The 52,858-nt window shown below is 26.5% G+C and carries 45 protein-coding genes, 3 tRNA genes and 1 pseudogene (1 of these 49 running past the window's edge); 30 read left to right on the top strand and 19 right to left on the bottom strand.

Features of this window, described 5'->3' with window-relative positions; genetic code table 11:
* The 7 genes from FD726_RS01470 to FD726_RS01440 all read right to left on the bottom strand — a co-directional run.
* The coding region (locus tag FD726_RS01470; protein WP_159989804.1) for a hypothetical protein at nucleotides 1-657 on the bottom strand (657 nt) is incomplete at its 3' end.
* A 32-nt stretch (nucleotides 658-689) separates the two neighbouring features.
* On the bottom strand, nucleotides 690-3,281 hold the full coding sequence (gene leuS, locus FD726_RS01465) for a leucine--tRNA ligase (RefSeq protein WP_159989803.1): 2,592 nt from the start codon (nucleotides 3,279-3,281) through the stop codon (nucleotides 690-692).
* Nucleotides 3,282-3,844: 563 nt separating this feature from the next.
* Nucleotides 3,845-4,330, bottom strand: coding sequence for an rRNA maturation RNase YbeY (ybeY, locus tag FD726_RS01460; RefSeq protein WP_159989802.1), 486 nt, complete (start codon nucleotides 4,328-4,330; stop codon nucleotides 3,845-3,847).
* A gap of 116 nt (nucleotides 4,331-4,446) precedes the next feature.
* Nucleotides 4,447-5,790, bottom strand: coding sequence for a tRNA (N6-isopentenyl adenosine(37)-C2)-methylthiotransferase MiaB (miaB, locus tag FD726_RS01455; RefSeq protein WP_159989801.1), 1,344 nt, complete (start codon nucleotides 5,788-5,790; stop codon nucleotides 4,447-4,449).
* Nucleotides 5,791-6,086: 296 nt separating this feature from the next.
* Nucleotides 6,087-6,158: transfer RNA gene (locus FD726_RS01450), tRNA-Gln, on the bottom strand.
* Between the two features lie 31 nt (nucleotides 6,159-6,189).
* Nucleotides 6,190-6,271: transfer RNA gene (locus tag FD726_RS01445), tRNA-Leu, on the bottom strand.
* Between the two features lie 6 nt (nucleotides 6,272-6,277).
* Nucleotides 6,278-6,354: transfer RNA gene (locus FD726_RS01440), tRNA-Met, on the bottom strand.
* 1,336 nt (nucleotides 6,355-7,690) lie between these two features.
* On the opposite strand from FD726_RS01440, the gene glnS reads away from it, so the two are divergent.
* Entirely contained in the window at nucleotides 7,691-9,364 is a 1,674-nt protein-coding gene (gene glnS, locus FD726_RS01435) for a glutamine--tRNA ligase (protein ID WP_159989799.1), read from the top strand.
* A 64-nt stretch (nucleotides 9,365-9,428) separates the two neighbouring features.
* Here glnS and fldA read toward each other — a convergent pair whose 3' ends face one another.
* Entirely contained in the window at nucleotides 9,429-9,950 is a 522-nt protein-coding gene (gene fldA, locus FD726_RS01430; RefSeq protein WP_159989798.1) for a flavodoxin FldA, read from the bottom strand.
* A 383-nt stretch (nucleotides 9,951-10,333) separates the two neighbouring features.
* On the bottom strand, nucleotides 10,334-11,617 hold the full coding sequence (locus FD726_RS01425) for a citrate synthase (RefSeq protein ID WP_159989796.1): 1,284 nt from the start codon (nucleotides 11,615-11,617) through the stop codon (nucleotides 10,334-10,336).
* 490 nt (nucleotides 11,618-12,107) lie between these two features.
* Here FD726_RS01425 and sdhC point away from each other — a divergent pair, with 490 nt between their 5' ends.
* The 9 genes from sdhC (at nucleotide 12,108) to nadA (ending at nucleotide 22,845) form a co-directional block, all read left to right on the top strand.
* Complete coding sequence (gene sdhC / locus FD726_RS01420; RefSeq protein ID WP_159989795.1) at nucleotides 12,108-12,488, top strand: succinate dehydrogenase, cytochrome b556 subunit; 381 nt, start codon at nucleotides 12,108-12,110, stop codon at nucleotides 12,486-12,488.
* Entirely contained in the window at nucleotides 12,482-12,832 is a 351-nt protein-coding gene (sdhD, locus tag FD726_RS01415) for a succinate dehydrogenase, hydrophobic membrane anchor protein (RefSeq protein ID WP_159989794.1), read from the top strand. The genes sdhC and sdhD overlap by 7 nt, the downstream gene beginning before the upstream one ends.
* Nucleotides 12,833-14,599 carry a succinate dehydrogenase flavoprotein subunit gene (gene sdhA / locus FD726_RS01410; protein ID WP_159989793.1) on the top strand — a complete coding sequence of 589 codons (1,767 nt, stop codon included), beginning with the start codon at nucleotides 12,833-12,835 and terminating at the stop codon, nucleotides 14,597-14,599.
* Nucleotides 14,600-14,616: 17 nt separating this feature from the next.
* On the top strand, nucleotides 14,617-15,330 hold the full coding sequence (locus tag FD726_RS01405; RefSeq protein ID WP_159989792.1) for a succinate dehydrogenase iron-sulfur subunit: 714 nt from the start codon (nucleotides 14,617-14,619) through the stop codon (nucleotides 15,328-15,330).
* 158 nt (nucleotides 15,331-15,488) lie between these two features.
* A complete protein-coding gene (locus FD726_RS01400; RefSeq protein WP_159989791.1) occupies nucleotides 15,489-18,293 on the top strand; it encodes a 2-oxoglutarate dehydrogenase E1 component in 2,805 nt (934 codons plus the stop codon).
* 16 nt (nucleotides 18,294-18,309) lie between these two features.
* Nucleotides 18,310-19,512: a 2-oxoglutarate dehydrogenase complex dihydrolipoyllysine-residue succinyltransferase gene (gene odhB / locus FD726_RS01395; RefSeq protein WP_159989790.1), complete on the top strand. Its 1,203-nt coding sequence runs from the start codon at nucleotides 18,310-18,312 to the stop codon at nucleotides 19,510-19,512.
* Between the two features lie 56 nt (nucleotides 19,513-19,568).
* Complete coding sequence (gene sucC, locus FD726_RS01390; RefSeq protein ID WP_159989789.1) at nucleotides 19,569-20,753, top strand: ADP-forming succinate--CoA ligase subunit beta; 1,185 nt, start codon at nucleotides 19,569-19,571, stop codon at nucleotides 20,751-20,753.
* Entirely contained in the window at nucleotides 20,737-21,606 is an 870-nt protein-coding gene (gene sucD, locus FD726_RS01385; RefSeq protein WP_159989788.1) for a succinate--CoA ligase subunit alpha, read from the top strand. Before sucC ends, sucD begins: the two co-directional genes overlap by 17 nt.
* A 174-nt stretch (nucleotides 21,607-21,780) precedes the next feature.
* Complete coding sequence (gene nadA, locus FD726_RS01380) at nucleotides 21,781-22,845, top strand: quinolinate synthase NadA (protein ID WP_159989787.1); 1,065 nt, start codon at nucleotides 21,781-21,783, stop codon at nucleotides 22,843-22,845.
* Between the two features lie 47 nt (nucleotides 22,846-22,892).
* Here nadA and gpmA read toward each other — a convergent pair whose 3' ends face one another.
* The gene (gpmA, locus tag FD726_RS01375) at nucleotides 22,893-23,588 is read right to left on the bottom strand and encodes a 2,3-diphosphoglycerate-dependent phosphoglycerate mutase (protein WP_159989786.1); all 696 of its coding nucleotides are present in this window, start codon (nucleotides 23,586-23,588) and stop codon (nucleotides 22,893-22,895) included.
* Nucleotides 23,589-23,730: 142 nt separating this feature from the next.
* On the bottom strand, nucleotides 23,731-25,020 hold the full coding sequence (gene bioA / locus FD726_RS01370; RefSeq protein WP_159989785.1) for an adenosylmethionine--8-amino-7-oxononanoate transaminase: 1,290 nt from the start codon (nucleotides 25,018-25,020) through the stop codon (nucleotides 23,731-23,733).
* A gap of 87 nt (nucleotides 25,021-25,107) precedes the next feature.
* Here bioA and bioB point away from each other — a divergent pair.
* The 7 genes and pseudogenes from bioB to FD726_RS01335 form a co-directional block, all read left to right on the top strand.
* Nucleotides 25,108-26,043: pseudogene (gene bioB, locus FD726_RS01365) on the top strand (biotin synthase BioB); the annotation flags it as partial.
* A gap of 76 nt (nucleotides 26,044-26,119) precedes the next feature.
* Nucleotides 26,120-27,271, top strand: a complete 1,152-nt coding sequence (locus FD726_RS01360; RefSeq protein WP_159989783.1) for an 8-amino-7-oxononanoate synthase — start codon at nucleotides 26,120-26,122, stop codon at nucleotides 27,269-27,271.
* Nucleotides 27,255-28,010 (top strand): malonyl-ACP O-methyltransferase BioC, encoded by a 756-nt coding sequence (gene bioC, locus FD726_RS01355; protein WP_159989782.1) that lies wholly within the window; start codon nucleotides 27,255-27,257, stop codon nucleotides 28,008-28,010. The genes FD726_RS01360 and bioC overlap by 17 nt, the downstream gene beginning before the upstream one ends.
* The gene (bioD, locus tag FD726_RS01350; RefSeq protein WP_159989781.1) at nucleotides 28,007-28,684 is read left to right on the top strand and encodes a dethiobiotin synthase; all 678 of its coding nucleotides are present in this window, start codon (nucleotides 28,007-28,009) and stop codon (nucleotides 28,682-28,684) included. Before bioC ends, bioD begins: the two co-directional genes overlap by 4 nt.
* A 471-nt stretch (nucleotides 28,685-29,155) precedes the next feature.
* A complete protein-coding gene (moaD, locus tag FD726_RS01345) occupies nucleotides 29,156-29,401 on the top strand; it encodes a molybdopterin synthase sulfur carrier subunit (RefSeq protein ID WP_159989780.1) in 246 nt (81 codons plus the stop codon).
* Between the two features lies 1 nt (nucleotide 29,402).
* Nucleotides 29,403-29,855: a molybdopterin synthase catalytic subunit MoaE gene (moaE, locus tag FD726_RS01340; protein ID WP_159989779.1), complete on the top strand. Its 453-nt coding sequence runs from the start codon at nucleotides 29,403-29,405 to the stop codon at nucleotides 29,853-29,855.
* A 378-nt stretch (nucleotides 29,856-30,233) separates the two neighbouring features.
* Nucleotides 30,234-30,947, top strand: a complete 714-nt coding sequence (locus FD726_RS01335) for a Bax inhibitor-1/YccA family protein (protein ID WP_159989778.1) — start codon at nucleotides 30,234-30,236, stop codon at nucleotides 30,945-30,947.
* Nucleotides 30,948-31,095: 148 nt separating this feature from the next.
* On the opposite strand, the gene FD726_RS01330 is transcribed toward FD726_RS01335, so the two are convergent.
* Complete coding sequence (locus FD726_RS01330) at nucleotides 31,096-31,674, bottom strand: DedA family protein (RefSeq protein ID WP_159989777.1); 579 nt, start codon at nucleotides 31,672-31,674, stop codon at nucleotides 31,096-31,098.
* Between the two features lie 848 nt (nucleotides 31,675-32,522).
* On the opposite strand from FD726_RS01330, the gene trxB reads away from it, so the two are divergent.
* Both trxB and infA read left to right on the top strand, forming a co-directional pair.
* Entirely contained in the window at nucleotides 32,523-33,482 is a 960-nt protein-coding gene (trxB, locus tag FD726_RS01325; RefSeq protein WP_159989776.1) for a thioredoxin-disulfide reductase, read from the top strand.
* An 84-nt stretch (nucleotides 33,483-33,566) separates the two neighbouring features.
* Nucleotides 33,567-33,785: a translation initiation factor IF-1 gene (gene infA, locus FD726_RS01320; protein ID WP_159989775.1), complete on the top strand. Its 219-nt coding sequence runs from the start codon at nucleotides 33,567-33,569 to the stop codon at nucleotides 33,783-33,785.
* Between the two features lie 35 nt (nucleotides 33,786-33,820).
* Here the strand turns inward: infA and rimK are convergent, their stop codons facing one another.
* The 3 genes from rimK to FD726_RS01305 form a co-directional block, all read right to left on the bottom strand.
* Complete coding sequence (rimK, locus tag FD726_RS01315; protein WP_159989774.1) at nucleotides 33,821-34,708, bottom strand: 30S ribosomal protein S6--L-glutamate ligase; 888 nt, start codon at nucleotides 34,706-34,708, stop codon at nucleotides 33,821-33,823.
* 24 nt (nucleotides 34,709-34,732) lie between these two features.
* Nucleotides 34,733-35,461 (bottom strand): oxygen-insensitive NADPH nitroreductase, encoded by a 729-nt coding sequence (gene nfsA, locus FD726_RS01310; RefSeq protein ID WP_159989773.1) that lies wholly within the window; start codon nucleotides 35,459-35,461, stop codon nucleotides 34,733-34,735.
* Nucleotides 35,462-35,638: 177 nt separating this feature from the next.
* Nucleotides 35,639-36,844, bottom strand: coding sequence for a serine hydrolase (locus FD726_RS01305; protein ID WP_159989772.1), 1,206 nt, complete (start codon nucleotides 36,842-36,844; stop codon nucleotides 35,639-35,641).
* Between the two features lie 612 nt (nucleotides 36,845-37,456).
* Between FD726_RS01305 and moeA the strand changes: the two genes are divergently transcribed.
* Entirely contained in the window at nucleotides 37,457-38,698 is a 1,242-nt protein-coding gene (gene moeA, locus FD726_RS01300; protein ID WP_159989771.1) for a molybdopterin molybdotransferase MoeA, read from the top strand.
* A complete protein-coding gene (gene moeB / locus FD726_RS01295; protein WP_236260977.1) occupies nucleotides 38,688-39,449 on the top strand; it encodes a molybdopterin-synthase adenylyltransferase MoeB in 762 nt (253 codons plus the stop codon). Before moeA ends, moeB begins: the two co-directional genes overlap by 11 nt.
* 158 nt (nucleotides 39,450-39,607) lie before the next feature.
* On the opposite strand, the gene FD726_RS01290 is transcribed toward moeB, so the two are convergent.
* Both FD726_RS01290 and FD726_RS01285 read right to left on the bottom strand, forming a co-directional pair.
* A complete protein-coding gene (locus FD726_RS01290) occupies nucleotides 39,608-40,012 on the bottom strand; it encodes an H-NS family histone-like protein (RefSeq protein ID WP_159989770.1) in 405 nt (134 codons plus the stop codon).
* 943 nt (nucleotides 40,013-40,955) lie between these two features.
* Nucleotides 40,956-41,471 carry an Ail/Lom family outer membrane beta-barrel protein gene (locus FD726_RS01285; RefSeq protein WP_159989769.1) on the bottom strand — a complete coding sequence of 172 codons (516 nt, stop codon included), beginning with the start codon at nucleotides 41,469-41,471 and terminating at the stop codon, nucleotides 40,956-40,958.
* Between the two features lie 482 nt (nucleotides 41,472-41,953).
* Between FD726_RS01285 and dps the strand changes: the two genes are divergently transcribed.
* From dps to FD726_RS01240, 9 genes are all read left to right on the top strand, one after another.
* Nucleotides 41,954-42,472 carry a DNA starvation/stationary phase protection protein Dps gene (gene dps, locus FD726_RS01280; RefSeq protein ID WP_159989768.1) on the top strand — a complete coding sequence of 173 codons (519 nt, stop codon included), beginning with the start codon at nucleotides 41,954-41,956 and terminating at the stop codon, nucleotides 42,470-42,472.
* A gap of 239 nt (nucleotides 42,473-42,711) precedes the next feature.
* Nucleotides 42,712-44,016, top strand: coding sequence for a serine--tRNA ligase (serS, locus tag FD726_RS01275; protein ID WP_159989767.1), 1,305 nt, complete (start codon nucleotides 42,712-42,714; stop codon nucleotides 44,014-44,016).
* A gap of 215 nt (nucleotides 44,017-44,231) precedes the next feature.
* The gene (gene serC, locus FD726_RS01270) at nucleotides 44,232-45,320 is read left to right on the top strand and encodes a 3-phosphoserine/phosphohydroxythreonine transaminase (RefSeq protein ID WP_159989766.1); all 1,089 of its coding nucleotides are present in this window, start codon (nucleotides 44,232-44,234) and stop codon (nucleotides 45,318-45,320) included.
* Nucleotides 45,321-45,401: 81 nt separating this feature from the next.
* Nucleotides 45,402-46,700, top strand: coding sequence for a 3-phosphoshikimate 1-carboxyvinyltransferase (aroA, locus tag FD726_RS01265; protein ID WP_159989765.1), 1,299 nt, complete (start codon nucleotides 45,402-45,404; stop codon nucleotides 46,698-46,700).
* Between the two features lie 104 nt (nucleotides 46,701-46,804).
* Entirely contained in the window at nucleotides 46,805-47,488 is a 684-nt protein-coding gene (gene cmk, locus FD726_RS01260; RefSeq protein WP_204162668.1) for a (d)CMP kinase, read from the top strand.
* Nucleotides 47,489-47,595: 107 nt separating this feature from the next.
* On the top strand, nucleotides 47,596-49,275 hold the full coding sequence (gene rpsA / locus FD726_RS01255; protein WP_159989764.1) for a 30S ribosomal protein S1: 1,680 nt from the start codon (nucleotides 47,596-47,598) through the stop codon (nucleotides 49,273-49,275).
* Nucleotides 49,276-49,345: 70 nt separating this feature from the next.
* Nucleotides 49,346-49,630 (top strand): integration host factor subunit beta, encoded by a 285-nt coding sequence (gene ihfB / locus FD726_RS01250; protein ID WP_159989763.1) that lies wholly within the window; start codon nucleotides 49,346-49,348, stop codon nucleotides 49,628-49,630.
* A gap of 93 nt (nucleotides 49,631-49,723) precedes the next feature.
* Entirely contained in the window at nucleotides 49,724-49,903 is a 180-nt protein-coding gene (locus FD726_RS01245) for a Trm112 family protein (RefSeq protein ID WP_159989762.1), read from the top strand.
* A gap of 105 nt (nucleotides 49,904-50,008) precedes the next feature.
* Nucleotides 50,009-50,638 carry an MBL fold metallo-hydrolase gene (locus FD726_RS01240; RefSeq protein ID WP_159989761.1) on the top strand — a complete coding sequence of 210 codons (630 nt, stop codon included), beginning with the start codon at nucleotides 50,009-50,011 and terminating at the stop codon, nucleotides 50,636-50,638.
* 16 nt (nucleotides 50,639-50,654) lie between these two features.
* Here the strand turns inward: FD726_RS01240 and FD726_RS01235 are convergent, their stop codons facing one another.
* Complete coding sequence (locus tag FD726_RS01235; RefSeq protein ID WP_159989760.1) at nucleotides 50,655-51,848, bottom strand: amino acid aminotransferase; 1,194 nt, start codon at nucleotides 51,846-51,848, stop codon at nucleotides 50,655-50,657.
* A 97-nt stretch (nucleotides 51,849-51,945) separates the two neighbouring features.
* Nucleotides 51,946-52,858, bottom strand: the 3' portion of a protein-coding gene (locus tag FD726_RS01230) for a porin (RefSeq protein WP_159989759.1). It continues 419 nt past the right edge of the window; 913 of the gene's 1,332 nt are visible here — the last part of the coding sequence; its start codon lies beyond the right edge, outside the window; the stop codon is at nucleotides 51,946-51,948.

Genomic DNA, 52,858 nt, shown 5'->3' with positions numbered 1-52,858 from the left:
TTTATGAACTATAGGATTCGTAGCTTTATGAACTATAGGATTCGTAGCTTTATGAACTATAGGAGTTTTCGATAACTTGCTGCTGAAACCATGCCTTATAAAATGTAAAAACTTGCTGATTGTCGAATTTAATACTACTCTCTTAACTTTAACTTTTGATTTATATGTATAAAATAATTTATTCATAAGCACATGAGCAGTATGTTTATTTATCTCTTTAATGATCAAAGGATAATTTTTTTTAAAACTACCAAAATAATGACAGAGAGAATTATTACTATTAACAAATATTGGATGAAAAATACCATCTCCAGGTAATTTAAAACTGGCCTTTACCTTAAATACAAATTGACAATTTAATGGAAATCCGTCATCTCCAAGATGAATAGCAGTACCGTAGTGTTCTAATAAAGGATAATTAAATATCAAAACAGGAAATTTTTTACGATTTTGCAACGTATCTTCCATTATTTTAACACGATTATATAATAATCCTTCATATAGATCACTTAAAATTGGATTATGTTTTTGCTGATTTTCGATAATTATTTCCCTAAATCCTAGTGGTGCATGATAAATACGAAACGATTCCATACTACAACTAGTTACCATCAATATCATTAGTGATATGAATATTTTATTAATTATTTTCCTCATTTTATTTCCCTATTTTAATGAGTAATAAAATTTTAATTAGTAACAAAGTTAATTAGTTTATCTGGTATATATATAACTTTGCGAATAACCAATCCATCAATATATTTTATAATCTTACTGCTTTTAATAGCCATGTTTTGTATTGCTTCTTGTGTAATATTTTTATCTGTAATTAAAATCTTATCTCTTAGTTTTCCATTTATTTGCACCAATATTAAAAAAGAATTATTAATGGTTACAAGTTTATAAGGAATTGGCCAAGATGATTCATCTATATTTCCATGTCCTCCTAAATGTTTCCACAATACATAACAAATATGAGGAGTAAATGGGTAAAGAAGACGTGTCACTACCAATAATATTTCTTGCATTAAAGCTCTATCTTCCTTACTATCTTCATATTTAAAATTATGTATTAATGTATTGACTAATTGCATAATCGCAGAAATAGCTGTATTGAAAGATCTACGACGGTCGATATCATCAGTTACTTTGATGATAGTATTATTTAATTTTTTTAATAATACATTTTGATTATTATTAAGATCAGATAATATTAAAGAATAATTGTTCCCCTTTTGTATATGTTTAAATACTAAAGTCCAAAAACGTTTTAGAAAACGATTTGCTCCAATTATACCAGATTCTTTCCATTGTAATGTCATTTCTACTGGTGCTGCAAACATAATAAACAAACGTAAAGTGTCGGCTCCATATCTATTAATTATATTTTGTGGATCAATTCCATTGTTTTTAGATTTAGACATTTTATTCATGCCGTCATAAACTAGTATATTACCTTTATTATCAATTGCTTCTATAATTTGACCTAATTTATTCCTTTTAATATTAACATTTTGTGGAGATATCCATTCACGTTCACCATTTTTTTTAATATAATAAAAAGAATCAGATAATACCATACCTTGACAAAGAAGTCTTTTTACAGGCTCATCACAGTTTAAAAAACCAGCATCTCGTAATAATTTATGATAGAAACGAAAATACATCAAATGCATTATTGCATGTTCTATGCCGCCTATATATTGATCTACTGGTAGCCAATAATTTGCTGCTGAATAATCTACCATTCCTTTCTTGTAATTAGGACATGTATAACGAACATAATACCATGATGATTCTATAAAAGTATCAAAAGTATCAGTTTCTCTAAAAGCAATTTGATTATCTAATTTTATTCTATTCCATTTTAAATCAGTCTTAAGCGGATTTTTTATTCCATCCATAATAACATTTTCAGGCAATACAACAGGTAGGCATTCATGTGGTACAGGTTTTAGAGTTCCATCTTCTAATGTTACCATAGGAATGGGTGTGCCCCAATAACGTTGACGCGAAATATTCCAATCACGAATACGGTAATGAACTTTTCTTTTACCGATCTTCTTTCCTATTAATGTTTCAGAAATAATCCTAACTGCATTTGTATGATTCAATCCATCAAATTTACCTGAATTAAATAATACACCTTTTTTTATCATGGCTGATTTACTTACATTTGGTTTACTACCATCAATATTTAAAATAACTGGTTTTATAGGTAAATTATATTTAGTAGCAAATTCCCAATCTATTTGATTATGGGCTGGAACTGACATTATAGCGCCTGTACCATAATCTTCTAAAACAAAATTAGATACCCAAACTGGAATTATTTGACCAGTTAAAGGATGAATTGCTAACAAATCTGTCATTATTCCCTTTTTCTGGATTTTTGAAATATCAGCTTCTGCTAGTTTGGTATTACGACATTTTTCGATAAAATTGAAAAGATTAATATTATTTTTTGAATTTTTTAAAACTAAACAATGATTTATTGATAAATTAATATAAGTTACTCCAATAATAGTATCCGGACGTGTAGTATATATTGTTACTTTTTCTTTACTATCAAATATTTCAAAAGTAATTTCAATACCTTCAGATCTACCAATCCAATTACGTTGCATAACTTTAACTTTTTCAGGCCATCCTTTTAAATTTTCTAAATCATTTAGCAACTCTTCTGCATAATCAGTTATTTTCATAAACCACTGCGATATTTCTTTAATTTGTACTTTATTATCACAACGCCAGCAACAACCATCGATTACTTGTTCATTAGCTAATACAGTTTGGTCTTTGTCACACCAATTAACCTTTGCTATTTTTTTATACACAAGACCTTTTTTATAAAGTTTTATAAAAAACAATTGTTCCCAATAATAGTAATCTGGTTTACAAGTAGTTAATTCTCTATTCCAATCATAACCAAATCCCAAAGATTTTAATTGTTTTCTCATATAGAAAATATTTTTATAAGTCCAAACTGAAGGAATTGTGTTATTTTTAATTGCAGCATTTTCTGCTGGTAATCCAAATGCATCCCAACCAATTGGCTGTAATACATTTTTACCAAGCAAACGCTGATATCTAGAAATTACGTCTCCGATAGTATAATTTCTTACATGACCCATATGTATGTTACCAGAAGGATAGGGCAACATAGATAGACAATAATATTTTTCTTTTTTCTTTTGTTCAGTTACATTAAAAGTTTTATTTTTATCCCAAAGATTTTGAACTTTAATTTCGATATCTTTAGGAACATATTCTTTTTGCATGTATAAATGTAATCCTTAATTTAATTATTGAATATCATAATATAATTAAAATTATTATCAAAACAATTTTTTAATAACATTTATTATTGTATCTTAATCTATAAATATTATAAAATATAGGTAAAAAGTAATAATAGTTTCAAATATAATAATAGATTTACGATCGTGCAATCTATTATATTTCAAATTCATTCAGAGCTACTGTTTAATAAATCCTATATTTAGGAATGAGGATATCATATATAAATTGAAATGATATTTTGAATTTTATTATTGGATATTCAATATTTATAAAACTTTCTTAATATTAAGAAACAAATAAAAAATTAAATGTGTATATATAGTGATTAAATATTAATATTACAATAAATTAATTTAAGTAATATCAATTATAACATGTTTTAATTACGGTTAATAAATATATAATATTATAAAAATTTTAACACATTGTTTTGTTTGCTAATAAAATAATATATTCAGTTAATCATTTTTCATTAAATATATTACTATGGAAAATAGAAAAAACCAAACAAGATAATATATGATTACATGAATACTGTTATTTAATAATCTAAATAATAAGGATTAGGATATCCTAGAAGAGACATTATTTTAATTTCAATAGATTCCATTTTTTTAGCTTGATATACTTTATAATGATCATAACCAAGCAAATGTAATGTGCCATGCACTACCATATGTGCTAAATGACATTCAATACTTTTTCCTTGTTCTGCGGCTTCTTTTTGTATAATTGGAAAACAAATCACTAGGTCGCCTAATAAAGATAAATTGATCCAAAGAGGTTTTTCAAAAGAAAATGACAGAATATTAGTTGGTCTTCTTTTTCCTCTATATTTTAAATTAAGATTATAACTTTCTTTTTTATCCACTAAACGTATAGTTATCTGTGCTTGTATTTGAAAATAAAATAATATTGTTTTTACCCATTTTTGAAATTTTAATTTATTAGGTATATCGTTACTTTTATAAATAATCTGTAAATCAATAATACTGTTATTATAAATTAATTTTTTATTTGCTAACATATAATTTTATTATGTAAAGTAATATTTTACTTTATTTTAATTTAAAAATAAAATAAATATAATAATCATTAATATTTTAATTATTGGTATACATTTAATGTAAAGCTGGTATTGTATTATAAATTAATATCATTTTCCACATTTATTAATTTTCCTTTTAAAAAATGAATGTTACTATCTGTAATTTTTACATCAACAAATTTTCCTATATTATTTGATGAACCATTGAATACAACTACACGATTATTTTCAGTTTTGCCTGATATTGATTCATTATCATGTAAAATTTTATCAACTAGGACACGTTGTATCGTTCCGAGCATTTTTTCACTCCATTGTTTTGCTTGTTTATTTATAATATTTTGCAATATATATAATCTATATTTTTTTTCTTCCTCTTTCACTTTATCTGGTAAATAAGTTGCTGGCGTTCCTGGCCTAGGAGAATATAAAAAACTAAAACTCATATCAAAATTTATTTCTGATATAAAATTAATAGTCTGATCGAAATCATATTTAGTTTCTCCAGGAAATCCTACAATAAAATCAGAGCTGATTTGAATATTAGGTCTAGCTTTCGTTAATTTTTCAATTATAGATTTATAATATGATATAGTATGAGATCTTTTCATTAAATTTAATATACGATCAGAACCACTTTGTACAGGTAAGTGTAGAAAACTTGCTAGTTTTGGTGTATCTTTGTATACCTCAATTAAATCATCTTTAAATTCAATTGGATGACTTGTAATAAAACGGATCCTATCAATACCTGTAATTGATGCTACTAAGCGTAATAAATTAGCAAAAGTATAAATTTTCCCACTTTTTTCATCAAACCAACGATAAGCGTTTACATTTTGTCCTAATAAAGTTATTTCCCTTACTCCTTGCGCTGCTAATTCAGAAATTTCTAGTAATATATCAATGCTTGGACGACTTACTTCTTCTCCTCTAGTATATGGAACTATACAAAATGCACAATACTTGTTACAACCTTCCATAATAGAAATATAAGCACTAGGAGAGTGCGATATAGTTTTAGGAAACGATTTAAACTTTTCTAGTTTTGGAAAACTAACATCAACAATTGCATTTTTAGTTTTATAAAATTTGTTAAGCATTTCTGGTAAACGATGAAAAGTTTGTGGTCCAAAAACAATATCCACGTAAGGTGCACGCTCTATAATATATTCACCTTCTTGTGAAGCAACACAACCACCAACTCCAATAATTAAATTGTTGTTATTTTTTTTTAAATGTTTCCATCTACCTAGTTGATGAAAAACTTTTTCTTGAGCTTTTTCTCTAATAGAACATGTATTTAATAGTAAGATATCAGCATTACTAGATTCTTTTGTTATAATACAATTTTGATTTTTCTGAAGTAAATCTACTATTTTAGATGAATCGTACTCATTCATCTGACAACCCCAAGTTTTAATATATACTTTTTTCATTCTATATTTAATTCTTTAAAAATTATATTATTATTTTAATATGATAAACACAATAAGATATTTTTATAATATATGATGTTTCGCTCAATATAATTCTTTCTTAAGGAAGAGATTATGTCATATATAACAAGGCAATGATTTAAAATATACATTATAATTTTTTACATGAAAAATTCATTTTATTAATGTTTTTTAAATGTTATTTAATAATATTAAATAACATAATATTTCAATGTAATAATTATCTATTTTAAATAGCTAGATATTATTAATAAATTTAAAAATATTAAAGAAAGCTGGGGTACCTGGATTTGAACCAGGGAATGCCGGTATCAAAAACCGGTGCCTTACCACTTGGCTATACCCCAATTACATTAATCAATCACATACATAACGTAATGCGGAAGGCGAGACTTGAACTCGCATACCCAAAAGTGCCAGAACCTAAATCTGGTGCGTCTACCTATTTCGCCACTTCCGCAATGAATGGTAGCTACGACGGGAATCGAACCCGTGACCCCAGCGTTATGAGTGCTGTGCTCTGACCGACTAAGCTACGTAGCTACGGTATTGGATCTACGAGACAATTGTATTATGATAATTTAATTATATTCCGTCAACTAGTTTTTTTCTTAAAATATTTTTCTATATGTTTCTTAATTAAGAATTATTTACATTTAATATGTATTTTTCTATTCTAAGATCATAGTCATATATTTTATTTGCTAGATTAACGTTAGTTTCTAATATCAAGGAATATTACATCTAAAAAAACATTTACTCCCTTTTCTAGTATAACATAGCTTTATTAACACACAAACAATTGAATATATTCAAAGGTAATAAATTACGAATATTTGCTTCATAAAATTATTTAGTAATAGGAGTTTTATTGAAGAGAAGATAAACACAAAATATTTCATCATCAACCTGATGAATATCATTTTGATTACTATAAATCTAATTTTATGCGATATCAAATACATCGGTATTTTAAGTCATTACTGTATTAACATTTAACACCATATGTTTACGAGATGATAAAAATCAAATTTCTAAATATAGATAACTTTTAATTTTAAACAACAAGAAAGTTTAATATTTTTCAATATATATTTTTGTTTAATTCTATTTATAATAATAGTTATTATAAATAGAATTAAATTATATTATAATATTCTATGGTACATCATCACATTAATTTATTAAAAATTAGTTATATTATTTTTAACATTTTCTTATTTGACACGAATAGGTGTAAAATAAAGACATATCTTATTTTTAATATTAAATAAATCAATTAAGTAGTAAATTTATTTTTTAATCTTGATAAAGAACAAAAATAGCTAACCAACAATCAGAATTGTCGTGAAATTAGTAATTATTTTCAATATTATTACTTAATTTATGATGATTATAAATTTCACCATTTACAGATAATATATTAATTTTATTATAATTTATATAGGTTCATTGCCATATTTTCAATTATTGATAAACGGTTTTGTACTAAAATTATTTTGGATCAAAATATTTCATTGTTTTATTGCGCATTTCATTTAAATTTTTTTATAATCCAATATTCTAGATATTGAAAATATAAATTATTTCTGATTTTTTACATTAAAATATGTTATTGTTAATAAGTAATATATTTTATACACATTATTTTTTAGATATTACACAATAATATATAAAAATTATATTTTTTTAATTTATATAATACTTTACCTATATATTAAAAAATTAAAAATTATTTATATTATTCTAACTAATTTAGTTAATAAATTTCATTATACAATAATTTATCTTACATATGAAATTAATTATTATAACAAATTTTTATCAAGCTAAATTTATAATTAAGATTTCATTTTTTTAAGGACAAGAAGTAATTAAAATGAAAAAACAGAAACACAAATACACTAATTTCATTCGTCAAATTATAGATAAGGATTTATCACTAGGTAAATATGACAATATATGTACTCGTTTTCCACCAGAACCAAATGGTTATCTTCATATTGGTCATGCAAAAGCTATATGTTTAAATTTTGGGATAGCAAAAGATTATAATGGTACTTGCAATTTACGTTTTGATGATACTAATCCAGTAAATGAAAGTAATTATTTTATTGAATCCATAAAGAAAGATATACTATGGTTGGGTTTTAATTGGAATAAAAATGTTTGCTATACATCAGATTATTTTAATGTAATATATGAATATGCAATTGAACTTATCAAAAAAGGATTAGCATATGTAGATGAATTAACAACACAAGAAATAAAAGATTATCGGGGAATATGGAACAAACCAGGAAAAAATAGTCCTTATCGTTATAGAACAGTAGAAGAAAATTTATTGTTATTCGATAATATGCGTAAAGGTTATTTTAAAGAAGGTAAGGCGTGTTTGCGTGCTAAAATTGATATGTCTTCTAATTTTATAGTAATGCGAGATCCAGTATTATATAGAATTAAATTTTTTGAACATCATCAGACTAAAAATAATTGGTGTATTTATCCTATGTATGACTTTGCTCATTGTATATCTGATGCTTTAGAAGGTATTACACATTCTTTATGTACGTTAGAATTTTTAGATAATCGTAGGCTTTATGATTGGATATTAAGCAATATTTCCATTGCAACACGTCCTAACCAATATGAATATTCTAGGTTAAATTTGGAATATTCAGTGCTATCAAAGCGAAAATTAAGTCAATTAGTAATTAAAAAATATGTTGAAGGTTGGGACGATCCTCGCATGCCAACTATTTCTGGATTACGTCGTCGCGGTTACACTCCATCTGCAATTCGTGAATTTTGTTGTCGAGTAGGAGTAACAAAACAACAAAATCTTATTGAAATAAATTTATTAGAATCATGTATTCGTGATGATCTTAATAAAAATGCACCTCGTGCTATGGCAGTATTGAACCCAATAAAATTAATTATCCAGAATTTACCATCATCTTTTGAAAAAGATATTGTGATGAAAAATCATCCTAGTAATATAGACATGAATACTCGTATAGTAAAATTTAGTAATCAAATTTGGATAGATAGAGCTGATTTCCGTGAAAAACCTGACAAAAATTATAAACGTTTAGTTCTTGGGAAAGAAGTACGTTTACGTAATGCATGTGTTATTAAATCAAATTTTGTAACTAAAAACAAAAAAGGAGAAATTACTTGCATATATTGTACTTGTGACTTAAATAGTCTAAATGAATTAAACATAACTAATTGTAAAACCAAAGGAATTGGTATAATTCATTGGATATCAATATTACATTCCATACCTGCAGAATTCCATTTATATAACAATTTATTTAATATAAAAAATCCAGAGATAGAAGAGAATTTTCTTGATAAAATAAATCATGAATCATTACAGATCAAATATGGATACGTAGAAAAAAGCCTTCAAAATGCACCATCTACCAAACCATATCAATTTGAAAGAGAAGGATATTTTTGTGTGGACCACACTCACTCTAATAAAGAGCATTTAGTATTTAATCGCATTGTTAGTTTACGTGATAATTATACAGAATTAAAAGATTAAAATTTGTCATTTAACATATCTTTAAGTTATTAATATCTAAATGTTATAAATTTTTAATAAAAATTTATATTTTTTTAATTTTACATTCATTTAAAATTTGTGTGACCCATTTATGTACTCGTTCTTTAGTAAGATCTGGTTGGCGATCTTCGTCAATTGTTAATCCTAAAAAGATTTTTTCATTTAAGAGAGCTTTTGAAGCTTCAAATTGATAACCTTCATTGGACCAATGTCCTATAATTTTTGCATTATTAGATGATACAATATTATGTATAATTCCTATAGCATCACAAAAATATTCTGTATAATCTTCCTGATCTCCACAACCAAATAATCCTACCATTTTATTTTTAAAATTTATCTCTTTTAATGTCGGAATAAAATCATCCCAATCACATTGAACTTCTCCATAATACCAAGTAGGACTTCCTATTAAAATAATATCAAACATTTCTATGTCTTCTTTACTACTTTTAGCTATATCAAAAATTTTTGATATATTATTACCTATTTTTTTTTGTATCATTTTGGCAATATTTTCAGTATTACCGGTATCACTACCAAAAAAAATTCCTATATCAGCCATAAATAGAAAATCCTTTGTTAAAAATACTAAATTATTAATGTATATAAATATAGAAACACTTTCATATTAAAATTATCTTATCATTAAGAAAATTAATTATTTTAAGCATATTAATTTTTAAATATCATTTAAACAATGTAAGTTATTGGTTATGTTATCATAATTGCAAAATTTGTATTACAAATAATAACAATTTACTAGTGATTATTAAAATAATTTTAGTATTAATTTGTAAATAAATTGAAAAAATTCAAAAATATTGAAATTATTTCAAAAAATAACCAAAGTTTATGTTTTTAAAAAATAAAATGTTTAATTAACGATAATTAAGTGATTATACTATACAATAATTGAGCTATTATTGCTACATTAAAAAATAATGTTTAATCAGATAATCTAGAAATGAATTTACGCTCAACATATCCAGTATACAATTGACGAGGTCTAGCAATTTTCATGTTATTATCATGCATTTCTTTCCAATGTGCAATCCAGCCTACAGTACGAGACACAGCAAATATTACTGTAAACATTGATGAAGGAATACCCATTGCTTTTAATATAATACCAGAATAAAAATCTACATTCGGATATAGCTTTCGTTCTATAAAATATGAATCGTTTAATGCAATTTTCTCTAGTTCCATAGCAACTTCTAAAAGATCATTTTTCATACCTAGTTCATTTAGAACTTCATGACAGGTTTCACGCATAACTTTTGCACGAGGATCATAGTTTTTATATACACGATGACCAAAACCCATAAGACGAAAAGAATCTTTTTTATCTTTTGCACGTTTTATAAATTTTGTTATAGAATCAACTTTATTAATTTCCTCTAGCATATTTAAACAAGCTTCATTAGCTCCACCATGTGCAGGACCCCAAAGAGAAGCTATACCTGCGGCTATACAAGCAAAAGGATTAGCTCCAGAAGATCCTGCAGTACGAACAGTAGAGGTAGATGCATTTTGTTCATGATCAGCATGTAATATTAGTATGCGATCCATAGCTCTTTCTAAAATAGGATTTATCTCATAAACTTCACATGGAGTAGCAAACATCATATGTAAAAAATTACCAGCATAAGAAATATCATTACGTGGATAAATAAATGGTTGACCAATAGAATATTTATAACACATAGCTGCTACTGTTGGCATTTTAGATAATAAACGAAAAGCTGCAATTTCTCGATGTCGTTCTATGTTTACATTAAGTGAATCGTGATAAAATGCTGCTAATGCCCCTGTAACACCACACATGACAGCCATTGGATGAGAATCTCTACGGAAGCCATTTAATAATCTAGTAATTTGTTCATGAATCATTGTATGACGTATCACGATTTTACGAAATTTTTCGAACTGTTGTTTTGTAGGAGCTTCACCATTTAGGAGAATATAACAAACCTCTAAGTAGTTAGATTGTGTAGCTAATTGATTGATAGGAAAACCCCTATGTAGTAAAATACCCCTATTTCCATCAATAAAAGTAATTTTAGATTCACAAGATGCAGTAGAAGTAAATCCAGGATCAAATGTTAGTAATCCTTTAGAGTTTATATTTCTTATATCAATTACTTTTTGACCTGAAGTATCTTTTAATATACTTAATTTAATTGTTGTATTATTTTGTAAAGTGAGTGTTATTGTTTCATCGGTCATGTACTATAAAATCCATATTAATTTTATCGTAATATTTAATTTAGATTAAATAACAATTAATTGCCAGTATTGTTTTATTTTATAATAATTAAATTCTTATGAATAAGAATTATACGATTAAGTTGTCAAAAATTATAAAAAACTGTAGAATTAAATTCTAAAATTTACATATATTAGAAACAATAATTAAATTATTTAATGTTCTAACAGAAATTAATTTAACAAATAATTTAATTTTGAAATTAACATACACCGTAAGTTTTATTAGATAATTATTAACAAGTTATAAAATAAAATATTTCACTTATCATTACCAATATATTAAAATATAAAAATAAAAATTGATAATTATCAATTTTTATTTAAAAATAGTAAAATATTCTTACTTTAAGAATTGTAATCAATATTATGATCCATTTATACTTAGAGTAATTATTTTAATCAATATGACAAACAATTAAATTAATTTATATTAAAATTAACGCCAATAATGAACAAGTCAAGACCTATCAACTTAAAATTATCGACGATTTACTTTCCTATTACAGCCATATCGTCTATATTGCATCGCATTTCTGGTGTAATAATGCTATTTCTTTTTGGCATTTTTTTATGGTTATTAGATTTATCTCTTTCTTCTCAAGAAAATTTTCATTATGTTGAAATACTTTTTGATAATTTTTATTTCAGACTTACTATATGGAGTATTTTAACTGTTTTTATATATCATATAGTTAATGGAATTCGTCATATTTTAATGGATTTCCGATGGTTATCTGAAACATTAAAAACTGGTATTTTTTCATCTTATATAGTATTTGTCATTAGTATTTTATTTTCCATATTATTGGCCGGAGTTTTCATATGGTAAATGACACATCGGCTCTAGGCCGTAATAACGGTATTCGAGATTGGTTAATATTACGTATAGCAGCAATTATCATATTCTTGTATATAATTTATCTTCTTATTTTTTTTACTTATGTAAATCAATTTAATTACTATAATTGGCATAAATTTTTTGAATATATTTCAACTAAAATTTTTACCATGTTATTGTTATTTTCAGTTATATTGCATGCATGGATTGGAATATGGCAAGTATTAACAGATTATGTTAAGTATGTGGTTATGCGTATTATATTACAAACAATTATTATAGTAATATTAGCATCATATGCTATTTATGGATTTGCTATTGTTTGTGGAGGATAAATGAATTTACCAGTTAAAAAATTTGATGCTATTGTGATAGGTGCAGGAGGTGCGGGAATGAGAGCTGCACTTCAAATTACTAAATCAGGGAAAAATTGTGCTTTATTATCGAAAGTTTTTCCTACAAGATCTCATACGGTATCTGCACAAGGTGGTATTACTGTAAGTTTAGGTAACATACATAAAGATAATTGGGAATGGCATATGTATGATACAGTAAAAGGTTCTGACTATATAGGAGATCAGCATGCAATTGAATATATGTGTAAAAATGGTCCACAAGCAATTTTAGAATTAGAGCATATGGGTTTGCCGTTTTCTCGCCTGGAAAGTGGTCGCATTTACCAACGTCCTTTCGGTGGACAATCAAAAAATTTTGGAGAAGAACAAGCATCTCGTACAGCTTCTGCTGCCGATCGTACTGGTCATGCTTTATTACATACTTTATATCAACAAAATTTGAAAAATAAAACAAATATTTTTTCGGAATGGTACGTAATAGATTTAGTAAAAAATATAGATAATGCTATTGTTGGGTGTATTGCCATTAAAATTGAAACCGGTGAGACTGTTTATTTTCAAGCTAAAGCAACTATATTAGCCACTGGTGGTGCTGGAAGAATATTTCAATCTACAACAAATGCGCATATTAACACCGGAGACGGTATTGGTATGGTATTACGTCTAGGATTTCCTGTACAAGATATGGAAATGTGGCAATTTCATCCGACTGGAATAGCAGGATCTGGAGTTTTAGTAACAGAAGGGTGTCGTGGAGAAGGTGGATATCTACTAAACAAGCATAATGAACGCTTTATGGAACGTTATGCTCCAAATGCTAAAGATTTAGCTAGTCGTGACGTAGTTTCAAGGTCAATTATGATAGAAATTCGTGAAGGTCGTGGTTTCAATGGACCTCTTGGTCCTCATGTTCAATTGAAGCTTGATCATTTAGGGGAAAAAATTCTTGGTTCTCAGTTACCAGGTATTCTTGAATTATCTCGTACTTTTGCTAATATTGATCCTACAAAAACTCCAATTCCTGTAATACCCACATGTCATTATATGATGGGCGGCATTCCTACTAAAATAACTGGTCAAGTTATAAGAATTGACGAAAATGGTGAGGATATAGTTGTTCCGGGTTTATTTGCAGTTGGTGAAGTTGCCTGTGTATCTGTACACGGAGCTAATCGTCTTGGAGGTAATTCATTACTAGATTTAGTAGTATTCGGACGAGCAGTTGGTTTATGCTTAACTAAAAGTATAGAGGAACAAGGAGAACTGCGAAATCCTTCTAGGGAAGATATTAACTTTGCAATGATGCGTTTGAATTATTGGGAAAAAAATACAGAAGGAGAAAATCCAACTAATATTCGTAAAGAATTACAACATTGTATGCAAAATAACTTTTCTGTTTTCAGAGAGGGAAAATCGATGAAAAAAGGCATCCATGAGTTAAAAATTATTAGAGAAAAATTAAAGTCTGTTAAATTAGATGATCGTTCTAAGGAATTCAATACACAACGTATAGAGTGTTTTGAACTAGATAACTTAATGGAGACAGCATATGCAACAGCATTAGCAGCATATTACCGGACTGAAAGTAGAGGAGCACATAATCGTTTTGATTTTCCCAAAAGAGATGATAAAAATTGGTTATGTCACAGTATTTACTTACCAAATACCGAAAGTATGACTACTCGTAAAGTTAATATGTCACCTAAATTTCGTGATTTTTTCCCTCCAAAGGCACGTACTTATTAAATTGAGTAAAGATACCCATGAAACTTTGGTTTTCAATTTATCGATATAATAGAGAAATTAATGATAAACCATATATGCAAGATTATTTTCTTGATATCGAAGAGAATCAAGACATAATGGTATTGGATGCTTTAATTTCTTTAAAAGAAGAAAAGGATCCAACATTATCATTTCGTCGTTCATGTAGAGAAGGAGTTTGTGGTTCTGATGGTATGAACATGAACGGTAAAAATGGACTAGCTTGCATAACTCCAATATCAAAATTAAAAAATAAAAAACAAAAAATAATTATACGTCCCTTGCCAGGATTACCAGTTATACGTGATTTAGTTGTAGATATGGATCAGTTTTATTTTCAGTATGAAAAAATTAAGCCTTTCTTATTACATAATAAAGAAGATAATCCTGTAAACGAATATATTCAGTCACCAGCTCAACGTGAATTATTAGATGGATTGTATGAATGCATTCTTTGTGGTTGTTGTTCTACTGCATGTCCTTCTTTCTGGTGGAATCCAGATAAATTTATTGGTCCAGCCGGATTATTAACACTTTATCGTTTTTTAGCTGATAACAGAGATACTGAAACAAATAGTCGTCTTAAAAATTTATGTAATTCTTTTAGTGTTTTTCGTTGCCATAATATAATGAATTGTGTCAGCGTTTGCCCAAAAGGACTAAATCCAACAAGAGCTATTAATAAAATTAAATTAATGTTATTAAAAAAATAAAAATTAGTAATATTTATTGTAAATAATTTTATTATTTTTTGTATAATTTAATTTCTTCTTTAAAATTATTATAAATGACCTCCAAAATAATGATATTAAAAAAGCTACAATACTCAAATGCTTTTATTAACATCATAATTAAAATTTAAGAGATTATAATGCAAAATAGAGCGGTAAAATCTTGGCTAGAATCTTCATGGTTATTAGGTATGGATCATTACTACCTTGAAAAACTTTATGAAGATTTTTTAAAAAATCCTAGTTCTATTGATATAGAATGGAAATCAATATTTCAAAAATTAGTAAATTTAGAGAATGAATCAGAACAATTCCATTCTAATGTACGTGAATATTTTCGTTATGTATCAACCGATAAAAGTCGTTTTATTTCTGTCGTTCCTAAAAGGAATAATTATCAATACTTAAAAGTAATGGGATTAATTAATGCTTTTCGCATGTATGGTCATAAACATGCGAATTTAGATCCATTAGAATTATGGGAGAAAGATGTAATAAATGATCTTAATCCTTATTTTCATGAATTAACTGAAGATAATTTTAAGGATAGTTTTAATGTACATTATGGCGGATCATTAGAACACATAAAATTATCTAATTTAATTGCAAAATTAAGAAACACATATTGTCGTTCTATCGGTGTAGAATACATGCAAGTTAGTAGTTTAGAAGAAAAACTTTGGATTCAGAAATATATTGAAAAAACTCATCACAACAACGAGTTGTTTAGTATAACAGAAAAAAGAGAATTTTTGAAAGATTTAGTTGCATCAGAAGGATTAGAAAAATATCTAGGTGCGAAATTTCCAGGTACCAAAAGGTTCTCTTTAGAAGGTGGTGATGTTTTGATTCCTATGTTGCGTGAAATAATTCGCTATTCAGCTAAAAATGGAACACAAGAAATAGTTTTAGGTATGGCACATAGAGGGCGTCTAAATGTTTTAGTAAATGTATTTGGTAAAAAACCTAAAGATTTGTTTGATGAATTTACTGGTAAATATAAAAAAAATATAGGTTCGGGTGATGTTAAATATCACATGGGGTTTTCCTCTGATATTCAAATAAAAAATAGTTTATTACACTTAGTATTAGCCTTTAATCCATCTCATCTTGAAATTATTAGTCCAGTCATCATGGGTTCAGTACGCGCAAGATTAAATAGATTTTTAATGAAAAATAATAAAAACAAAATATTACCTATTACAATTCATGGTGATGCTTCTGTAAGTGCTCAAGGTGTAGTTCAAGAAACATTAAATATGTCTCAAACTCGAGGATATGAAGTAGGTGGTACGGTTCGTATTGTAATTAACAACCAGATAGGTTTTACTACTTCAAATGTTAAAGATGCACGCTCAACCAAATATTGTACTGATATTGGTAAAATTATATCAGCTCCTATTTTTCATGTTAATGCAGATGATATAGAATCTGTAATATTTGTTACTAGATTAGCTTTAGAATATAGAAATAAATTTGCACGAGATGTATTTATAGACTTAATATGCTATAGACGTCATGGACATAACGAATCTGATGAACCTACAGTTACTCAGCCTGTGATGTATGATAAAATAAAAAAACATCCAACTGTACGTAAAATTTATGCAGATTTTTTAGTAAAAAATAAGGTTATTTCTGAAATAGACCTAAAAGATATGATTACCTCTTATCGTAATGAACTTGAAATAGGTGAATGTGTTGTACCTAATATAGGAAATACTAATTTATGTAATTCAGTATGGTCAAATTATATTGATAACTTAAGCTTTAATGATAATTATAAATATTTTAATAATGTGCAAAATCTTCAAAAATTGGCACGTATTATTAGCTATATTCCCAAAGAAATTAAATTACAAGAAAGAGTATCTAAAATATATAATGATCGAAAAGAAATGGCAGAAGGTAAGAAAGGATTTGATTGGGGTGCAGCAGAAAATCTTGCTTATGCTTATTTGATAAATCAAGGGATTTCAATACGTATTTCAGGAGAAGACTGTAGTAGAGGAACTTTTTTTCATCGTCATGCAATTTTACATAGTCAAACTGACGGATCAACTTATATTCCTTTAAATTACATATCGAGTGAAAAAGGAAAATTTGAAATTTGGGATTCTGTTTTATCAGAAGAAGCTGTTCTTGCATTTGAATATGGATATTCTATAACAGAACCAAGAGTTTTAAACATTTGGGAAGCTCAATTTGGCGACTTTGCAAATGGAGCACAAGTAGTTATTGACCAGTTTATAAGTTCAGGAGAACAAAAATGGGGACGCTTATGTGGACTGGTTATGCTGTTACCGCATGGTTATGAAGGTCAAGGTCCTGAACATTCTTCTGCTCGTCTTGAACGTTATTTACAACTTTGTGCAGAGCATAATATACAAGTTTGTATTCCTTCTACACCAGCACAGATGTATCATATGTTACTTCGTCAAATTATCAGAAAGATACGTCGCCCACTGATTGTTATGTCTCCTAAGTCTTTACTAAGACATCCTTTAGTTAGATCAACATTAGAAGAAATGGCTACTGGAAAATTTAAATTGGTAATTGGTGAACAATTCAACATACATGCAAAAAATATCAAACGTGTGATAATTTGTTCTGGAAAAATTTATTTTGATTTACTTGAACAACGAAATAAAAATCAACAAAAAGAAATAGCTATAGTACGTATTGAACAACTATATCCATTTCCATATGATGAAATCAAGGAAATGTTAATATCTTATTCTCATGTAAAAGATTTTATTTGGTGCCAAGAAGAACCTCTGAATCAAGGTGCATGGTATTTTATACAGCATTATTTTAATGAAGTATTACCTTATAATGCTACATTGCGTTATGCTAGTCGTCCAGCTTCTGCTTCACCAGCAGTAGGTAGTATGTTAGTACATTATAAACAACAACAAGATCTGGTTAATAACGCATTGACTTGAATTAAAGGGAAAAATGATGAGTGTTTTAGAAATTATAGTTCCGGATTTACCTGAATCAGTTATTGATGCTTCAATAGCAACGTGGCATAAAAAACCAGGAGATAAAGTTAATATCGACGAAGTATTAGTAGAAATTGAAACCGATAAAGTAATAATAGAAATTCCGGCAATTGCTGACGGTATATTAGATAATATTTTAGAAGATACAGGTTCAATTGTAAAAGCGCATCAAATTATTGGTTTTTTAAAAAAAGCTACTGATTCTAACAATAATATTGATAAATTTAATAATCAGGGAAAAAATAAAGATATTAAAGATAATAAATTAAAATTACAAAAGGAAAAAAACAATACATTAAGTCCATCGGTTCGTAGATTTATAGCGGAACATGATGTAGACATTACAGAAATAAAATCTTTTTGCGATAATAACAAACAAATAAAAATTGAAGATGTAAAGAATTACTTAAATGATAAAGAAAAAAATAATGTAACAATTCAAGATAATTCAATTGTTAACCGAATTGAAAAACGTGTTCCAATGACAAGATTGCGTAAACGTATTGCAGAAAGACTGGTAGATGCTAAAAATAATACTGCAATGTTAACAACTTTTAATGAAGTAAACATGTATGAAATAATAAATATTCGTAAAAAGTATGGAGATATTTTTGAAAAAAATCATGGAGTTAGATTAGGTTATATGTCTTTTTATGTTAAAGCTGTTATAGAGGCATTAAAAAAATATCCTGAAATTAATTCTTTTATTGATAATGATGATATTGTTTATCACAATTATTTTGATATTAATATTGCTATATCAACACCAAGAGGATTAGTAACTCCAGTTATTAAAGATGCAGATTGCATGAACATGGCTGATATAGAGAAAAAAATAATAGAATTAGCCACTAAAGGTAGAGATGCGACACTAAAGGTAGAAGATTTGACTGGTGGTAATTTTACCATTACCAACGGAGGAGTTTTTGGATCGTTAATGTCCACTCCTATAGTTAATCCACCACAGAGTGCAATTCTTGGTATACATGCTATTAAAGATAGACCAATGGCGATACATGGAAAAATTATGATATTGCCAATGATGTATATAGCTTTATCATATGATCATCGTTTAATTGATGGTCGTGAATCCATTGGTTACTTAATTAAGGTAAAAGAAGGATTAGAAGATCCAATGCGTTTACTATTAGACGTATAATGTTAATTTTTTAGAAAAAAACATATCATAATCTGATATAAATGGATGTAATAACCATGAACTTACATGAATATCAATCAAAAAATTTACTGGCAAAATATGATATACCTATACCAAAAGGTTTCGTATGTACTAATTTACCCGAAATAAAAGAAGCATGCTGTAAAATTAGCAATAACTCATGGGTGATAAAATGTCAAGTACATTCTGGTGGTCGAGGTAAAGTCGGTGCTGTAAAAACATTAAATAACATTAAAAAAATTGAGAAATTTTTTGAACAATGGCATGGTAAATATCTTATAACTTATCAGACAGACAAAAAAGGACAATTAGTTAATAAATTTTTAATTGAAGAACACACAATCATTGATAAAGAACTTTATTTAAGTGCTACTATTGACCGTGAAACTTGCCGCATAGTTTTTATAGCTTCTATTCAAGGAGGTGTTGAAATAGAAAAAATAGCAAAAAAGATGCCCAATATAATTCATAAAGTGTTAATAGACCCTTTAACTGGACCACAGAACTATCAAGGTAGATTATTAGCTTTTAAATTAGGTTTGACAGGTAAACAAATATCACAGTTTACTAATATATTTCTAAAATTATCAAATATATTTGTTTCTTTAGATCTTATGTTAATTGAAATTAATCCTTTAATAATCAATAATAAAGGGGATTTAATTTGTCTAGATAGTAAATTAATAATTGATGATAATGCTTTATTTCGTCATTCAGAATTGATTGAACTATATGATATTACTCAACAAGATCAAAGAGAAGCATACGCAAGTAAGTTTGAATTAAATTATATCTCACTTGAAGGCAATATCGGTTGTATCGTAAACGGTGCAGGATTAGCTATGGGCACAATGGATATAATTAAATATTATGGCGGTAATCCAGCTAATTTTCTTGATGTTGGCGGTAGCGTGACTAAAGAACGTGTAATTGAAGCTTTTAAAATAATAATATCAGATATGAACATTAAATCTATTCTTATTAACATTTTTGGTGGGATAGTACGTTGTGATTTAATAGCTGATGGTATAATAGATGCAATAAATATTTTAAATATAGAATTACCTATTATTGTACGATTAGAAGGAAATAACGCTGAATTAGCTCATAAAAAGTTAATTAATAGTGGATTAAAAATCATTGTTATAAAAGATTTAGTACAGGCAGTTAAATCTTCTATTAGTTATTCTGCGGAGAACCAAAATGTCTATTCTGATTAATAAATCTACTAGAGTAATCTGTCAAGGTTTTACTGGAAAACAAGGAACTTTCCATTCTAAACAAGCACTCAAGTATGGTACTAAACTGGTTGGTGGAGTAACCCCAGGAAAAGGTGGAACTATACATCTGGGATTACCTGTATTTAACACAGTGTATGAAGCCGTTGAACATACGGGTGCTACCGCTACTGTAATATATGTTCCTGTACAATTTTGTAAAGATAGTATCCTTGAAGCAATAGATTCCGGTATAAAGTTGATTATTACAATTACTGAAGGAATCCCAACTTTAGATATGTTAATAATCAAAAAAAAACTAGATGAATCAGGAATCTGTATGATTGGCCCTAACTGTCCTGGAGTCATTACTCCAAATGAATGCAAAATTGGAATTATGCCAGATTATATTCATAAATCAGGTAATGTTGGTGTAGTATCACGTTCTGGTACTCTAACTTACGAAGCAGTTAAACAGATTAGTGATATTGGATATGGTCAGTCTACTTGTGTTGGCATTGGAGGAGATCCTATTGTTGGTTCTGATTTTGTGGATATATTAAAAATGTTTCAAGATGACTCACAAACAAAAGCAATAGTAATGATTGGAGAAATTGGCGGAGTATCTGAAGAAAAAGCAGCTATTTTTATCAAAAAATATGTTACAAAACCTGTTATAGGATATATAGCTGGAGTAACAGCTCCAAAAGGAAAACGCATGGGACATGCCGGTGCTATTATCTCAGGTGGTAAAGGTACTGCAGATAAGAAAATAGATTTACTTAAATGCGCTGGAGTTAATATTGTATTAAAATTAACAGATATAGGCTTAGCAGTAAAATCTGTTTTATCTTGATATTATAGTAATACATTTCTACAATTTTTAATATATGTATAGTATTTTTACTGTATAATATATTGATTTATTGTAGTATTATTATTTCAATAATGTAATATTTTGCCTAATATAATTTTTGAATACTTTAGTTTATTAATTAAAAAATATTTTAATTAATAAAATGAGCGAAATATGAAAAATACTTTATCTAACACTGAAACTGTATCGTATCCTTTATCAAGTAAATCAGATAAATTAAATAGTGAAGAAAAGGAGTTTTATTTAAATAAAATTAAAAGTCTTCTTAAGTCTCGTAACGCTGTTATAATAGCACATTATTATACTAACCCTGAAATTCAAAAATTAGCAGAAATTACAGGCGGATGTGTTTCTGATTCTCTTGAAATGGCTAGATTTGGCAGAATGTATCCAGCTACCACTCTATTAGTAGCTGGTGTAAGGTTTATGGGAGAAACAGCTAAAATTCTTAGTCCAGAGAAAAATGTATTAATGCCTACTTTAAAAGCAGAATGTTCTTTAGATCTTAGTTGCCCTATTGAAAAATTCAGTGCTTTTTGTGATGACAATCCAGATCGTACTGTAGTAGTTTATGCTAATACTTCAGCAGCAGTAAAAGCTCGTGCTGATTGGGTAGTAACTTCAAGCATTGCTATTAAATTAATTGAGTATCTTAATTTTTTAGGAAAAAAAATTATTTGGGCACCAGATCGTAATTTAGGCAATTATATTAAACAAAAATCTAATGCTGATATAATAAATTGGCAAGGTACTTGTATTGTTCACAATGAATTTAAAGTTAAAGCACTAAAACGGTTAAAGGTTTTATATCCTCATGCTGCTATTGTAGTACATCCAGAATCTCCTCAATCAATAATTGAATTAGCTGATGTTGTTGGATCTACCACTCAGTTAATTAATGCAGTAAAGATTTTACCTCATAAACAAGTAATTGTTGCTACTGATCGTGCTATTTTTTATAAGATGCAACAAGTTGTACCAAATAAAGAATTATTAGAAGCACCTACTGCAGGTGAAGGTGCAACTTGCCGAAGTTGTGCACATTGTCCATGGATGGAAATGAATAATCTTAAAAATATTTCTGACAGCCTTGAATTTGGCGGTTCTAAACACGAAATTAACATTGATCATAAATTAAGAACAGCAGCATTATTACCACTAAATCGTATGTTAAATTTCGCAAAAAAGATAAAATGTCACTTGAAGAATAATATTTGACTTAATAAAAAAATAAACATTAATTTTATATTATAATAAAAAATATCTTAATTTATATAATATTTATTTATAATGCTATCATTATTTCCAAATTCATATATTAATGGTTTAGCTGTTGGAATATTAATATTTAAAATATCTTTTTCGTTTATATTATCTAAATATTTTATTAGTGCTCTTAAAGAATTACCATGCGCAACAATAATAACTTTACTGCCTTTTCTTATTAAAGGTAAAATATTTTTTTCCCAATAAGGAACAACTCTATTAACAGTTGTTTGTAGACTTTCACTTAAAGGTAATTGTTCAGGTTTTAAAAAAGAATATTTTCGGTCATATCCAGAAAATTTGCAATCATAGTTTTTTATTTTTGGTGGAAATATGGTAAAACTGCGTCTCCATTGTTTAACTTGTTCTTCTCCATATTTTTTAGCTGTTTCTATTTTATTTAATCCTTGTAAAGCACCATAATGACGTTCATTAAGATACCAAGATTTTTCTACGGGAAGCCAAGTTTGATCTAGTTCATCCATAATATACCAGAGAGTATGAATAGCTCTTTTCAACATAGAAGTATAAGCAAAATCAAATAAAAAACCCTGATTTTTTAAAATATTAGCTGCTTCTTTAGCTTCTATACGACCTTGATATGATAGATCTATATCTATCCATCCGGTAAAACGATTTTCTTGATTCCATTGACTTTCTCCATGTCTGAGCAAAACTAATTTAGTTGATTTCATATCATTTTCCTTAAATTATATTTTTATTTCAAAACAAAATAGCATTTTTAGTATTAAAAAAATAAAATTATCTAAATTTAGAATAATATTTAATTATTGTAATTTATACATGATCGTTAATATAATTATTTAACTAATAGAACTATATGAAATTTAAAGGATACTCAATTGCTAAAATAACTGATTCAATAAGTTTTTTTAACTCATTCTGTTTGATAATATATGGTGGTACTAAATAAATTAACTTGCCAAAGGGACGAATCCATACACCTTGTTCTACAAAAAATTTTTGCATTGTTGCAATATTTATTGCTTTATAAGTTTCAATAACTCCAATCGCTCCTAATATGCGAATATCTGCTACTTGTTGTAAATTTTTAAGAGGAAGTAAATATTTAAAAAATTGTTTTTCAATATTTTTAACCTGATTAATCCAGTAATTATCTTGTAATATATTTAAGTTTTCTATAGCTGCAGCACAAGCTATTGGATTACCCATGAACGTAGGACCATGCATAAAACAATTAGCGGAACTGTTACTAATAGTATTAGCTATTTCACGTGTAGTAATAGTAGCAGCAAGTGTCATAGTACCGCCCGTAAGTGCTTTCCCTATACACAGAATATCAGGTTCAATATCAGCATACTCAAAAGCAAAAAATTTTCCTGTTCTACCAAACCCAGTAGCAATTTCATCAATAATTAATAAAACTCCATATAAATTACAGTATTCCCGAACTAATTTTAAATATCTAGGATTATAAATGCGCATTCCTCCAGCTCCTTGTACTATAGGTTCAACAATAACTGCTGCTAATTTTTTATGATGTGTTTTTATAAGATAATAAAAATTATTAAAGTCTTTTATCATCCATCTTTCATAAAAACCACATTTTGGTGCTTTAGCAAAATAATGTTTAGTTAAATATCCTTTCCATAATTTATGCATTGAATTATTTGGATCGCATACAGACATTGCAGCAAAAGTATCTCCATGATAACTGTACTGGAGTGCTAAAAATTTTTTCCTATTTTCATTACGTCCTAACCAATACTGTAATGCCATTTTAATAGAAACTTCTACTGATACTGAACCAGAATCACACAAAAATATACATTCTAATGGTAACGGAGTTATATCTACAAGTTTACGACATAGTAAAATAGCTGAAGGATGAGTAATTCCACCGAACATTATATGTGACATTTTTTTTATTTGCTTTTTTATTGCTAGATTAATACGTGGATTATTATATCCATGAATTGCTGCTAGCCAAGATGACATTCCATCAATAAGCATTTTACCATTATTTAATTTTAATTTACAGCCTTCGGCTTTTACTACTTGGTAACATGGCAAAGGTTGTTTGATTGAAGAATAAGGATGCCAAATATGAATACGATCAAAATCACTATCTTTTTTTATTAACATTTTTTTAAAAACCATAATAAAAGAATAATTGTTTTATTATAACTGCATTGACTAATAGATTATAGTTTTTAACTATCGGAGTAAAATATGATACAACGTTGGAATCTTAAACAAGTAGAAGTTCTTTTTAATAAACCATTTATTGAATTAATATTCAAAGCACAACAAATACATCGAAGACACTTTAATCCTCTGATAATACAAATCAGCACTTTATTATCAATCAAAACTGGCAATTGCCCAGAAGATTGTAAATATTGTGCTCAAAGCGCAAGATATAAAACAGGCTTAAAATCTCAAGGTTTGATGATGATAAAAGAAGTATTAGCAAATGCTTCTAAAGCTAAAGCAGCTGGTTCCAATCGTTTTTGTATGGGAGCTGCTTGGAGAAATCCTCATGATCGTGATATGCCTTACTTAGAAGAAATAATCAGGGAGGTAAAAGCTATTGGCATGGAAACTTGTATGACTTTAGGTAATTTAAGTAGTTCACAAGCAAAATCTCTAGCTAAAGCAGGTCTTGATTTTTATAATCATAATTTAGACACTTCACCAGAATTTTATAAAAATATAACTACTACTCGAAATTATCAACAAAGATTAAATACTTTAAATAAAGTTAGTAAAGCAGGAATTAAGATTTGTTGTGGAGGTATATTTGGATTAGGAGAAACAATCAAAGATCGAGCTAGTTTACTGGTTCAATTAGCAAATTTACCAAAACCACCTGAAAGTGTACCTATTAATATGCTAGTAAAAATAAAAGGTACCCCACTAGAAAATAATGATGAGATTGATTCCTTTGAATTTATAAAAACTATTGCCATAACTAGAATTATGCTACCAAAATCGCATATTCGTCTATCAGCTGGTCGTAATCAAATGAGTGAACAAACTCAAGCTATGTGCTTTATGGCAGGGGCTAATTCAATTTTTTATGGTTGTAAACTACTTACAACACCTAATTCTAAAGAAGATAAAGATATTATCTTATTTCGTAAATTAGGTCTTAAAACAGAACATAATTTACATAAATAAAATAATACAAATGTGAAAATATTTCATTATCTAATAAAAATTTTTGTAATGTGGACTTTTAATGAGCTGGAAACAAAGAATCAATAAATATTTATCTACACAACGTCTTACAGATAAATGGCGTAACCGTTGTATTATAGATAAAAGTAGTACTCGTTTACTTAGAAAAGGCAAAAAATTTTACATTGATTTTTCTAGCAACGATTACCTTGGATTAAATCATCATCCTGTAATAATTGAAAGTTGGAATACAGGAATGTCTTTAGCAGGAGTTGGCGCCGGATCTTCTAGTCATATGACTGGTTTTAGTAGTTTTCATGCAGATCTGGAAATGCAACTGGCTGAGTGGTTGGGTTATCCACGTGCTCTATTATTTATTTCTGGTTTTGATGCCAATCAAGCTGCAATTAGTTTGTTAGGTAAAAAAAATGATTATATCATAGCAGATAAACTAATTCATGCCTCATTAATTGATGCTGTAATTAATAGTCCTGCTAAGCTATATCGTTTTAATCATAATAAAATAGAAAGTTTGATTTTTTATTTAAATCGTTATTGTAATGGTGAAAAACTAATATTAACTGAAGGGGTTTTTAGCATGGATGGCGATAAAGCTCCATTAAAAAATATTTACAATCAAGTACAAAAGAGTAACGGTTGGTTATTAGTAGATGATGCTCATGGGATTGGAATTATAGGTGATGAAGGACGTGGCAGCTGTTGGTCTGCAGGTATTAAACCTGAATTATTAATAATATCTTTTAGTAAAGCATTTGGTATTAGTGGAGGTGCTTTATTATGTGAAGATGATATTGCTGATTATTTTTTACAGTTTTCAAAACATTTGATTTATTCAACTTTTATGCCACCAGCTCAGGCATTTGCTTTACAAACTTCTTTAAATTTAGTTAAAGGAGCTGAATATTTACGTTATCGTCTTAATGAAAATATAAAGTATTTTCAACTAGGTATAAAATCTACTTCATGGAAATTAATAGAATCAAATACTGCCATTCAACCATTGATTATAGGTAATAATGATGATGCTAAAGTTTTAGCCATAAAATTGGCTCATGCTGGCTGTTGGGTAAATGTAATAAAACCTCCAACTGTACTGGTAGGTACTACTCGTATACGCATTACTTTATCAGCTATTCATAAATTTGAAGATATAGATATATTGCTGGAGGCTTTATATGACGCAAATCGTTAATAAACAAGCTGTAGCAAAAGCTTTTGACAGAGCGGCAAGCCAGTATGATAGTTATGCATCACTACAACGCCTAAGTGGAAATTTATTATTAAAATTAGCACCTTCTTATTCAGGTAAATTATTGCTTGATGCAGGATGTGGAACTGGATGGTATAGCCGTGTTTGGCGTGATCGTGGTAAGTATGTAATAGCTTTAGATCTATCTATTGAAATGTTAAAGCAAGCTAGAAAGAATAATACTGCAGATTACTATATATCAGGTGATATAGATCATTTACCAATAGCAAATAATACTGTAGATATAATTTGGAGTAATCTAGCTGTACAATGGAGTAATAGTTTAAGCAAAGTGCTTAATAGATTTAATCAAGCATTAAAGCCATATGGATGTATATTATTTTCTACTATTAGTGATGGTTCTTTAAAAGAACTGAATATAGCTTGGTCATATTTAGATGAGTATGATCATGTTAATCAATTTCTTAGCAAAAAAGAAATTTTTAAAATTTGTCATATGCAAAATATAACATGTCAATCACAAATCGTAATTATGCATTTTCCTAATGTATTAACTGCTATGCGATCCCTTAAAGGGATTGGCGCTACACATTTACATAAAGGTCGTAATAGTATTGTATTAACTCGTAATAATCTATATAAATTAGAAAAATATTGGCCACGGGATAAATATGGTTTTCGTCTTAGTTATCATTTAATTTATGGAGCAACTGATTTATGAAATGTTTATTTGTTACTGGTACTGATGCTGAAGTAGGGAAAACTATATCTACTAGCTTGCTACTTCAGCTGGCTAATTCTTATGGATATCGAACGGCTGGATATAAACCAATTGCTTGTGGTTGTAAGATTACACCAGAAGGAATTCGTAATAATGATGCTTTAATATTACAAAAATATAGTAGTTTATCCTTAAATTATTCACAAATAAATCCTTTAACTTTTATTGAAGAAACTTCACCACATATAGTGAGTATTAGAGAAAACAATCCAATATTATTTTCTACTTTATCTAATGGATTATGTGAATTAAAAAAAATAGCTGATTGGATATTTATAGAAGGTGCAGGTGGTTGGTATACTCCTATCTCCAACAATCAAACATATGCAGATTGGGTATATTTGGAAAAAATTCCAGTAATATTAGTAGTTGGAATAAAATTAGGTTGCATTAATCATGCAATGCTTACTATTGATGCAATAAAATACCGAAAATTAAAATTTGCAGGTTGGATAGCTAATACTTTAATTCCTTCATATAAATATTATGATGATTACCTTAGTATTTTAAAAAAAATGTTACCAAAACCTTTTTTAGGTACAATACCTTTTCTTAAATCAGTAAATGAATATGTTATAAATTGTAATGATTATTTAACATTTCCAGAAATTTAATAAAATGTTACTAATAATTTAAATCATCTTAGTAAAGATTTAATTAAATTAATATTTAATGTATGTTAAAATGAAACTGCACTTATAATTTTATTTTTTTAAATAAAAAATGCTATAAATTATTCAATTCAAAATAAATATTTATGTTTTCTAAAATTTCTACATAAATTGTAATTAATAATAAACAACTTATAATATTTTTATATAATGTTAATTAATCATTTTAAATAAGTCAAATATCAATATAATTCTTATAATTTAGCAAATTTATTTTTAAAAATTATAAATATCAGAAGAATATAATTTACTATTTAAAATTTAATGTGCTATGCGATATTGTAGCCTAAATTTATAAAAAACTATATTTATAGCTGTTTTTTATTATTAAATTTTGTAACAAGATTTAATAATGCATTAATAAGTAATTTAATAAAATTATTTTAATAAATTAAAAATGATCGGATTAAATTCATGATTAAAGTATTTTTTTTTGCTCAAATACGTGAACTAATAGGAATTAGTTCCTTTAATGTATTAGAAGAACATAAAAATGTGCGTTCTTTAATTTCAGCACTATCGCAAAAAGGTAGTTATTGGAAAATAGCTCTTGATTCTAATAAAGTATTAGTAGCAGTGAACTACACATTGGTTTCTATAAATCATCAACTTACTGAAGGAGATGAAGTAGCATTTTTTCCACCTGTTACTGGAGGTTAAAATGGAAACTAAAATTAATATTAATAAGCAACCTTTCAATATATCAGAAGAATATTATTGGTTAACTAATTCTTCAGAAGAAGGTGCGATAATAATTTTTGTTGGAAAAGTGCGAAATCATAATTTTGGTGATAAAGTAAAAGAATTAAATTTAGAACATTACCCAGGTATGACTGAAAAAGTTTTGCACAGTATTGTTACTGAAGCACGTAATCGCTGGTTTTTACAACGTATTAGAATTATTCATCGTTTTGGCAAATTAATTCCTGGTAATGAAATTGTTTTAATTGGCATTAATAGTATTCACCGTAGTGAAGCTTTTACTGCTGCAGAATTTATTATAGATCATATAAAAACTCGTGCATTATTTTGGAAAAATGAAACAACTATTTTTGGTAATCGTTGGGTTAATGTACGTAACAGTGATTATGATGCATTAATTCGTTGGAATTAGATATACTATAAAATAAAAATATAAAAAATTAGTATGCCTATTTTACTATGGGTAGTGTTGTTCTTGATTTTAATATAATAAATAGTTATTATTTTATAATAAAATTTTATTTTACATCAAATTTTATTGTAATAATTACTCTTTTTATATAAAAATAAAATTATATGAATATAAAGTAATATGATTGATCTTAGTATTTTATAAACAGGAGTTAAATAACATGATGTTTTAGTTAATAAATTATTTTATCTATTAATAAAAAATATAATTTTAATAACTAATTGTTATTATTAGTTATTGTTGTAAAAATAATTTTTTATGAAAAGTAAATTCTGCTTAACATTTATGGTTTTGGTTTTATTGAAAGAGGTATGAATCATGAATCGATATTCACAAAGTGATTCAATTGCACAGCATGCGTCAAGAGAACTACATAATTATTATATTACTCAAGTATATGGTTGGATGACTTGTGGTTTAATACTAACATCTTTTGTAGCTTGGTTAGCTTCTCTAAATCCTGTATTAACAGATTGTATATTTAATAATAGAAATGTTTTTTTTTCATTAATTACTATACAGTTGTTTTTATCAATTTTTATTTCTAGTTTTTTTAATATCTTTAGTAGTTTAATAACTACTGGAATGTTCATGTTTTATTCTATGTTAACTGGATTAGTAATGTCACATATTTTTTTGATCTTTACTAATTCTTCTATTGCTACTACTTTTTGCATAACATCTATAATGTTCGGCTGTATGAGTATTTATGGTTATACTACAAAGCGAGACTTAAGTCATTTTAATAATATATTAATTATGGGTTTAATTGGTGTCTTAATATCTTCAATAATAAATTTTATATTAAAAAGTTCATTGTTAATGTGGTTTTTAACATATATAAGCATCTTATTATTTGTTTTCTTAACAGCGTCAGATACTCAAAAACTAAAAATGATTAGTAACAAAATAGATATTAATGATGATAACAATTTACGTCGTGCTTCAATACTAGGAGCTTTTATTTTGTATTTAGATTTTATTAATCTATTTACTTTATTACTTAGAATTGGCGGTGATCGCAATAAATAATGATTTTCACTCCTTATCTCCTTTATCTCCTTTATTAAAATAATGGAGAGAGGGAGATAATATTATATCAAGAAAAATTAAATATCTCAAAATTAATTAAAAAATTCAGTATGTTATATTTATTATTTTATATATGCTGGATTGCTTTTCATTTTTTATTTTTTTTATAAAAAATAAAATAAGTAGTATAACTTATTAATGATATCAATACTATAATAATGAATAACCATAATATTAGCTTTATATGATAATGAATTTTATATAACCAAGGAATAACAACACTGCCAGCATAAAATCCTATAGTTACAAAAATAAATGACCATATAGCTGCTCCTACTACATTTAAAACAAAAAACTTCATTGAATTTAATCTACTAGCACCTATGATAATAGGACCTATAAGCCGAAAACCATACATAAATCTAACACCTATAACAAATAAAATAGGTTGGTTTTTAATTAATCTCCTAGCTTTAATTACTTTATTTTTATATCTTTTAAATTTTTGTAATATCTTTGTTCCATATTTACGTCCTATCCAATAAAGTAATTGATCTCCTAGTATACCGCCAGCCATAGTTGCTAATATAACTCCAGTAAAATTCAATAATCCCTCATGTATTGTTATTCCACCAATTAATGTAAAAGTTTCTCCTTCTGCAATGGACCCAATAAAAAGTGCTAAGTATCCATATTGACTTATTAATTCGCTAATATTCAAGTGCAAAACCAGACTTCTCCTTTAGCAAAAAATTATTTGGGCAAGTAATTCATACTATATGCAGATTACATATTATTTTTTTATTTAATAAGATGGGTTTACTATTTAATTAGTGAAAATGTAATTTTCGATATAATAGATTATTTTGTAAATAAATATCTTCACTTAATAAGAATATTAACTTCATTATTCTTATTCAAATCAGAATAAATTATTCACCAAAAAATAGATTATTGTAATGTACCAATGATAATAATGTTATTTTTGTAAAACATTTACATTGATAATTTTTTACAATTTATTTTAACTACCATTAAATCACCTAACTAAGATATTTTGCGTATTTACATAATATTATTCTCTTTAATAGCTATTTTTAATTTTAAAAATATAAATATCAAAAAAAGATATTTTAGTATCATTTTTTATTTATAATTATAAACAGTTGTGCAAAACATGCAATTATAGATAATTAATTATCGTATATTTGTTATATTATGTTTTAAATTTAAAAACATATGTTTTATTAAGATAATTAATCTAGGTTAATACAAATTTTATTAGTTGAAGGTTAAAATGAGATTTTTTTAATAAATTTATTTTGTTAAATCAAATAATTATTTGATTTATTAATCATTAATAAAAAATAAAATAATTTTAGATAATTATCTGTAATAGGAATATGATTTTTTTAAAGATCTAAATATTGTTTAGTAATCATTAAAAAATAAGATTTCACTTTCTATTAATGTGATTAATATATGAATATTTATATATAACAAACAATACATATCGTGTTATCATATTATTAATTTTGTTAGGAATTCGTTGTACTATATTTTATAGAGTATTTCATGAAGATAAAAAAACATTGCAAACTAATAATTTTAGGATCCGGTCCTGCTGGATATACAGCAGCTATATATGCTGCACGTGCTAATCTCAATCCAGTAGTAATTACTGGCATTAATAGAGGAGGACAATTACTGAATACTAAAGAGGTAGAAAATTGGCCTGGTGATCACTCTGACTTGACAGGTCCACTATTAATGGAACGTATGTACCAGCATGCTAAAAAATTTAATACAGAAATTATTTTCGATCATATTGACAATGTAGATTTACATAAAAAACCTTTTTATTTAATAGGAAATAACGATTACACATGTGATGCTTTGATAATTGCAACTGGAGCATCTGTTAAGCAAATTGGTTTAAAATCAGAAGAAAAATTCAAAGGGAAAGGCGTATCATATTGTGCAACATGTGACGGATTTTTTTATAAAAATCAAAAAGTAGCAGTAATTGGGGGTGGAAATACTGCTGTAGAAGAATCGTTATATTTATCTAATATAGTTGCTGAAGTACATTTAATTCATCGCCGCAATACGTTTAATGCCGAAAAAATCTTAATTGATCGGTTAATGATAAAAATAAAGGAAGGTAAGATTTTTCTACATATGAATCATATAGTAGAAGAAATTACAGGTAATAAAACAGAAGTTACTGGATTACGATTGGTTTCTAATTTAGATGCTATAAAAAAAGATAAAATTTTAGATGTACAAGGAGTTTTTATTGCAATTGGTAATTTTCCAAATACTAGTTTTTTAAATAATCAGTTAGAATTAGAAAATGGATATATAAAAGTCCAATCAGGAAGACACGGTAATTCAACTAAGACTAGTATTGCAGGAGTATTTGCTGCTGGAGATGTTACAGATAGTATTTACCGCCAAGCAATAACTTCAGCTAGTACTGGATGTATGGCTGCACTTGATGTTGAAAAATATTTAGATTGTTTATCAAAATAATAAACATTATTATTTAATAATTTAATTGTATTAATTTATATTACAGGTAATAAAAAATTAATAATACTAAATTTAGGAGACATAATGGTAAAAGAAGATAATATTGAAATGCAAGGTACTGTATTAGACACTTTACCTAATACAATGTTTCGAGTAGAACTGGAGAATGGACACATAATAACTGCTCATATTTCTGGTAAAATGAGAAAGAATTATATTAGAATATTAACAGGAGATAAGGTAACTGTCGAACTAACTCCATATGATTTGAGTAAAGGAAGAATCACATTTCGTAGTCGTTAGTGATTATATAATAAATGAAATAATAAAAATTTTTATTACATTATTGTATTTTTATTCCTTTTTTCAATTAGATCAATTATTTTGCTAGCAATATCTAGCTTACTTATTGTCTCTATTCCCTCTAAACCAGGAGAAATATTAATTTCTGTAATTAAAGGTCCTCTATTAGATCTTATAATATCAACTCCTATTACTTCTAAATTTAATATATTAGCTGCTTTGACTGCTATCATACGTTCTTTTTCTGTGATATCAACTGGATAAGCTTTTCCTCCTCTATGTAAATTAGAACGAAAATCACCTATCTTAGATTTTCGTTCTATAGCAGCTACTACCTGATTATTAATAACTAAGCAACGAATATCACAACATTCCGCTTCTTTAATGAATTCTTGTACTAAAATGTTGGCATTCATAACACGAAATGCATCTATTATACTTTCTGCTGCTCTATATGTTTCAGCTATTACTACTCCAATTCCTTGAGATCCTTCTACTAATTTTATTATTAATGGCACACCACCAACTAAATTTATTAAGTTTGTAGTTTTTTGATACCAAGAAACAAAACTAGTTACTGGAGTATCTATACCTGCTTCTGACAATAATTGTAATGAACATATTTTATCACGTGCTCTAGATATTGATATAGATTTATTTAAGGAATAACTACCGCAAATTTCAAATTGACGTAATAAATTTAGGCAGTGAAAAGCATTAGATATTCCTAACCGAGGAATAACAGCATCAAAATGACCCAATAATTTACCATTATAATAAATAGAAGGAGAAAGGTGATGAATTTTTATATAACATAATAATGGATCAATAATTTGTACATTATGTCCTCGGTGTTCACCAATTTTAATTAAACGACGACACGAATATAGAGATCTATCTCTAGATAAAATTGCTATTTTCATAGCTTAATTCCCTAAATTATTTTTTTAATATATTGCCCAACCTTGTTCTCTTAGGTATTTAAGCATAAATGGTCTCATTTCTTGAATAATTAATCTCTGTACCAATTTATTCCAAGTTTCATCTTTGCGTTTATTCATTTTGCGATCTTGATAATAATTTTTAATTTTTGTATTATATTTTTTAAGAGCCATTTGATCTAAAGAAGTACTATAATAATTTTCATGAATAATCATTTCTATTGGTATGCGAGGTTTGATTTCAGGTAAATATTTTGGATAACCTAGACAAAATCCAAATAACGGTAATACAAATTTTGGTAAATGTAATAACTTTATAAGTTTATTGATATCATTACGAATACCTCCGATAAAAACTCCACCTAAATTCATTGATTCTGCAGCTATTATTGCATTTTGTGCCATCATCGCTGTGTCAATACAACCAATAATAAGTTGCTCAATATAACCGAGTTTAGCATTATTACAAATTTGTAAATGTTTATTAAAATCAGCACAAAATATCCAAAATTCAGTAGATTCTATTATCCATCTTTGATTTCCAGATATACTTGCAATTTCAGAACGTAATGATTTTTCTGTAATTCTTATAATAGAAGAACATTGTAAAAAACTAGAAGTAGAAGCTGACTGAGCTGAAGAGATTATTTCATTAATCTGTTGCTTGCTAATACTTTTATCAGTAAAACTACGAATAGAACGATGATTACAAATTAAATTAATAATTGAGTTCATCTAATCTCCATAAAATCACAATATTTAAAATATTTTGTGTTTGTCCATATATATAAATTACATAAAATTTACTTACTTGATCAATTAACAATCCTTAACATATTATTAAAGATATTAATTAATATCTTATGAAAAAATATATAAAACTAATACATAGTTATTTAATAAAAACAATTACTAAAGTGAAATACCAAGCCAATAAGTAATTTTTACTATTACAAAATCAATAAATCTGCTAAAAAAATTTCCTTTTTTTACCTCATCAAGTGCTACTAATGGACAATGTTCTACATATTTACCATCAATTTTGAAATCAACCATTCCAATTACTTGATCCCTTTTCAAGGGAGCATCTAAACGATTTGTATTGATATTAAAATGTATTTTGATATCTTTGTTTTGACCTTTTAATATCGTTAATGATATATCTCTATTTACACCAATGTTAACTTTTTTAATATTACCAAACCATACTCTTTGTTGTGTAAAAGGTATATTAGCTTTAATAGGGATCACAGTCTCAAAAAAATTAAAACCCCACATTAATAATCTTTCACTATCTCTAAAACGAATAGGATCATTAGGAGCACCTAATACTACTGAAATTAAACGAGTATTATTGTCTACTGCAGAAGCTACTAGGTTATTTCCAGCTCCTACTGTATGTCCAGTTTTAATTCCATCTACTTTTAAAACATTACTCCATAATAATTTATTTCTATTCATTTGCGTGATATTATTATAAGTAAATTCTTTTTCTTTATTCAATTCGTACTCTTTAGGAACATCACGAATTAATGCTTGCCCAATTATAGCCATATCGTGAGCAGTACTATATTGTCCTTCGGAATCTAGACCATGCACTGTCATGAAATGAGTATTCTTTAATCCTAATATTTTTACATAATAATTCATTAAATCAACAAAAGAATCTTGGCTGCCTTCTATATATTCTGCTAAAGCTATACAAGCATCATTACCAGATTGAATTGCAATGCCTTTATTTAAATTATATACAGATACTTGATCACCTGGTTTAAGAAACATTAATGAAGAACCTTGCAATAATTGGTTACCAGGTGCCCACGCATTCTGACCAACTGTTACTATATCTTCGTATTTTATTTTGCCTTCTTTAATCTTTTGTCCTATGACGTAGCTAGTCATCATTTTAGTCAGGCTAGCTGGATTAAGTTTTTTATCAGAATTAAATTCTGATAATACTTTACCATTAGAATAATCTATAAGAATCCAAGCTTTAGCATTAATTTTAGGAGCTGAAGGTATTTCTTCATTCGCATATATATTCAGAGAAAACATAAGTAAAAAAGAGGATTTTATAATAAGTGATATTATGAGGAAAAAAGTTCTAATATTTATCATATATGTTTTTCAAATTTTTATCTAATCTTTGATTGAAAGATTTTACAAAATTAATTTTAAGTAAATTTAAAATTTACTTCATGTTATTTATTTTTTAATGTTAGTTAATTTTATTAACTTGATAATTATTTTTATAAGTTATAATAGTAAATTTTACAATTGATAAAATTTAAAAACAATAATTTATTTAATTTCAATTTGATATATTTAAATTTTTATTCATTAATAATTACCCTAGATATTATTTGGTAATATAATAATCAATTGTATAGTAATGAAATAAAAATTGATTTATAACTTACTTTAATGTATTAAGTATAGTTTAATTAATTACATTGCTGTAATATCAATTTACATAAATTATGATGTTATAATAATAAAGAATTATAGATTTATGTAATTATTGATAAATATATATTTTGAAATAGATTAAATTTTAAAATATGTGTTAATTGACAATAATTCATTATATTTTAATATAAAAATTTTTATTATATTGTAAATGTCAATAATTAAAAAATTTATTATATATTAAAAAAGTATATTTTATCAGAAAATAATTTTATTATAATAAATATAAAATTATTTTGATACTTATCATGCTAAGTTATAATGAACATTTCTCTTGGAAAGTTAACTTCATTTCAAAATGCTAGAAATATAATGTTATTACAAGCTAAACCAATAAAAGATTATATTCATATACCAATAATAGATGCTTTAGGATATATTACAGCAGAATCATTAATATCACCTGTTAATTTACCTTCATTTGATAGTGCTGCTATGGATGGATATGCAATCAGATTTGATGATATTAAGACTAATCATATATTAAAAATTAGTGGAGATTCATTAGCAGGTAAACCATTTGCTGGATCTTGGGCTCTTGGTAGCACAATACGTATTATGACTGGAGCAAAAATACCACAATCTTGTGAAGCAGTAGTAAAACAAGAAGATACAAAAATAAGTGATAGTAATATAGTTGTTAATAATTCTATTACTTTAGGACAGAATATTAGATTAACTGGTGAAAACATTAAAATTGGTGATGTGGTAATTAATTCAGGTGTAAAACTTGACATCAAACATTTGCCTTTAATTGCATCACTAGGTATTTTTAAATTAAAAGTATTACGTAAACTTCGTGTTGCAATTTTTTCTACCGGAGATGAGTTAAAAAATATTAGTAAGAAAATAGATTTCCATAACGAATTATATGATATTAATCGTTTTACCATTTCACTCATGTTAAATAGATTGGGATGTGAAGTTATAGATCTTGGTATTATTAGAGATAATATTAGTGATATAAGTTATGCTATTAAACAAGCAGATAGATTATCTGATATAGTAATTACTACAGGCGGTATATCAGTTGGTAAAACCGATTTTGTTAGAATGATTTTAAGAGAGTTAGGTGAAGTTATTTTTTGTAAAGTAGCAATGAAACCTGGCAAACCATTTACATTTGCTCGTTTAAATACAAGTTGGTTTATTGGATTACCTGGCAATCCTGTTTCAGCTGTTGTAACTTTTTATCAGTTAGCACAACATTTCATTTCTAAATGTCAGGGAAAAACATATTGTTCTATATTCAAACATAAATATAAAGTACGTGTTGCTACAAATTTAAAAAAATCTCCAGGTGTTATTGAATTCCAGAGAGGATATTTAGTTAAAAACAATAAAAATGAAATGCAAGTATATAGCACAGGTACACAAGACTCATATTTTTATGGTTCTCTTACAAAAGCTAATTGTTTTATTATATTAGAAAGTGAAAGAAGTAATGTTAAAGCAGGGGAATGGGTGATAGTAGAACCTTTCGATAAATTACTTGAGGAGTAAATATAAAATTACAAATCGAAAAAATGAAATATCACGTTACATTGAACAAATCAAATTAAATAAATTTGGTTTTGAAGGGCAAAAGAAAATAAGATCTGGAAAAATTGCTATAGTTGGGTTAGGTGGATTAGGCTGTACAGCAGCATTGTATATTGTAGCAGCAGGTATAGGAGAAATCACATTAATAGATTTTGATTATGTTATATTATCTAACTTATCACGTCAGATTTTACATCATGATATTGACATCAATACACCTAAAGTTTATTCTGCTGCGCAAGATTTATATAAAATAAATCCATATTGCATAATAAATATAGTAAATGATAAGCTGGAAAAAAATAACATATTAGAAATTATTAAACGACAAAAAGTAATTATTGATTGCAGTGATAATATAAAAACACGTGAACAAATTAATAGTTTATGTTTTAATTATAAAATTCCATTAATTGTTGGTGCTGCTAGTCGAATGGAAGGGTGTCTAAGTACGTTTAATTGGCAAGTTAATAGTCCTTGTTACCAATGTATAAGTAGTTTTTTCAATAGTAATAATGATAATTGTTTACAACAGGGAATAATGTCACCCATTGTTTCTGTAATTGGTGCTATGCAGTCATTAGAAGCAATTAAATTATTGACTAATTATGGAGTTCCACTTACATCAACTTTATTAATTTATGACGGATTTTATCTAGAATTTAATCATATAAAAATAAATAAAAATTCTTGTTGTAAAATATGTAATTGATTATATAATCATGTTTAATAATAAATCATATATTCATTTGTAGTAAATTATTTTAATAAAATTTAGTTTATATAATAAATTTATTTTCTAAAAAAAGAAGCCGAGTCCCATCATAGGGTTCTCAGCTACTACAATTCAGTTATGTTTTTATTTGATTATTAACTAATAATAAGAAAACTTTCTAAATTTTTCCCCGCTTCTATAGCTTTTTTAATGGCTAGTGGTGTTCTTCCTTGACCAGTCCATGATTTTTGAGTTCCGTTTTCATCTGTATAAAAATATTTTGCTGGTCTTGGGATACGTTTGTTTCTTTTTTTATCTACTTCTATTAATCCTAAAAGTTCATTAGGATCAATTCCATCTTCCAATAACATTTTACGATATTTAGATAATTTTTCTTCTTTTTCCCGATTCTGTATTTCTTCTGTTTCTGCTTCTTCACGACGTTCAGTAACTACTACTGTTAATTTTTCTAAAATTTCTTCTAAATCAGCTAATGGAAGCTCACGGGTTTGAACTCGCAATGTACGAATGTTATTTAAAGTTTTAAAGGGATCACTCATAATAATATCCTTAAATTATAAATTAGGAGTGTAATAATTATTTATTAATAATACTAATTTAATTTAGATTACAAATAAATTTTATTCTATAAAAATTATATTTATTTTTTATTAATATATTTTAACAGTAAGTAAATATTATTATTTTTTTATGATATTAAATATCATAAGATACATATCTTAAATTTAATTTTTAAAGAAATAAAAAAGTATTAAATATTTTATATGTTTTAAAACATTAACTTTTAAAATAATTTCAAATCAAAATAGTTAATAAGAAAATTATTTATACTAAATGTTAACATTTTACTATTATTAAAATATTTTCATTAAATTGTTTCTAAATATTTTAGCAGATAATTTATTGTATAATAAATTTCACTTTTTCTTTATATAAAATATATTGTATATCTTTATTTTTTTAATCAGTTTTGTTAATTTATAGATATTTTAATAATTAATAATCTTTTTATAAATAACATATTAATAAGTGGAGATATGATAAATATTATTTATATGAATGGTTTATCTATCAAATATCACAATTACTACTTTTAATAATGGATTAAATTAATATTGTTCTTTAATAAGAACATATTAATTCAAATAACATAATTTAAAATCTGTTATTATCACCTTAATAATAAATTTTTTATCATTATGATCTATTATTTTGTTTGTAATTATCAATAAATATTGAAATATTATTGAATACATTAAACAAAAAATAATATAATCAAGTAATTATTTAGGATTCAAATTAAAAATTTATTTAATATTAAAACATAATCAACAAATTGATTTTTTTATTAATATAATTATAATAACTGATTAAAAATTAATAACATATAAATTACAATAACAATGTTAAATTAATTTAATTTCTCCTTATATTAAAGACGGTTTGTAAATAACCGTCTTTATATAAAAAATAAAGATAAAATTAGAAATTGTAACCTATTCCAGCAGTAAAGGTACTAGTATTACTGTCTCTCATCATGTTTGTTTCATAACTTAAATCAATTACGAAATTTTTTATAGGATTAAATTGAATTCCTAAAATAAATGAAGGACCAAAATCAGCAAATAAAAATTTATTTTTTATTACAACAGTATGTCTACTCTGAAATTTACTATAACCAATCCCTGTACCTCCGTAAATGCTAGACCAGTCATTAAATCTATAAGCAGCACCAGTACAAATTCCATAATACTGACTTTTCATATAAAATTTATCTTTTAATTCATTAGTATCTGTATATAAAAAAGAATTTATCCAACTAACAGAATAAGAATCATTTTCATAACGATATTTTAAATTAATACCATTTGAATCAATAGGCATTTTCTTAGAATTACCATGTGCTACACCACCACTTATTGCAATATGCGCGCTTGCCGTATGCGTATATAAGGAGATAATACAAGCTAATACAAAATAATATGCAAATTTTTTCATAATTAACCTCAAAAAAAATAAAAATATACTTCTATTAACCTAAATATTATAAAAATATATCTATTTTAATTTACTAATATTTATAGGCATTTTTTAGATTGATTTAAGAATAATACACTTAATGTTATATTTTATACGTATCTAAATTATTAGTAATTTCCTATATGATAGCTAATAATTAGTAGTTAAACACTATATTTATATTAAAGAATAGACAGTGAATAAAAAATTAACATTTTTTATTAAGATTATAATTATATGTTATATAATTTAATATATTGTTATAAACAATTAATAATGTTTATTTAAAGATACATTTACAAAATATAATTATAAAAAATGATATAATATATATTAATTTTCTATAAATTTTTATTGATTATTATTTAATAATTAATATTAATTAGTTTAAATTATTTATAAAATTAATATTTATTAAGATATTCATGCAAAACTATAACAATTTGAAATTGTGAGGAAAAATGAATAATATTACATCTAAAAATAATGATGATTTTTTATCTTCTAATTTAATTTATAGTTGTAGTAACATTGATAACAATGAAAAAATCAATATGATTGATAAACTGAATTGTATCTTAGCAAACTTAATTGATTTATCGTTAATTACAAAACAAGCACATTGGAATATAAGGGGAAATAATTTTATAGCAATACATAAAATGTTAGATGATTGCTATTATACAATTATTAAACATCAGGATATTATTGCAGAACGAATTGTACAATTAAATGGCATTGCTCTAGGTACTATACAAGTAATTTATGGTAAAACTTCATTAAAAAATTATCCACTAAATATTGATAAAATACAAAATCATTTACAAGAATTAATTAGACGCTATAATATTGTAATAACAAATAATACAAAAGAAATTGATGATATAAAGGATGTAGTAACAAATGATATCTTGATATCTTTAACTCGTGATTTAGATAAATGTCTTTGGTTAATAGAATCTAATATTGAAAAATGTTAAATTTAAATAAAATTTTTTTATTTACATGTATTTAATTAACCATTATGAAAGATGAAAATTTACTATTAAATTAATTTTAAAAATATATAAAATTAATATTACAGTAAAAATAATTTAACTCAATACATAATAAATGGTAATTACTTTTAGTTAAGAATAGAATATGATTTTAATATATGATAAAATTAGATTTCTTTCTAATTACGTTTATCAATTTAATTTTAATATGTAGGATAGTTATGTTAGATCCGCATCTATTACGTAAGGAACCTTATATTGTTGCAAAAAAATTAATTAAACGAGGATTTGTTTTAGATTTAGATAAAATTGTTTCTCTTGAAAAAAATCGAAAAATTTTACAAATAGAAAATGAAAAATTAAATATACAATACAAAATAAAATCTAAACATATTGGTCAAATAAAAAAAATTGGTAAAAATATAGAGGAATTACGTCAAGAAATAAAACTATTAAAATCTAAATCAGATCATATAAAATCCCAGTTAAATGATTTAGAAAAACAAATACTAGATTTTTCTTTAAGCTTACCTAATTTACCTTCAGAAGAAGTGCCATGTGGTAAAGATTATACCGAAAATGTAATAGTGAATTATTGGGGTACCTTACCTGATTTTGACTTTAGTATCAAAGACCACGTGGAATTAGGCAAAATTAATAAAGGATTGGATTTTTCATCTGCTGCAAAAATCACTGGTACTAGATTTGTTGTAATGCAAGGGAAAATTGCATATTTACATCGTGCTTTGGGACAATTCATGATTGATTTACATATTAATCAACATAAATATTTAGAAACATATGTTCCATATTTAGTTAATCAAGACAGTTTATTTGGTACAGGACAATTACCAAAATTTAGTGAAGATATATTTCATATAAACATAATTAGAGATAAAAAAGATAAAACAATAATTAAACGTTATTCACTTATACCCACTTCTGAAGTTCCTTTAGTTAATTTTGCAAGAAACAAGATTTTTGTAGAGGATGATTTACCTATTAAACTAACTGCTCACACTCCATGTTTCAGATCTGAAGCAGGTTCTTATGGACGTGATGTACGTGGTTTAATTCGCATGCATCAATTTGATAAAGTAGAATTAATTCAAATAGTTAAACCAGAAAATTCAATGTATGCTTTAGAAGAATTAACTGGACATGCAGAAAAAGTATTACAACTATTAAATTTACCATACCGTAAAGTATTACTATGTGCTGGAGATATGAGTTTTGGAGCAACAAAAACATATGATTTAGAAGTATGGTTCCCCGCACAAAATGCATATAGAGAAATTTCATCTTGTTCAAATATGAGTGATTTTCAATCTCGTAGAATTAAGTCTCGTTACCGTAGTACAGAAAAAAATAAAAAAATTGTATTAACGCATACTTTAAATGGTTCAGCTTTAGCAGTAGGAAGAACATTAGCGGCAATTATGGAAAACTATCAGCAGAAAGATGGTAGTATCATAATACCAAATCTTTTAAAACCATATATGAATAACATACAATCAATATATTAAATAACATTTGCAAATAACATTTAATGTATAGCATATAAAATAATAAGATAAATTTTTATTAAGAATATATTTAATATCTAAAAAATTTAAAATCATTAACATATCTCACACCCAAATAAAAATAATTAATTATTTTTATTTGGGTGTTATATAAACAATTATTAATTAGAAAATAAAAAAATAAATAATTTTCATAAAAAATGTAGAAAGAAATAATGACAAAAGTATATAATTTTAGCGCAGGTCCTGCAATGTTACCAACAGAAGTACTTGATATAGTTAATCAAGAACTTATAAATTGGCAAAATTTAGGGGTTTCTGTAATGGAAATCAGTCATCGTAGCAAGGAATTTATTCAAATGGCTGAAAAAACTATTCAAGATCTCCGTGAACTATTAGAAATTCCAAGTAATTATAAAGTACTATTCTGTCATGGTGGAGCAAGGGCTCATTTTGCTGCAATACCAGCTAATATCTTAGGTTCATACACAAGAGCTGATTATATTAATGGAGGATATTGGGCAAGTAAATCTATTCAAGAAGCCAAAAAATATTGTATACCAAATATAATAGATGTAAAAAAAATATGTAATTTCAAAGAGGAAATTATTCCAATGCGAGATTGGAATATTAATGATAATACAGCATATTTACATTATTGTCCAAACGAAACAATTAATGGTATAGCTATTTATGAGAAACCGAGTTTTGGTAATAAAATAATAGTTGCTGATTTCTCATCTTCAATACTTGCATACCCTATAGATGTTAATAATTATGGAGTAATTTATGCAAGTGCTCAAAAAAATATAGGAATAGCTGGACTGACAATAGTTATTATAAAAGAAAGTTTATTAAATAAGCAAGTAAATCCATATATCCCTTCAATACTAAATTATAAAGTTATTTCGGAAAATAACTCTATGTTTAATACTCCACCTACTTTTGCATGGTATTTATCAGGATTGATATTTAGCTGGTTAAAAGCAAAAGGAGGTATAATTGAAATTAATAAAATTAATCAAATAAAAGCAAATATTATTTATAATACTATTGATCAAAGTGATTTTTATAAAAACAATATTTCACAAAAAAATCGGTCAATTACTAATATAACTTTTACATTAGCAGATCGTTCATTAGAAAGTATGTTTTTAGATAAATCAATTGAAGCAGGTCTAATTGCATTAAAAGGTCACCGTGATATAGGAGGTATACGGGCTTCAATATATAATTCCATGCCTGTAAATGGAGTTAATGTTTTAAATGATTTTATGCGTCATTTCGAAAGTAAATATGGTTAAAAAATTATAATTACCAACAAATTATTTATTTTTATAAGATTTAATTATATTAACTAATTTTTATAATTGTCTGGATATATTATGAAAAACTCTATAATTTTAAAACCAATTTCTCGAGTTAATGGTAAAGTCAATCTACCAGGTTCTAAGAGCATATCTAATCGTGCTTTATTACTTGCATCTATAGCAAAAGGTACAATTTATCTAAGAAATTTGTTAAACAGTGATGATGTTAAATATATGATTAAGGCGTTAAAAAAATTAGAGATAAATTATGAAATATATGATGATAATACTACATGCAAAATAATTGGTAATGCTGGACCTTTAAAATCATCAAAATCATTACAGTTATTCTTAGGTAATGCAGGCACCGTGATTAGACCACTAACAGCTGTTTTATGTTTAGGAACAACACAAGATATTATATTAACTGGTGACCAAAGAATGAAAGAACGTCCAATAAGTCATTTAGTAGATATGTTACGTTTAGGTGGTGCTAAAATTGATTATTTAGAAAAAATTAATTATCCACCTGTCAGAATATACGGTGGATTTCAAGGAGGAGACTTCATAATAGATAGCAGTTTATCTAGCCAATTTTTAACATCTTTATTGATAGCATCGCCTTTAGCTAAACGAGATACCAAAATTGTGATCAAAAATGATTTGGTTTCAAAACCTTATATTGATATTACTCTAAAAATGATGAATGATTTTGGTATTGAAGTAAAAAACAACAATTATAGAGATTTTTTTATAAAAGGACAACAACAATATTATTCACCAAAAGAATATTTCATAGAAGGAGATGCATCTTCTGCTACTTATTTTCTTGCTGCTGCTGCAATTAAAGGAGGTACTGTAAGCGTGCACGGTATTGGTTCTACAAGCATACAAGGAGATATAAAATTTGTAGATATCATAGAAAATATGGGTGCTATTATACATAGAAGCAAAGATTATATATCTTGTTCAGCATCAAAGAGTAAATTAATAGCTGTTAACATGGATATGAATGATATTCCTGATGCAGCAATGACCATTGCTGTTATGTCTTTATTCACGGAAGGTACAACAATAATAAGAAATATATACAATTGGCGTGTTAAAGAAACTGATCGTATATTAGCAATGTCTACTGAATTACGAAAATTAGGTGCAGAAGTCAAAGAAGGTCATGATTATATAATTATCAAACCATCAAAAAAAATTACTCAAGCTGTTTGTATTAATACATATAAGGACCATCGTATAGCAATGTGTTTTTCTCTTGTAGCTTTATCAGATAAGCCAGTTACTATTATTGATCCTACTTGTACTTCAAAAACATTTCCTAATTATTTTGAAGAATTTGCTAAAATTAGTCACTATAATTAAATAATTTATTATAAATATTTAATGATAAATCATTTAATTAATAATTAATTTAAAATACAATAATATAATAATCACTATAAAATTTATATAAAAATGGAATAATCATGTTAGTGATTCCAGTAATAACTATAGATGGTCCTAGTGGAGTAGGAAAAAGTACATTATGTAAAACATTAGGAAAATTACTAAAATGGAATATATTGCATTCAGGTGCTATATATCGTTCTTTAGCTCTTTCTTGTATAAAAAATAAAATAAATATTTTACAAATAGAAAGATCAATAAGATACATATTGTTAAATTTTAATTTAAAATTTGTTTACAAAAATAATGAATTTGCAGTATTTCTAGACAATATAGATGTAACTGATAGAATTAATGAACAAGAAATAAGTGATTTATCCTCTAATATTGCAAAAATACCTATAGTTCGTAAAGCTTTATTAAAAAAACAATATGATTTTCTTAAAGAACCAGGTTTAATTGCTGATGGACGTGATATGGGATCTGTTATTTTCCCAAATGCAAGAGCAAAAATTTTTTTAAATGCTAGTTTAGAAGAACGTGCTCGGAGAAGAAAGTTACAGTTGAAAAAAAAAGGTTTTGATGTTAATTTTGAAAAATTATTATATCAAATAAAAAAAAGGGATGAAACTGACTGCAATCGTAAAATTTCACCTTTGTTACCTGCTAAGGATGCATTAATTATTAATTCAGAAAATGTTCCTTTTAATCAAGTAGTTAGTATAGCATTAAAACATGCTAAGAAAAAATATTCAATAATTTAATGAAATAAACTTATACCAGGGATTAGGTATAAGTTATGTTAAACAACACCATATGACATGAAGTCGCATGGCAGTTAATAAACTTAAGAGTTATAAAAATTATCAATATGGCTGAATCTTTTTCTCAATTATTTAAAGAATCTCTAAATGAAATACAAACAAAACCGGGTTCTATCGTTCGTGGTGTAGTAATATCTATAGATAATGATATAGTTATGGTGGATGCTGGATTAAAATCAGAATCTGGAATTCCTATAGATCAGTTTAAAACTATTACAGGAGAAGTAAAAATTCAAGTAGGTGATGAAATAGACGTTGCTTTAGATGCTGTGGAAGATGGTTTTGGTGAAACACTTTTATCTCGTGAAAAAGCTAAGCGTTACGAAGCTTGGATAATGTTAGAAAATGCATATGAAAGTTCTAAAATTGTTACTGGAGTAATCAATGGTAAAGTTAAGGGTGGATTCACCGTTGAGTTAAATGGTATTCGTGCATTTCTACCAGGTTCATTAGTAGATATTCGTCCAGTAAGGGATATGTTTCATCTTGAAGGCAAAGACCTTGAATTTAAAGTAATAAAATTAGATCAAAAACGTAATAATGTCGTAGTTTCGCGTCGAGCTGTTATTGAATCTGAAAATAGTGCTGAACGTAATCAATTACTAGAAAACCTTGCAGAAGGTATAGAAATCAGAGGTGTTGTAAAGAATCTAACAGATTATGGTGCATTTGTGGATTTAGGTGGAGTTGATGGTTTATTACATATTACTGATATGGCTTGGAAAAGAGTAAAACATCCAAGTGAGATAGTGAATGTAGGAGATGAAATTAAAGTTAAAGTATTGAAATTTGATCGTGAAAAAACACGTGTATCTCTGGGTTTAAAACAATTAGGTGCGGATCCTTGGGTAGAAATTTCTAATAGGTATCCTGAAGGAACTAAACTCCATGGCAGAGTAACTAACTTAACTGATTATGGTTGTTTTGTAGAAATAGAAGAAGGAGTAGAAGGTTTAGTACACGTTTCTGAAATGGATTGGACCAATAAAAATATACATCCTTCAAAAGTTGTTAATGTAAATGATGTAGTTGAAATTATAGTATTAGATATAGATGAAGAAAGACGTCGTATTTCTCTTGGTTTAAAACAATGTAAACCTAATCCATGGCAACAATTTTCTGAAAAATACAGTAAAGGTGATCGAGTTGAAGGTAAAATAAAATCAATCACAGATTTTGGAATTTTTATTGGTTTAGATGGCGGAATTGATGGTTTAGTTCATTTATCAGATATTTCATGGAATTTAAATAATGAAGATATGGAAATAGCAAAAAATTATAAGAAAGGAGAAGAAATATCTGCTGTTGTATTACAGGTTGATACAGAACGTGAGCGGATATCTTTAGGTATCAAACAACTTGAAGAAGATCCATTTCACCATTATGTAACCCTGAATAAAAAGGGCACGATTGTTGTTGGAATAATAAATTCAATTGATTCTAAAAATATCATTGTGAAATTATCTAAAGGAATTGAAGGATGTTTAAAAATTTCTGATAATAACAGAGATTCTATAGAAATTGTACCTAATGATATGGTAATTGGTGATAAAATAGATGTAAAAATTATTGGTGTTGATCGTAAAAATCGTCTTGTGAATTTGTCTATTAAAACAAAAGAACAATGTGAAGAAAAAGATGATCTTATTGTAGACAATATTGACAATGAAGAAAAAAACTTTTCTAATGTTATGGCTGAAGCATTTAAAGCTGCTAAAAATGAATGATTAACTTATAGAAAAATTATTAATTAGTATATTAATATATCATTATTAGTAATAATTAATAGGATATGATATGACAAAATCAGAACTTATTGACAAATTAGCCAAACAAAATTCTCATCTATCAATAAAAACTATTGAAAATGCTGTTAAAGAGATAATAGAATACATGGCTAATACCTTATCACAAGGTCAACGTATTGAAATTAGAGGTTTCGGTAGTTTTTCATTACATTATCGTGCTCCTCGTATAGGCAGAAACCCTAAGACCGGTGATAAAGTAAATTTAGAAGGTAAATTTGTTCCACATTTTAAACCAGGAAAAGAACTACGCGATCGTGCAAATATGTATAATTGATTTTTAATATTATGGAAAATATTATTTTAATTTTTTATTTTTGATGCTGCATTTTAACCGCAGCATCCATTATTTGCTGCTGGAAAATATATTATGGACAATTACCTACTTAAAACTATAACTTGTCCTATATGTAATAATAAATTAAATTATGATAGTAATTTAAAAGAACTTATTTGTAACATAGATTTTTTAGCATATCCAGTTAAAAATGGTATACCAATATTAATAGATACAAAAGCTAGAAAAATACTTACAGATCACAAGGAATAACTGCTATCAGCATAATAATCAATTATATTATATAATATTAATATATTCATTGATTATTACTATAAATTATTTTATTTAGTAGATTTATAAATATTATGGTGGATTATGAATTACTTTATTATTCCTGTTACTTCTCTTATGCAAAATTGTTGTGTCATATGTTGTAAATTAACTCGTGAATCAGTAGTGGTGGATCCAGGTGGTAATAGTGAGAAAATAAAAAAAAAACTAGATGATCTTAATCTTAAACCTAGCAAAATTTTAATAACACATGGTCATTTAGATCATACAGGTGCTGCTATAGATATAAGTAAATTTTATAAAATACCAATATTTGGTCCACAAAGGTTTGATAAATTTTTATTAAAACCTATTGTAAGTAAAAAAGAAGATTTACATGATTTTAAATTTTCAAATTGTATTCCTTATAATTGGCTTGAAGATAATGATAAACTAGAAGTAGGATCATTAACTTTTGAAGTTATACATTGCCCTGGTCATACACCAGGACATATTGTATATTTTTACCGTAAAGGCCGAATATTGATATCTGGTGATGTCATTTTCAATGGTAGTATAGGTAGAACTGATTTTCCTAGAAGTAATTACCAAGATTTAATTAATTCTATCAAAATTAAATTGTTACCATTAGGAGATGATATAACTTTTATTCCCGGTCATGGTTCTGTATCTACTTTAGGATATGAACGAATTAATAATCCTTTTTTAAATTAAATCGTAAATTAAAATATTATTTAATAACTGTTTTGATAGCATCACATAACAAAGATACATTATTGGGAGTGATAGCGGCGAAATTTATACGACCAGAATTTACTATATAAATAGCAAATTCTTTATATAGTTTTAAAACTTGTTCTTTGTTTAATCCAATAAAAGAAAACATACCATGTTGTTCTAAGAGAAAACTTAAATCTATTTGTACGTTTTTTTTAATTAAAGTGTTGATAAATAAATTACGCATAAGTTTAATTCGTAAATTCATACCTGATAGTTCATCTTGCCAAATATTGTATAAATCTTTGTTTTTAAAAATAGTTGTTACAATTGCCGCTCCATGTGCTGGTGGATTTGAATAATTAGAACGAATTATAGATTTTATTTGACTAAAGATATTAGTAATTGTTTTATAATTCGATGCTACTAAAGTTAGTGCTCCAACCCTTTCATTATATAAACTAAAATTTTTTGAATAAGAACTTGCTACGATCATTTCCTCATGTGAGTTTAAAAATATTTGCAATCCTTCAGCATCTGCACTAGTATTTTTTGAAAATCCTTGGTAAGCAAAATCAAATAAAGGTAGCCAACCCTTTCTTTGAGACATTTTAGCTAAAAAATTCCACTGTTCGTAATTTAAATCTACTCCTGTTGGATTATGACAGCACCCATGAAGTAATATCACGTCTCCTGATTTAGCATTTTTTAATGAATCTATCATACGATCAAATAGTAATATATGTTTTGCTTCATCATAATACTGATAATAACAAATTTCAAAACCAACAGTACTAAAGATATTTACATGATTTGGCCAACTTGGATTACTTATCCAAATACGTTTTGTTGATGTTTTACTTGACAAAAAATCTGCTGCAATTTTTAGTGCTCCGGTTCCACCTAAAGTTTGAGCTGTACATATACGATTTGTTTTAATAACTTCATGGTTTTTTCCAAATAGTAAATTTTGGGTACAATGAGCAAAATCAATTAATCCTTCAATATTTAGATAATTTTTTGTGTTTTCTTTTTGTAATAAAATATTTTCAGCTTTCTTTACACTAGTAAGAATAGGAGTATTTCCAAAGTCATCTTTATAAACACCTATACCTAAGTTAATTTTATTAGATCGATCATCCATATAAAATAAATCAGCTAGTCCTAAAATGGGATCGTTTGGTGCAGATAAAATAGATTCAAACATAATTTAATTCCAATATAGTAGGCGTTATCAATTATTAATTTATCATTAAAATAAAAAACGGAACTAACGCTCCGTTTTTTATTTGTAAAAAATTTTTCTAAAATTTATAAACTAAACCTATTGCTAAGACATTATCTGGACCATTAAAGTCAAATAGCTTTTTAGGGTTTTTTTGATTAATACGATAATCAACATATGTTGAAATATTCTCATTGATATCGTAAGTTGCACCTATATCAATATATCTATATATACATGCTGACTTATTGTTTTTTGTATTTTTAGCTATTGATTCTATATATCCAATAGAAGGGCTAAGACCAAAATCAAATTTATATTTAGCAACTAATTCAATATTACGCATTCTACCTACAAAACCATCAAGGTAACTGTTACCTGATTTTTCTAAATAAATTTTAGATACTGTTTCTCCATACATTGCAGCAACATATACTTTATCTCTTTCATATTTAATCGCTGCAGACCACTGATTTATACTATCATTAGGATTAACATGTGCAGCAATGTCATCTGTTTTATCTTTGTTGTTTTTGTTATCTTTGTTATCTTTGTTATCTTTGTTATCTTTGTTATCTTTGTTATCTTTGTTATCTTTGTTATCTTTGTTATCTTTGTTATCTTTGTTATCTTTGATATCTTTATTGTCAATATTTATTATTGTTGAATTATCAATAATACTGAACATCCTATTTTTTCTACTTACCAGCGCACCATTTCCATACGCTGCAGCTATTCCTAAACCATATGGAGAAACATATGAAGCTGACATTCCTAGCGAATTTCCACTAAAATAATAAGTATCTAAATAAGGAAGACGTTGACTTTGATATTGAGCAGCAAAATTTAAATTTTTTACAAGTCCGAAAAAATTTTCATTACGATATGTAAATAATCCACCAGTTCTTCCGTATAAAAAATTATCTGAATATTCGGAGTTACCACCAAATTCTGAAAGAACATTAGTCCACTTACTTACATCATGAATGACA

It is taken from the genome of Pantoea sp. SoEX (genome assembly GCF_009829945.1).
Lineage (GTDB): Bacteria > Pseudomonadota > Gammaproteobacteria > Enterobacterales > Enterobacteriaceae > Pantoea_C.
Note: the sequence above shows the minus strand (reverse complement) of the source record. Positions and strands in the feature narration are given on the sequence as shown.

Excerpts from the sequence above, each read along its gene's own strand:
- leuS (WP_159989803.1), bottom strand. The coding sequence starts at position 3,281 with ATGCAAAAAGAATATGTTCCTAAAGATATCGAAATTAAAGTTCAAAAT.
- ybeY (WP_159989802.1), bottom strand. The coding sequence starts at position 4,330 with ATGTTAGCAAATAAAAAATTAATTTATAATAACAGTATTATTGATTTA.
- miaB (WP_159989801.1), bottom strand. The coding sequence starts at position 5,790 with ATGAAAAAAGTATATATTAAAACTTGGGGTTGTCAGATGAATGAGTAC.
- glnS (WP_159989799.1), top strand. The coding sequence starts at position 7,691 with ATGAAAAAACAGAAACACAAATACACTAATTTCATTCGTCAAATTATA.
- fldA (WP_159989798.1), bottom strand. The coding sequence starts at position 9,950 with ATGGCTGATATAGGAATTTTTTTTGGTAGTGATACCGGTAATACTGAA.
- FD726_RS01425 (WP_159989796.1), bottom strand. The coding sequence starts at position 11,617 with ATGACCGATGAAACAATAACACTCACTTTACAAAATAATACAACAATT.
- sdhC (WP_159989795.1), top strand. The coding sequence starts at position 12,108 with ATGAACAAGTCAAGACCTATCAACTTAAAATTATCGACGATTTACTTT.
- sdhD (WP_159989794.1), top strand. The coding sequence starts at position 12,482 with ATGGTAAATGACACATCGGCTCTAGGCCGTAATAACGGTATTCGAGAT.
- sdhA (WP_159989793.1), top strand. The coding sequence starts at position 12,833 with ATGAATTTACCAGTTAAAAAATTTGATGCTATTGTGATAGGTGCAGGA.
- FD726_RS01405 (WP_159989792.1), top strand. The coding sequence starts at position 14,617 with ATGAAACTTTGGTTTTCAATTTATCGATATAATAGAGAAATTAATGAT.
- FD726_RS01400 (WP_159989791.1), top strand. The coding sequence starts at position 15,489 with ATGCAAAATAGAGCGGTAAAATCTTGGCTAGAATCTTCATGGTTATTA.
- odhB (WP_159989790.1), top strand. The coding sequence starts at position 18,310 with ATGAGTGTTTTAGAAATTATAGTTCCGGATTTACCTGAATCAGTTATT.
- sucC (WP_159989789.1), top strand. The coding sequence starts at position 19,569 with ATGAACTTACATGAATATCAATCAAAAAATTTACTGGCAAAATATGAT.
- sucD (WP_159989788.1), top strand. The coding sequence starts at position 20,737 with ATGTCTATTCTGATTAATAAATCTACTAGAGTAATCTGTCAAGGTTTT.
- nadA (WP_159989787.1), top strand. The coding sequence starts at position 21,781 with ATGAAAAATACTTTATCTAACACTGAAACTGTATCGTATCCTTTATCA.
- gpmA (WP_159989786.1), bottom strand. The coding sequence starts at position 23,588 with ATGAAATCAACTAAATTAGTTTTGCTCAGACATGGAGAAAGTCAATGG.
- bioA (WP_159989785.1), bottom strand. The coding sequence starts at position 25,020 with ATGTTAATAAAAAAAGATAGTGATTTTGATCGTATTCATATTTGGCAT.
- FD726_RS01360 (WP_159989783.1), top strand. The coding sequence starts at position 26,120 with ATGAGCTGGAAACAAAGAATCAATAAATATTTATCTACACAACGTCTT.
- bioC (WP_159989782.1), top strand. The coding sequence starts at position 27,255 with ATGACGCAAATCGTTAATAAACAAGCTGTAGCAAAAGCTTTTGACAGA.
- bioD (WP_159989781.1), top strand. The coding sequence starts at position 28,007 with ATGAAATGTTTATTTGTTACTGGTACTGATGCTGAAGTAGGGAAAACT.
- moaD (WP_159989780.1), top strand. The coding sequence starts at position 29,156 with ATGATTAAAGTATTTTTTTTTGCTCAAATACGTGAACTAATAGGAATT.
- moaE (WP_159989779.1), top strand. The coding sequence starts at position 29,403 with ATGGAAACTAAAATTAATATTAATAAGCAACCTTTCAATATATCAGAA.
- FD726_RS01335 (WP_159989778.1), top strand. The coding sequence starts at position 30,234 with ATGAATCGATATTCACAAAGTGATTCAATTGCACAGCATGCGTCAAGA.
- trxB (WP_159989776.1), top strand. The coding sequence starts at position 32,523 with ATGAAGATAAAAAAACATTGCAAACTAATAATTTTAGGATCCGGTCCT.
- infA (WP_159989775.1), top strand. The coding sequence starts at position 33,567 with ATGGTAAAAGAAGATAATATTGAAATGCAAGGTACTGTATTAGACACT.
- rimK (WP_159989774.1), bottom strand. The coding sequence starts at position 34,708 with ATGAAAATAGCAATTTTATCTAGAGATAGATCTCTATATTCGTGTCGT.
- nfsA (WP_159989773.1), bottom strand. The coding sequence starts at position 35,461 with ATGAACTCAATTATTAATTTAATTTGTAATCATCGTTCTATTCGTAGT.
- FD726_RS01305 (WP_159989772.1), bottom strand. The coding sequence starts at position 36,844 with ATGATAAATATTAGAACTTTTTTCCTCATAATATCACTTATTATAAAA.
- moeA (WP_159989771.1), top strand. The coding sequence starts at position 37,457 with ATGAACATTTCTCTTGGAAAGTTAACTTCATTTCAAAATGCTAGAAAT.
- FD726_RS01290 (WP_159989770.1), bottom strand. The coding sequence starts at position 40,012 with ATGAGTGATCCCTTTAAAACTTTAAATAACATTCGTACATTGCGAGTT.
- FD726_RS01285 (WP_159989769.1), bottom strand. The coding sequence starts at position 41,471 with ATGAAAAAATTTGCATATTATTTTGTATTAGCTTGTATTATCTCCTTA.
- dps (WP_159989768.1), top strand. The coding sequence starts at position 41,954 with ATGAATAATATTACATCTAAAAATAATGATGATTTTTTATCTTCTAAT.
- serS (WP_159989767.1), top strand. The coding sequence starts at position 42,712 with ATGTTAGATCCGCATCTATTACGTAAGGAACCTTATATTGTTGCAAAA.
- serC (WP_159989766.1), top strand. The coding sequence starts at position 44,232 with ATGACAAAAGTATATAATTTTAGCGCAGGTCCTGCAATGTTACCAACA.
- aroA (WP_159989765.1), top strand. The coding sequence starts at position 45,402 with ATGAAAAACTCTATAATTTTAAAACCAATTTCTCGAGTTAATGGTAAA.
- cmk (WP_204162668.1), top strand. The coding sequence starts at position 46,805 with ATGTTAGTGATTCCAGTAATAACTATAGATGGTCCTAGTGGAGTAGGA.
- rpsA (WP_159989764.1), top strand. The coding sequence starts at position 47,596 with ATGGCTGAATCTTTTTCTCAATTATTTAAAGAATCTCTAAATGAAATA.
- ihfB (WP_159989763.1), top strand. The coding sequence starts at position 49,346 with ATGACAAAATCAGAACTTATTGACAAATTAGCCAAACAAAATTCTCAT.
- FD726_RS01245 (WP_159989762.1), top strand. The coding sequence starts at position 49,724 with ATGGACAATTACCTACTTAAAACTATAACTTGTCCTATATGTAATAAT.
- FD726_RS01240 (WP_159989761.1), top strand. The coding sequence starts at position 50,009 with ATGAATTACTTTATTATTCCTGTTACTTCTCTTATGCAAAATTGTTGT.
- FD726_RS01235 (WP_159989760.1), bottom strand. The coding sequence starts at position 51,848 with ATGTTTGAATCTATTTTATCTGCACCAAACGATCCCATTTTAGGACTA.